49 protein-coding genes (2 of these 49 only partly in view) are annotated in these 56,889 nt (G+C 74.6%); 23 read left to right on the forward strand and 26 right to left on the reverse strand.

Annotated elements, in window-relative coordinates; translation table 11 throughout:
- Window positions 1–1,515, reverse strand: the 5' portion of a protein-coding gene (locus tag ABD981_RS34220; RefSeq protein ID WP_046907643.1) for an APC family permease. 456 nt of this gene lie to the left of the window's left edge; the window shows 1,515 of its 1,971 coding nt (coding positions 1–1,515); it begins with the start codon at window positions 1,513–1,515; the stop codon falls past the left edge of the window.
- A gap of 382 nt (window positions 1,516–1,897) precedes the next feature.
- On the opposite strand from ABD981_RS34220, the gene ABD981_RS34225 reads away from it, so the two are divergent.
- Entirely contained in the window at window positions 1,898–2,599 is a 702-nt protein-coding gene (locus ABD981_RS34225) for a VC0807 family protein (protein ID WP_046907642.1), read from the forward strand.
- 44 nt (window positions 2,600–2,643) lie between these two features.
- Here ABD981_RS34225 and ABD981_RS34230 read toward each other — a convergent pair whose 3' ends face one another.
- Window positions 2,644–3,957, reverse strand: a complete 1,314-nt coding sequence (locus ABD981_RS34230; protein ID WP_345530487.1) for an aminotransferase-like domain-containing protein — start codon at window positions 3,955–3,957, stop codon at window positions 2,644–2,646.
- Window positions 3,958–4,197: 240 nt separating this feature from the next.
- Here ABD981_RS34230 and ABD981_RS34235 point away from each other — a divergent pair, with 240 nt between their 5' ends.
- From ABD981_RS34235 to ABD981_RS34245, 3 genes are all read left to right on the forward strand, one after another.
- Window positions 4,198–5,481, forward strand: a complete 1,284-nt coding sequence (locus ABD981_RS34235) for a Tm-1-like ATP-binding domain-containing protein (RefSeq protein ID WP_046907641.1) — start codon at window positions 4,198–4,200, stop codon at window positions 5,479–5,481.
- Window positions 5,482–5,513: 32 nt separating this feature from the next.
- On the forward strand, window positions 5,514–6,341 hold the full coding sequence (locus ABD981_RS34240) for a phosphoenolpyruvate hydrolase family protein (protein ID WP_046907640.1): 828 nt from the start codon (window positions 5,514–5,516) through the stop codon (window positions 6,339–6,341).
- A gap of 79 nt (window positions 6,342–6,420) precedes the next feature.
- Window positions 6,421–9,732, forward strand: a complete 3,312-nt coding sequence (locus ABD981_RS34245; RefSeq protein ID WP_345530488.1) for an AAA family ATPase — start codon at window positions 6,421–6,423, stop codon at window positions 9,730–9,732.
- Between the two features lie 256 nt (window positions 9,733–9,988).
- Here ABD981_RS34245 and ABD981_RS34250 read toward each other — a convergent pair whose 3' ends face one another.
- Window positions 9,989–13,045: a tetratricopeptide repeat protein gene (locus tag ABD981_RS34250; RefSeq protein WP_345530489.1), complete on the reverse strand. Its 3,057-nt coding sequence runs from the start codon at window positions 13,043–13,045 to the stop codon at window positions 9,989–9,991.
- Window positions 13,042–14,925, reverse strand: coding sequence for an HSP90 family protein (locus ABD981_RS34255; protein WP_425586524.1), 1,884 nt, complete (start codon window positions 14,923–14,925; stop codon window positions 13,042–13,044). The genes ABD981_RS34250 and ABD981_RS34255 overlap by 4 nt, the downstream gene beginning before the upstream one ends.
- A gap of 303 nt (window positions 14,926–15,228) precedes the next feature.
- Between ABD981_RS34255 and ABD981_RS34260 the strand changes: the two genes are divergently transcribed.
- The gene (locus tag ABD981_RS34260; RefSeq protein WP_345530490.1) at window positions 15,229–17,286 is read left to right on the forward strand and encodes a SpoIIE family protein phosphatase; all 2,058 of its coding nucleotides are present in this window, start codon (window positions 15,229–15,231) and stop codon (window positions 17,284–17,286) included.
- 143 nt (window positions 17,287–17,429) lie between these two features.
- Here ABD981_RS34260 and ABD981_RS34265 read toward each other — a convergent pair whose 3' ends face one another.
- From ABD981_RS34265 to ABD981_RS34285, 5 genes are all read right to left on the reverse strand, one after another.
- Entirely contained in the window at window positions 17,430–17,882 is a 453-nt protein-coding gene (locus ABD981_RS34265) for an SRPBCC family protein (RefSeq protein ID WP_345530491.1), read from the reverse strand.
- A 69-nt stretch (window positions 17,883–17,951) separates the two neighbouring features.
- Window positions 17,952–18,578 (reverse strand): DinB family protein, encoded by a 627-nt coding sequence (locus ABD981_RS34270; protein ID WP_345530492.1) that lies wholly within the window; start codon window positions 18,576–18,578, stop codon window positions 17,952–17,954.
- A 101-nt stretch (window positions 18,579–18,679) separates the two neighbouring features.
- Window positions 18,680–19,075, reverse strand: a complete 396-nt coding sequence (locus ABD981_RS34275; protein ID WP_345530493.1) for a TOBE domain-containing protein — start codon at window positions 19,073–19,075, stop codon at window positions 18,680–18,682.
- A 74-nt stretch (window positions 19,076–19,149) separates the two neighbouring features.
- Complete coding sequence (locus ABD981_RS34280; protein ID WP_345530494.1) at window positions 19,150–19,887, reverse strand: HAD family hydrolase; 738 nt, start codon at window positions 19,885–19,887, stop codon at window positions 19,150–19,152.
- Window positions 19,888–20,016: 129 nt separating this feature from the next.
- Window positions 20,017–20,490 carry an Lrp/AsnC family transcriptional regulator gene (locus ABD981_RS34285; RefSeq protein WP_345530495.1) on the reverse strand — a complete coding sequence of 158 codons (474 nt, stop codon included), beginning with the start codon at window positions 20,488–20,490 and terminating at the stop codon, window positions 20,017–20,019.
- A 312-nt stretch (window positions 20,491–20,802) separates the two neighbouring features.
- On the opposite strand from ABD981_RS34285, the gene ABD981_RS34290 reads away from it, so the two are divergent.
- Together ABD981_RS34290 and ABD981_RS34295 are read left to right on the forward strand one after the other, a co-directional pair.
- On the forward strand, window positions 20,803–22,311 hold the full coding sequence (locus ABD981_RS34290) for an FUSC family protein (protein ID WP_345530504.1): 1,509 nt from the start codon (window positions 20,803–20,805) through the stop codon (window positions 22,309–22,311).
- 155 nt (window positions 22,312–22,466) lie between these two features.
- The gene (locus tag ABD981_RS34295; RefSeq protein ID WP_046906802.1) at window positions 22,467–23,510 is read left to right on the forward strand and encodes a lactonase family protein; all 1,044 of its coding nucleotides are present in this window, start codon (window positions 22,467–22,469) and stop codon (window positions 23,508–23,510) included.
- Between the two features lie 89 nt (window positions 23,511–23,599).
- Here ABD981_RS34295 and ABD981_RS34300 read toward each other — a convergent pair whose 3' ends face one another.
- The 5 genes from ABD981_RS34300 to ABD981_RS34320 form a co-directional block, all read right to left on the reverse strand.
- The gene (locus ABD981_RS34300) at window positions 23,600–24,520 is read right to left on the reverse strand and encodes a sirohydrochlorin chelatase (protein WP_046906801.1); all 921 of its coding nucleotides are present in this window, start codon (window positions 24,518–24,520) and stop codon (window positions 23,600–23,602) included.
- A 97-nt stretch (window positions 24,521–24,617) separates the two neighbouring features.
- Window positions 24,618–25,604 carry an N-acetylglucosamine kinase gene (locus tag ABD981_RS34305; RefSeq protein WP_046906800.1) on the reverse strand — a complete coding sequence of 329 codons (987 nt, stop codon included), beginning with the start codon at window positions 25,602–25,604 and terminating at the stop codon, window positions 24,618–24,620.
- A complete protein-coding gene (locus ABD981_RS34310; protein WP_046906829.1) occupies window positions 25,601–26,278 on the reverse strand; it encodes a uracil-DNA glycosylase in 678 nt (225 codons plus the stop codon). Before ABD981_RS34310 ends, ABD981_RS34305 begins: the two co-directional genes overlap by 4 nt.
- A 64-nt stretch (window positions 26,279–26,342) precedes the next feature.
- Entirely contained in the window at window positions 26,343–27,428 is a 1,086-nt protein-coding gene (locus ABD981_RS34315; RefSeq protein ID WP_046906799.1) for a WD40/YVTN/BNR-like repeat-containing protein, read from the reverse strand.
- Window positions 27,429–27,592: 164 nt separating this feature from the next.
- Window positions 27,593–28,678, reverse strand: a complete 1,086-nt coding sequence (locus tag ABD981_RS34320) for an NADH:flavin oxidoreductase/NADH oxidase (RefSeq protein ID WP_046906798.1) — start codon at window positions 28,676–28,678, stop codon at window positions 27,593–27,595.
- A 166-nt stretch (window positions 28,679–28,844) separates the two neighbouring features.
- Here ABD981_RS34320 and ABD981_RS34325 point away from each other — a divergent pair, with 166 nt between their 5' ends.
- The gene (locus ABD981_RS34325; RefSeq protein WP_046906797.1) at window positions 28,845–29,216 is read left to right on the forward strand and encodes an ArsR/SmtB family transcription factor; all 372 of its coding nucleotides are present in this window, start codon (window positions 28,845–28,847) and stop codon (window positions 29,214–29,216) included.
- Between the two features lie 38 nt (window positions 29,217–29,254).
- Here the strand turns inward: ABD981_RS34325 and ABD981_RS34330 are convergent, their stop codons facing one another.
- Window positions 29,255–30,613: an FAD-dependent oxidoreductase gene (locus tag ABD981_RS34330; RefSeq protein WP_046906828.1), complete on the reverse strand. Its 1,359-nt coding sequence runs from the start codon at window positions 30,611–30,613 to the stop codon at window positions 29,255–29,257.
- Window positions 30,614–30,676: 63 nt separating this feature from the next.
- Window positions 30,677–31,390 (reverse strand): DUF305 domain-containing protein, encoded by a 714-nt coding sequence (locus ABD981_RS34335; RefSeq protein WP_046906796.1) that lies wholly within the window; start codon window positions 31,388–31,390, stop codon window positions 30,677–30,679.
- A gap of 95 nt (window positions 31,391–31,485) precedes the next feature.
- On the opposite strand from ABD981_RS34335, the gene ABD981_RS34340 reads away from it, so the two are divergent.
- Window positions 31,486–32,994, forward strand: a complete 1,509-nt coding sequence (locus ABD981_RS34340; RefSeq protein ID WP_046906795.1) for an LVIVD repeat-containing protein — start codon at window positions 31,486–31,488, stop codon at window positions 32,992–32,994.
- A gap of 22 nt (window positions 32,995–33,016) precedes the next feature.
- On the opposite strand, the gene ABD981_RS34345 is transcribed toward ABD981_RS34340, so the two are convergent.
- The 4 genes from ABD981_RS34345 to ABD981_RS34360 form a co-directional block, all read right to left on the reverse strand.
- The gene (locus tag ABD981_RS34345; protein WP_046906794.1) at window positions 33,017–33,700 is read right to left on the reverse strand and encodes a TetR/AcrR family transcriptional regulator; all 684 of its coding nucleotides are present in this window, start codon (window positions 33,698–33,700) and stop codon (window positions 33,017–33,019) included.
- Window positions 33,701–33,829: 129 nt separating this feature from the next.
- Window positions 33,830–34,504: a phosphatase PAP2 family protein gene (locus ABD981_RS34350; protein ID WP_046906793.1), complete on the reverse strand. Its 675-nt coding sequence runs from the start codon at window positions 34,502–34,504 to the stop codon at window positions 33,830–33,832.
- 55 nt (window positions 34,505–34,559) lie between these two features.
- Window positions 34,560–35,498 carry a M56 family metallopeptidase gene (locus ABD981_RS34355; protein ID WP_046906792.1) on the reverse strand — a complete coding sequence of 313 codons (939 nt, stop codon included), beginning with the start codon at window positions 35,496–35,498 and terminating at the stop codon, window positions 34,560–34,562.
- Window positions 35,499–35,596: 98 nt separating this feature from the next.
- Window positions 35,597–36,178, reverse strand: a complete 582-nt coding sequence (locus ABD981_RS34360) for a DUF5134 domain-containing protein (RefSeq protein WP_046906791.1) — start codon at window positions 36,176–36,178, stop codon at window positions 35,597–35,599.
- 179 nt (window positions 36,179–36,357) lie between these two features.
- On the opposite strand from ABD981_RS34360, the gene ABD981_RS34365 reads away from it, so the two are divergent.
- Complete coding sequence (locus tag ABD981_RS34365; RefSeq protein ID WP_046906790.1) at window positions 36,358–36,909, forward strand: GNAT family N-acetyltransferase; 552 nt, start codon at window positions 36,358–36,360, stop codon at window positions 36,907–36,909.
- 28 nt (window positions 36,910–36,937) lie between these two features.
- Here the strand turns inward: ABD981_RS34365 and ABD981_RS34370 are convergent, their stop codons facing one another.
- Complete coding sequence (locus tag ABD981_RS34370; RefSeq protein ID WP_046906789.1) at window positions 36,938–37,621, reverse strand: glycerophosphodiester phosphodiesterase; 684 nt, start codon at window positions 37,619–37,621, stop codon at window positions 36,938–36,940.
- Between the two features lie 256 nt (window positions 37,622–37,877).
- Between ABD981_RS34370 and ABD981_RS34375 the strand changes: the two genes are divergently transcribed.
- The 4 genes from ABD981_RS34375 (at window position 37,878) to ABD981_RS34390 (ending at window position 42,017) form a co-directional block, all read left to right on the forward strand.
- A complete protein-coding gene (locus ABD981_RS34375) occupies window positions 37,878–39,284 on the forward strand; it encodes a DUF6421 family protein (RefSeq protein WP_046906788.1) in 1,407 nt (468 codons plus the stop codon).
- 35 nt (window positions 39,285–39,319) lie between these two features.
- Window positions 39,320–40,081: an SDR family oxidoreductase gene (locus ABD981_RS34380; RefSeq protein ID WP_046906787.1), complete on the forward strand. Its 762-nt coding sequence runs from the start codon at window positions 39,320–39,322 to the stop codon at window positions 40,079–40,081.
- A complete protein-coding gene (locus ABD981_RS34385) occupies window positions 40,078–41,157 on the forward strand; it encodes a threonine aldolase family protein (protein WP_205628133.1) in 1,080 nt (359 codons plus the stop codon). The genes ABD981_RS34380 and ABD981_RS34385 overlap by 4 nt, the downstream gene beginning before the upstream one ends.
- 167 nt (window positions 41,158–41,324) lie before the next feature.
- On the forward strand, window positions 41,325–42,017 hold the full coding sequence (locus ABD981_RS34390; protein ID WP_046906786.1) for a B3/B4 domain-containing protein: 693 nt from the start codon (window positions 41,325–41,327) through the stop codon (window positions 42,015–42,017).
- Between the two features lie 33 nt (window positions 42,018–42,050).
- Here the strand turns inward: ABD981_RS34390 and ABD981_RS34395 are convergent, their stop codons facing one another.
- A complete protein-coding gene (locus ABD981_RS34395) occupies window positions 42,051–42,776 on the reverse strand; it encodes a lysophospholipid acyltransferase family protein (protein WP_046906785.1) in 726 nt (241 codons plus the stop codon).
- Window positions 42,777–42,996: 220 nt separating this feature from the next.
- On the opposite strand from ABD981_RS34395, the gene ABD981_RS34400 reads away from it, so the two are divergent.
- From ABD981_RS34400 to ABD981_RS34425, 6 genes are all read left to right on the forward strand, one after another.
- Window positions 42,997–43,308 (forward strand): TlpA family protein disulfide reductase, encoded by a 312-nt coding sequence (locus ABD981_RS34400; protein ID WP_046906784.1) that lies wholly within the window; start codon window positions 42,997–42,999, stop codon window positions 43,306–43,308.
- Window positions 43,309–43,565: 257 nt separating this feature from the next.
- Complete coding sequence (locus tag ABD981_RS34405) at window positions 43,566–44,099, forward strand: flavin reductase family protein (protein WP_046906783.1); 534 nt, start codon at window positions 43,566–43,568, stop codon at window positions 44,097–44,099.
- A 198-nt stretch (window positions 44,100–44,297) separates the two neighbouring features.
- A complete protein-coding gene (locus ABD981_RS34410; RefSeq protein WP_046906782.1) occupies window positions 44,298–45,083 on the forward strand; it encodes an electron transfer flavoprotein subunit beta/FixA family protein in 786 nt (261 codons plus the stop codon).
- Between the two features lie 66 nt (window positions 45,084–45,149).
- Window positions 45,150–46,112: an electron transfer flavoprotein subunit alpha/FixB family protein gene (locus ABD981_RS34415; RefSeq protein ID WP_046906781.1), complete on the forward strand. Its 963-nt coding sequence runs from the start codon at window positions 45,150–45,152 to the stop codon at window positions 46,110–46,112.
- A gap of 183 nt (window positions 46,113–46,295) precedes the next feature.
- The gene (locus ABD981_RS34420) at window positions 46,296–47,585 is read left to right on the forward strand and encodes a DUF6986 family protein (RefSeq protein ID WP_046906780.1); all 1,290 of its coding nucleotides are present in this window, start codon (window positions 46,296–46,298) and stop codon (window positions 47,583–47,585) included.
- Between the two features lie 42 nt (window positions 47,586–47,627).
- Window positions 47,628–49,451 (forward strand): serine/threonine-protein kinase, encoded by a 1,824-nt coding sequence (locus tag ABD981_RS34425; RefSeq protein ID WP_046906779.1) that lies wholly within the window; start codon window positions 47,628–47,630, stop codon window positions 49,449–49,451.
- A 61-nt stretch (window positions 49,452–49,512) separates the two neighbouring features.
- Here ABD981_RS34425 and ABD981_RS34430 read toward each other — a convergent pair whose 3' ends face one another.
- Entirely contained in the window at window positions 49,513–50,541 is a 1,029-nt protein-coding gene (locus tag ABD981_RS34430; RefSeq protein WP_046906778.1) for a LacI family DNA-binding transcriptional regulator, read from the reverse strand.
- A gap of 149 nt (window positions 50,542–50,690) precedes the next feature.
- Here ABD981_RS34430 and ABD981_RS34435 point away from each other — a divergent pair, with 149 nt between their 5' ends.
- Window positions 50,691–51,632 carry an ROK family protein gene (locus tag ABD981_RS34435; protein WP_046906777.1) on the forward strand — a complete coding sequence of 314 codons (942 nt, stop codon included), beginning with the start codon at window positions 50,691–50,693 and terminating at the stop codon, window positions 51,630–51,632.
- A 7-nt stretch (window positions 51,633–51,639) separates the two neighbouring features.
- Here ABD981_RS34435 and ABD981_RS34440 read toward each other — a convergent pair whose 3' ends face one another.
- A complete protein-coding gene (locus ABD981_RS34440) occupies window positions 51,640–51,819 on the reverse strand; it encodes a hypothetical protein (RefSeq protein ID WP_046906776.1) in 180 nt (59 codons plus the stop codon).
- A 157-nt stretch (window positions 51,820–51,976) separates the two neighbouring features.
- On the opposite strand from ABD981_RS34440, the gene ABD981_RS34445 reads away from it, so the two are divergent.
- Window positions 51,977–53,017: an NUDIX hydrolase gene (locus tag ABD981_RS34445; protein WP_046906775.1), complete on the forward strand. Its 1,041-nt coding sequence runs from the start codon at window positions 51,977–51,979 to the stop codon at window positions 53,015–53,017.
- Window positions 53,018–53,518: 501 nt separating this feature from the next.
- Here the strand turns inward: ABD981_RS34445 and ABD981_RS34450 are convergent.
- Both ABD981_RS34450 and ABD981_RS34455 read right to left on the reverse strand, forming a co-directional pair.
- Window positions 53,519–54,166 carry an MBL fold metallo-hydrolase gene (locus tag ABD981_RS34450; protein ID WP_046906826.1) on the reverse strand — a complete coding sequence of 216 codons (648 nt, stop codon included), beginning with the start codon at window positions 54,164–54,166 and terminating at the stop codon, window positions 53,519–53,521.
- Window positions 54,167–54,395: 229 nt separating this feature from the next.
- Window positions 54,396–55,763 carry a dipeptidase gene (locus ABD981_RS34455; protein WP_046906774.1) on the reverse strand — a complete coding sequence of 456 codons (1,368 nt, stop codon included), beginning with the start codon at window positions 55,761–55,763 and terminating at the stop codon, window positions 54,396–54,398.
- A 187-nt stretch (window positions 55,764–55,950) separates the two neighbouring features.
- On the opposite strand from ABD981_RS34455, the gene ABD981_RS34460 reads away from it, so the two are divergent.
- Window positions 55,951–56,889 carry the 5' portion of a geranylgeranyl reductase family protein gene (locus ABD981_RS34460; RefSeq protein ID WP_240495151.1) on the forward strand. Its footprint extends 483 nt past the window's final position, so the window shows 939 of its 1,422 coding nt (coding positions 1–939); it begins with the start codon at window positions 55,951–55,953; the stop codon falls past the right edge of the window.

Raw genomic sequence — 56,889 nt, forward strand, 5'->3', positions numbered from 1 at the left:
CCGCTCGGCCAGGTCGTCCAGCTCGACGTGGGTGACGCGCAGCTCGAAGGCGCGCCCGAGCCGGGAGAGCAGCGAGACGAGGATGATGCCGGCGATGAAGCAGGCGCCGATCTTCACGCCGTCGGGACGCTCGATGACGTTCACGACGGTCGTGTAGAGGAAGACGGCCGAGATGACGGCGAAGCCGATCGTCCAGCCGCGCTGGCGGGCCTTGCGCGCCGCGATGGTCACCGCGATGGCCGCCGAGCAGATCAGCACGAGGACGCCGGTCGCGTACGCGCCGCCCTGCGCGTCCACGTCCGCGTCGAAGATCCAGGTGACGAGGAAGGCGACCAGGGTGAAGACGATCACCATCGGGCGCACGGCCCGGGCCCAGTGCGGGGCCATGCCGTAGCGGGGGAGGTAGCGGGGCATCAGGTTGAGCAGACCGGCCATCGCGGACGCGCCGGCGAACCAGAGGATCGCGATCGTGGAGACGTCGTAGACCGTGCCGAAGGTGTTGCCCAGGTACTCGTGCGCGAGGTAGGCGAGCGCGCGGCCGTTGGCCTGGCCGCCCGACTCGAACTCCTGCTGCGGGATGAGGACCGTGGTGATGAAGCTGGTCGAGATCAGGAACACGCTCATGATCAGCGCGGCGGTGGTCAGCAGCTTCTTCGTGCCGCGGATCCGGCCGGCGGGCTTCTCCTCGGTGTCGTCCGGGTCGCCCTTGACGTGCGGCATGACCGCGACGCCGGTCTCGAAGCCGGAGAGCCCCAGCGCCAGCTTGGGGAAGACGAGGAGGGCCACGCCGATCATCACGAAGACGTTGCCGTGTTCCGCCGTCAGGGCCGTGGACCAGTCGGTCACCACGTGCCCCTCGGTCAGCACGTGCCACAGACCGGTGAGGACGACCACCACGTTGAGGGCCAGATAGATCCCGACGAGCGCGACCGCGACGCCGATGGCCTCCAGGAAGCCCTTGAGGAAGACGGCGCCGAGCAGGGCGACCAGCACCAGCGTGATCAGCATCTGCTTGTCGTGCAGCGCCTCGGACAGGTGCGGGTTCTCGACCAGGTGGGTCGAGGCGTCGGCGGCCGAGAGGGTGATGGTGATGAGGAAGTCGGTCGCGGCGAAGCCCAGCAGCGTGAGGACGAACAGCTTGCCCTTCCAGAAGGAGAGCAGTCGTTCCAGCATCGCGATCGAGCCCTCGCCCCGGTGGCTCTCCTCCGCCACCCGCCGGTAGACCGGCAGCGCGCCCGCGAGCGTCACCACGACGAGCACGACGGTGGCGACGGGGGAGAGCAGTCCGGCCGCGAGGGCGGCGATGCCCGGCTGGTAGCCGAGTGTCGAGAAATAGTCCACGCCGGTCAGACACATGACCCGCCACCAGGGCTGCCCCTTGTGCTCCGGCGTGGACGCGGGCGCGGCCCCCTCCGGCGGCGCCGGGGCGGCGGTCCGCCCCTTGCCCATGTCGGAGAGGCCTTCCAACATCCAGGCGCGCAAGCGGCCGGTACGGGTGAGGGGGGACGTGGCCATCGAGGGGCTCCTGCTGTCCATGCGGGGAATGGGTCTGTTTTCGGCCATCCCTCGGACGGCGGCCGAGTCAGCGTACGCAAGGGACGCGCGGCGAACCGGGCGGCGGGCGTCAGGGATCCGTCAAGATCCCCCCTGTGGGCGTCGCGCCCGTCACACTCGGCGCGGCCCGGAGGTCCGCACTCGGCTGCCCCCTGGGAAGAGCCGTTCGCCGGCCCCGACCTGGAGCCCACCGGCCGAGGACAGGCCGCGCTCGACGTGCCCCCGGAGTGCGCGCAGAAGAACTCTTGAAGATCATTTTGGGCGTTCTCGCCTTGTCCGCCCCCTCGGCGGCGCCCTACGGTGCGAATTCCGCACCGATCAGGTCATTCACCCAGGGGGAACCATGTCCGCAGCAGAGGCACGCCCAGGCCCGCCCGCCCGCTCCGGGGCCGCCACGGCCGTCGGCTGGACGCTCACCATAGGACTCAACGTCGTCGCGCCCGTCCTCACCTTCGGGGCGCTCACCGACCGCGGCTGGAGCGACTTCACCGCGCTGCTCCTCAGCGGCGTCTGGCCGGTCGTGGACACCGTCGTCCACCTCGTCTGGCACCGGAAGACGGACGAGTTCGCCGTCGTCACCCTCTTCTTCCTCGCCCTCACCGCCGTCGTCTCCCTCGTCGGCGCCCACTCGGCCCGGGCCCTGCTCGTCAAGGACTCGGCCGTCACGGGCCTCTTCGGCGCGCTCTGCCTGGCCACGCTGCTCGCCCCCAAGCCCCTGATGTTCTACTTCGGGCGCCGCTTCTCCACCGATGGCACCGCCGAGAGCCACGCCTGGTGGAACGGCCTCTGGCAGTTCGAGGGCTTCCGCACCGTCATGCGCCGCATGACGATCGTCTGGGGCGTCGCCTACCTCGTCGAGGCCGCCGCCCGCGTCGGCCTCTCCTACACCCTCTCCGTCGGGGCCATGGTCGTCGCCAACCCGGTCCTCATCTACGGCACCCTCGGCCTGCTCGTCCTCTGGACCATCCGCACCGCCAAGAAGGGCCGCGCCGAGGGAGCCGCCCGGGCCGAAGCCGCCGCGCGCGCCGCCGGGGCCGAGGCCTGACCCCGCAACACCCCTCCGCGACGGGGCGGTTCCGCGCGCGCCTCTCAGCCCGCCGAACCGCCCCCGCCCGCCCCCTGCGCCCCGCTCCGCGCCGCGCAGTCCAGCAGCGTCGGCAGCGCCGCGGCCAGCGCCTCCACCCCGCGCGCGTACGGTAGCCGCAGCCGGTCCCGGAAGCCGTCCACCGGCGAGAACGCCGAACCCGGCACCACCGACACGCCCCGCCGCCGCGCCAGTTGGGCCGTCGCCTCGGTATCGGCACCCGGCACCCGCACCCATAGCGCCGGGCCGCCCGCCGGCCGCGTCCACTCCCACCCGGGCGCCTCCGCCCGCAACAGCTCCTCCGCCGCGTCGAGCCGCTCCCGCAGCACCGCCCGCCGCCCCGCACGCGCCCGCGGCAGCTCCGCGAGCAGCCGCACCGCCACCAGCTGGTCCACCACCGAACACGACAGGTCCACCGAGGTCTTGATCTTCGCCAGCCGGGCCACCACCTGCGGCGAGGAGCGCACCCACCCCACCCGCAGCCCGCCCCAGAACAGCTTCGACAAGGTGCCCACCGTCACCGTCGACCCGCTCGGCAGCCCCGCCACCAGCGGCACCACCGCCCCGTCCCCGTCCAGCGACAGCTCCGCGCACGCCGTGTCCTCCACCGTGAACAGACCCAGCTCGCCGAGCACCCCGCGCCACTCCCGCCGGGCCGGCCCGTCCAGGCTCCGCCCCGTCGGGTTGTGCGCGGTCGGCTGCAGATAGACCAGCCGCGGCCGCACCGCCCCGCACAGCCGCCGCAGCCCCGCCGCGTCCGCCCCCTCGCCGCCCACCGGGACCAGCCGCGCCCCGCGCGCCCGCAGCACCTCCAGCGCACCCCGGTACGTCGGATCCTCCACCACCACCGTGTCGCCCGGGTCCACCAGCGCCTGCGCCACCAGCCACACCGCCTGCTGGGAGCCCGCCGTCACCAGGATCTCCTCCGCGTCCGTCGGCACGCCCGCCGCCCGGTAGTACGCGGCGACCCCCTCCCGCAGCTCCGGAAGACCGTACGGGTGGTAGCCGTCCGCCCCGAGCAGCGAGGCCACCTCCCCGGCCGTCAGCGCACCCACCGCCTCCGCCACGTCACCGAGCCCCGGCAGCGCCCCGCTCGACAGATCCGCCGTCCCCGCGCGGGCGTCGAAACTGGCCAGCCGCCCCTCCATGGGATGCCGGTCCAGCACGCCCGCGCCGCGCAGCCGCGACCCGCTGCCCCGCACGCTCTCCAGCCGGCCCTCACCCTCCAGCAGGCCGTACGCCGCCGTCACCGTGGACCGGCTCACCCCCAGCACCAGCGCCAGCTCCCGCTGCGAGGGCAGCACCGTGCCCGCCGGCACGTCCCCCCCGCTCCGCGAGCTCCCGCAGCGCGTCCGCGAGCCGCCGCGGCAACGGCCCCGGCCCCTCCGACGCCCAGCCGGTCAGCAGTCGGGACAAACGCGTCGAGGGAATCCTGGCCATGCGTCCCATCTTCGCCACGGGGCATCCGCGCAGGCCAATCGGCCCCGACTGGTCGTTGCCCCGACCCGGCGCCGCACCGAGGATCGGTCACACCTCCACAGAAAGGGAGCGTGAGGGCATTGGCCACGGTGGTGCTGGTCGGGACACTGGACACCAAGGGGGAGGAATACGCCTGGCTGCGGGAGCGGCTGCGCGAGTACGGGGCCGACGTCCTGCTCGTCGACACGGGGGTGCTCCCCCCGCCCGCCCACGTCCCCGTCCCCGACATCCCCGCCGAGCTCGTCGCCCGGGCCGGCGGCCACGAGCTCGCCGCCCTGCGCGCCGCGGGCGACCGGGGCGCCGCGGTGGCCGCCATGGCCGACGGCCTCACCCGGGTCGTCCTCGACCTGCACCGCACCGGCCGCGCCCACGCCGTGCTCGCCGCGGCCGGCAGCGGCGGCTCCTCCCTCGCCGCCCAGGCCATGCGGGCCCTGCCCATCGGCGTGCCGAAGATCCTGGTCAGCACCATGGCGGGCGGCGACGTCTCGCCGTACGTCGACAGCAGCGACCTCACGATGATGTACAGCGTCGTCGACATCGCCGGCCTCAACTCCGTCTCCCGGCAGGTCCTCGGCAACGCCGCCGCGGCCGCCGCCGGCATGGCCCGGCGCCACGAACGCAACCAGGACCGGCCGGCCGGGCTCGGCCGCAAGGTCGTCGCCGCCACCATGTTCGGCGTCACCACGCCCGCCGTCGACACCGCCCGCGCCCGGCTCGCCGAACACGGCTACGAGGTCCTCGTCTTCCACGCCACCGGCGCCGGCGGCCGCGCGGTCGAGAAGCTCGCCCGCGACGGCCTGCTCGACGGCGTCCTCGACCTCACCACCACCGAACTCGCCGACGAACTCGTCGGCGGGGTGCTCAGCGCCGGTCCGCGCCGCCTCACCGCCGCGGGCGCCGCCGGCATCCCGCAGGTCGTCGCACCCGGCGCCCTCGACATGGTCAACTTCGGGCCCGAGGCGAGCGTCCCCGAGCGGTTCGCCGGCCGCCGGCTCCTCGTCCACAACGCCACCGTCACCCTCATGCGGACCACCGCCGCCGAGATGGCCGACCTCGGCACCGCCATCGGCCGCAAGCTGGTCGCCGCCCGCGGGCCCGCCGAGGTCTTCTGGCCGCGCCGCGGCGTCTCCGCCGTCGACGTGGCCGGCGGCCCCTTCGCCGACCCGGCCGCCGACGCCGCCGGCCTCGACGCCCTGCGCTGCGCCGTCACCGGCAGCGGCGTGCGCATCCACGAACTCGACGCCCACGTCAACGACGCCTCCTTCGCGGTCGCCATGGCCGACCGGCTGCACCAGCTCATGGGCGGACACGCCCACCGCGCCGGCCACGGGACGCCCGCCCGCCCCGCCGACCCCGACCAGTGACGGCGCCCCGCCCCCGCCCCGGAGGAACCCCCATGAACCGTCAGGACGTACTCGCCCGGCTGCGCGCCCAGGTCGCCCAGGGCCGCCCCATCGTGGGCGCGGGCGCCGGCACCGGACTCTCCGCCAAGTGCGCCGAGGCCGGCGGCGTCGACCTGCTCATCATCTACAACTCCGGCCGCTACCGGATGGCCGGCCGCGGCTCCCTCGCCGGTCTGCTGCCCTACGGGGACGCCAACGCCATCGTCAAGGACATGGCCCGCGAGGTCCTGCCCGTCGTCCGCGACACCCCCGTCCTCGCCGGGGTGTGCGGCACGGACCCCTTCCGCCGCATGGACCTCTTCCTGGACGAACTCAAGGCCATGGGCTTCGCGGGCGTGCAGAACTTCCCCACCGTCGGCCTCTACGACGGCACCTTCCGGGTCAACCTGGAGGAGACCGGCATGGGCTACGGCCTGGAGGTCGACATGGTCCGCGCGGCACACGAACGCGACCTGCTCACCGCGCCGTACGTCTTCGACCCGGAGCAGGCCGCCGACATGACCCGGGCCGGGGCCGACGTCCTCGTCCCGCACGTGGGCCTCACCACGAAGGGCGCCATCGGCGCCGGCACCGCCCTCACCCTGGAGCGGGCGGCGGCCGCCGTGCAGGAGATGCACGACGCCGCCAAACGGGTGCGCCCCGACGTCCTGGTGCTCTGCCACGGCGGCCCCATCGCCGAACCCGAGGACGCGGCCTACGTCCTGGCGCACACCACCGGAGTCGTCGGCTTCTTCGGCGCCTCCTCGGTGGAGCGGCTGCCCACCGAGCGGGCGATCACCGAGCAGACGAGGGCCTTCAAGGCCCTGTCGCCCGGCCGCTGACCCCAGGGGCGACGGCCCGGCTGTCAGAGGCGTGCCGTACAACGGATACCGGGGAACGAAGTCCGTGGGGGACCGGGTCATGAACACAATCACAGGGGAGGGGAGCGTCGACCGCGCCCCCTTCGCCGGGCGGCGAGCCGAACTCGCCCGCCTGGAAGCACTGCTGAGGTCGGGGCGCCGCGGGTCCGACGCCCCGAAGGCCGTCGACATCACCGGCGAGCCCGGCATCGGCAAGAGCCGCCTCCTCACCGAGCTCGCCGCCCGCGCCCGCCGGGCCGGCGTCACCGTCCTGCACGGCCGGGCGTCCGGCCGGGAACGGCCCCTGCCGTTCGAACTGTTCGCGGACGCCTTCGCGGACCTCGGCGCGGCCGGCGAGACCACCGCCCGCGCCGGGAGCGCGGCCGAGGCGGTACGCGTGGCCTGCGGAGCGGGGCGGGCCTCTCCTGCGGGCCCCGCGCCCTCGGCCACCCGGCCGACGCCCCGCCCGGGCGCCCGACGGGGAGCCCGGGCCCCGTGGACCGTGCCCGACTTCCCCCGGGGCACGGCACCCGGCGACCGCTCCGCGGCGGGGCCGGTGTTCGCGGGGGACCCCGGCTCGGGGTTCACGGGGGACCACGGCTTCGGATTCGCCGGGGACCACGGCTTCGGATTCGCCGGGGACCCTGGCTCCGGGTTCGCCGGGGACCGTGATCCCGCCCCCGGCCCCGGTCATGCCCCCGCCCCCGCCCCCGCCTCCGCCCCCGGCCCGTACGCGGCGGACCCCGGCGTGCCCGCGGCCCCCTGGCCCTGGACGGATCCCGACGGGTACGGCGGGGACGCCCCGTCCGGGTGGCCCCCGGCGGGCGGGCCGCCGCAGTTCTGGCCGGAGCCGTACGGGCTCTTCAGACGGACCGCGGAGGCCCTCGCCAGGGTCGCCCAGCCCGCGCTGCTCCTCGTCCTGGACGACGTGCACCGGGTCGACGGCGCCTCGCTCGACCTGCTGGACCACCTGCTCCGCCACCCCGTCGCCGCCCCCGTGCTCCTGGTGACGGCCCGCCGCGAGCAGCGCACCCCGCCCGCCCTCGCCGCCGCGCTGGCCCGCGGGGCCGAGAGCGGCACGCTCACCAGGATCGCGCTCGGCCCCCTCGACGAGGAGGAGTGCACCGAGGGGCTCGCCCCCGGGCTGCCCCGGGACCGCGTGGCCGAACTGCACGCGGCCAGCGGCGGCAACCCCGCCTACTTCCTGGCGCTCGCGGGCGGCCGGGGCAGCGGCGGCGCGCTCGCCGTGCTCTTCGACGAGCTCGCGCCGCTCGAGCCCCCGGCGCGCGCCGTCGTCGACGCCGTCGCCCTCCTGGGGGAGGAGGCCCGCACCGACCTGCTGCCCGCCGTGACCGGAGCGAGCCGTGACGAACTCGTCCAGGCCGTACGGGACCTGGTGCGGCTCGACGTCGTGCGCCCCCACCCCGACGGCCGCACCCTGGAGCTGCGGCACCCGGCGCTGTCCCGGCTGGTGCGCCGCGCCATGGACCCGCTGCGGCGCCGCGAGTACCACCGCCGCGCGGCCGACGGCCTCGCCGGCCTGGGCGCGCCCGCCACCGCGCGCGCGGCGCACATCGAGCGCTATCTGACGCGCTGGGAACCCGCTGCCGCCGCCGCCCTGGTGCGGGCCGCCGAGCTGACCGAGGCCACCGACCCGGCACTCACCGCCCGCCGCCTGGCGGCCGTCCTCGACGTCCTGCCCGACGCGCCCGAGCACCGCCAGGCCCGCGTGGAGCTGAAGCTCCGCCGGGCCCGCGCGCTCGGCCACGCCGGGCGGGTCGAGGAGAGCCGCGACCTGCTGCACCGGCTGCTCGCCCTCTGCCGCGAGGAGGGAGCGGGCCACCGCACGGGCGCCCGCTGCCCCGCGACCACGGGCGAGGAGGAGCCCCGCTCCGCGGCCGTGCTCCTGTGCGCCTTCATGGAACGGCACCTGGGCCGCTACCGGGAGGCCGACGCCCTCATCCGCCGCGAACTCGGCCGGGGCCCCGGCCCCCGCCCCTCCCTCCGCCTCCGGCTCGTCGTCGAATGGGGCTGCCGCGCCCTCTTCGAGGCCCGCTTCCCGGAGGTCCGGGGCGAACTCGCCGCCGCGCTCACCGACGCCCGCGCGCGCGGGGACGAACCCGGCACGCTCGGGGCGCTCACCCTCGGCGCCCTCGGGGAGGCGTACGAGGGGGAGACCGAAGCAGCCCGCGGCCACGCCGAGGAGGCCGCCGCGCTCGCCGACGCCATGACCGACGGCGAACTCACCGCGTGCTGCGAGGCCCTGGTCCGGCTCGGCTGGAGCGAGATCTTCCTCGACGACCCCATCGCCGCCGAACGCCACACCACCCGGGGCATCGCCCTCGCCCGCCGTGCCGGACGCCCCTTCGCCCTCTCCCAGCTCCTGCTGTGCGCCGCGTACGTGCAGTCGCTCACCGGCCGCGTCGACACCTCGCTGGGCCTCGCCGACGAGGCCCTGGCCCTCGCCCGCACCCTCGGCGGCGCCGAGGTCGTCGGCTTCAGCCGGGCCATCAGGGCCACGATCCTGCTCCAGGCCAGGCCCCTGGGGGACCCCGAGGGCCTCGCCGCCGCCGAGGAGGCCGCCGCCACCGTCGGCACGGCCGGCGGCTGGTGGGGCACGCTGGCCCGCGGCCTGCTCGCCCACGCCATCCCCGTCACCGCCGACCCGCACCGGGTGCGGGACGTGCTGGTCGCCGCGGGCGGCGGCCCCGGCCTGCCGCGCATCCAGCCCACCGTGCGGCCCGGCTTCCTCGAACTCCTCGTCGCGGCCTCGCTCGCCACCGGCGACACGACCGGCGCGGAAGGCGCGGCCCGCCTCGCCGAGGCCGAGGCCGCCCGCCTGGACCTGCCCGTCCAGCGCGCCGCCGCCCTGCGCGCCCGCGCCCGGCTGCGCCTCCACGCGGGCCAACCGGCCGCGGCGGCGGCGCTCTTCGCGGAGTCGGCCCACGAGTACGCCCGCTCCGGCATCGGCCTCCGCGAGGCCCACACCCTGCTGCTCGGCGCGCCCGTGGCCCGCGCCGCCGGCGACCCGGCCGAGGCCGCCGCGATGTGGCGCCGGGCCCGGAGCCTCGCCACCGCCGGCGGCGCCCGCCTGCTCACCGACCTCGCCGACCGCACCCGAACCGCCGCCCTGGGCCCCGAACCCCCGTCACCCGGCCCCGCGGCGGACCAGGAAGGACCGCTCGCCGCGCTCACGCCCCGGGAGCGGGAGATCTCCGTGCTCGTCGCCGAGGGACTCACCAACCAGGCCGTCGCGGACCGCCTGTGCCTCAGCCCCCGCACGGTCGAGAGCCACGTGGCCCGGGTCTACCGCAAGACCGGCGTCGTGACCCGGGCCGCCCTCGCCTCCCTCGTGGCCCGCGCGACGGGCTAGGCCGCGTCCGGAAGGTCCCGCCTGGCCCGCGACGCCTGGCACGCACGATCGCCGCGTTGCCGGAATGCCCGAGTAGCTCCGCTACGAGGGCACCCCGGCGCCTTGCGCTCGCACGCACCAGACGCCGCGAGCCCTGCCCTGCGGGCAGACGGCGCTACTTTCCGGACACGACCCAGCGCGCGTCCGGAAGGTCCCGCCTGGCCCGCGGTGTCCTCCGGACGGACGCCGCGACGTCACGGACACGCCCCGGCACCGCTCAGAACGACTCGGGCGCGCCGAGCAGCACCTCGCACTCCGCGGCGACCTCGGCGAGCGTGCCGTCGGGGTCGGGCAGGTCCTGGACACCGGCGTGGACCCGCCGCGCCCGCCCGGTGGCCGCCCCCGCCCGTCCGAGCCCCCACTCCAGCCGTACGGCGAGGAGTTCGCAGAGCCACAGGTCGGAGCGGGCGGCCTCGCCGCAGGCCCGCAGGGCGACGATCGCCCGCTCCGCCTCCCGCAGCGCCCGCTCGAAGAGGGCCACGAGTTCGGCGTAGCGCTCGGCGGACTCCGCCTCCTCGAACGGCGCCGTGTCCGCGGCCCCGACGAGCAGATGGGCGAACTGCTGGTGGGTGTGGCCGAGTTCGGCGGTGCCGCGGACCCGCTCCTCGGCCGTCCCGGCGGCGGCCAGAGCCCGCTCGTTCTCGCGCAGCGCCTCCTCCATGACGACCTCGGCGTCGGCCGGCCCCCGTGCCTTCAGCACCTCCCAGGCCCGGCCCCGCAGCGCGCGCACCGCCCCCACGTGGTCCCCGAGCGCCCGCCACAGGTCGGCGGCCCGTTCGTGGGCGCGGGCCGACTCCTCCGGCAGGCCGGCCGCGGCCAGGGCCTCCGCGGTCTGCTGGGAGAGGACCGCGTGATGGTGCCGGTCCGCCCAGTCCCGGGTCCCGGCGGCGGCCAGCGCGTACTGCTCGGCCGCCTGCCGCGGATCGCCGAGACCCACCGCCGCGTGCGCCAGCCACACCCGGGCCTGCACGAGGTCCGCCGGGTCGTGCCCCGCGCTCAGCTCCGGCAGGACGGCCTCCAGGACGGCGGCGGCCTCGTGGAAGCGGCCGAGGGCGCAGTAGTGCCCGCCGAGCCGCAGCCGTACCAGGGCACCGAGCCCGGCCCCCTCGCCCGCGGCCCCGGCGAACAGATCGGCGTCCACCAGCAGCGCCTCCGCCTCGGGCCCAGGGCCCTCCAGGCCGGTCACCGCCTGCGCGAGCGCCAGACAGAACCGGGCCCGGTCGCCGGGCCCCAGCAGGTCCACCCGCGCGGGGTCGCCGAGCACGCCCCGCGCCACGGCGGCCGCCCCCTCGTGGTCCGCCCCGGCCGCCAGCAGGCTCGCGAGGAGGAGCTCGGCGGGCGTGGCGAGCCAGGGGCGCCCCGCCTCGTGGTGGTCGGCCACGGCGGCGGTCGCGAGCCGCACGGCGGCCCGCGGGTCCTCCGGGGCGGTGATCCGCGCCAGCAGCTCCACGGCGGACGCGATGCGGCTCAGCAACTCGGGATCCTCCCGCCGGTCCCTCCCCTCCCGGGCCTCCTCGGCGAAGGCGAGCAGCCGGTGGACCTCCTCCCGCGCGCGGGCCGCGTCACCGGCCGGGGCGGCCGAGCCGCCTCCGGGTGCGCCGCCGACCGCACCGAGCCCCGCCACGAGCGCCCGGCAGCGCAGCAGAAGGACCGTCACCGTCTCGGCGGCGGTGGCCCGCCCGGCCGCGTGCAGGGCTCCGGCCCGTACGCACAGCTCGTCGAGCCCGTCCGCCGAGGCGCAGGGTGCCTCCGGGGAGACCGAGGCGTCCGGGGCCTCCGGAGCGACGATCAGCGCCCGGGCCCGTGAGACCAGGGCCCGGCCGTCCCGACCGGCGCGGGCGTGCAGGTCCGCGGCGCGCGCGAAGAGCGCCGCCGCCTCGGGGCCGCCCAGGTGCCTGCGCTGGAGGTCGAGGCCTTCGGCGTCCAGGGCCTCGGCGGCGTCGGCGGGCGCGAGCGCGTCGCCGCGGCCCTCGACGGCGGCCCGGGCGCGGTCCCAGGCCGCCTTCGCCGAGGGGTGCCCGTCGGCCGTCAACGCCCGTGCGTGCGCCAGGAGTTCCTCGGAGGCGCCTGAGCCGTCGGAGGCGTCGGGGCCATCGGGGCCTTCGCGGTCCTCTTCGGCAGGACGGCCGACGGTGAGGGCGCGGCCGGTGTCGGTCGCCTCCCGGGCCGGTCCCAGTCCCAACGGCAGCGCGTCGAGCAGCGGCCCCGCCGTCATCCGCCCCCGCACGAGCGTGGACACCCGGTCGTTGCCGTTGCGGGCGTCGAAGAGCGCCGCCCGGCCGAGCGCCTCCTGGGCCGCGTACGCGTGCAGCGTGGCAGCCGTCCACTCGCCGCCGGCGGGGCCCGTCACCGGCCGCTCGCCCTGGCCGAGCGCGAGGAGCCGGTCCGTGAGCAGGGCCGCGCAGGCCAGCCACTGGAGGTAGGGGCCGACGTCCCCGCGCCGGTCCCAGCGGGCCGACTGCTCGGCGAGGATCTCCAGGCCGCGCGGCTCGTTCCCGGTGAGCGCGCAGAACTCGACGTGCGCGGCGACGGCGACGGTGAGGCCCTCCTCGGCCCGGGCCATGCGGTAGCCGCGCAGGTGGTGGGCGCGGGCCTCGTCGAGCCGGCCGAGGCGGACCAGGGGGAGCAGCGAGAGCGCGAGGACGGCGTGCGGCTCGTGCATGCAGCCGACCCGTCCGTCGAGCACGGGCCGCCACACGTCGAGCGCCCGGGCGTCCTCGCCCCGCTCGGTCTCCCACCGGCCGCGCTCGTGCAGCTCGCAGGCGTGGCAGTCGGCCATCTCGTCGCGTTCGGCGGCGAGCATCGCGGCCAGGGCGCGCTCGGCCCGCGGCACGTCGCCCAGGTGCCGGGCCACCTCGAAGTCCCGTGAGTGCACGGCGCGTTCGGAGTGTCCGGCGAGCCGGTAGCGGCGGCGCATCTCCGTCAGCCACTGCTCGATGGAGTCGAGCGGGATGTGCGGCTGGTCGAGCGCGCTGCCGCTGACCCACTTGAACATCCAGAACAGCTCGTGGGTGTCGTCCTCGTCGAAGTCGGCCGGGTTCTGGTCCCACATCCGCAGCAGCCGCGCGAACGGCACGAACATCTTGTCGCCCTCCGCGCTGGAGGTGTACGCGACGGTGAGCCCCGTCAGGGCCTCGACGAGCAGCGGGCGGTCCCCGGTCGCCTCCGCCTCGGCGACCAGCCGCTCGGCGCGGGCGTTGCGGGCGGAGCCGTAGGGCTCCTCGCCGTTGCGGTAGACGTCGATGCGGATCTCGTCGAGCGAGCGGCGGCTCATCGGTCTTCTCCGGAGGGGTGTTCGGGGGCCGGGTCCGCCGCATGCGCGGAGCCGCCGGGACGCGGTCGTACGGACCGGTCGAGGAGGCCGAGGAAGGTGCGGTCGAGGAGGGCGTTGTCGGCGGGGCGGAGCGGGCGTCGGGCCATGAGGAGGGCTTGTCCGTAGAGGGCTTCGACGGCGGTGGCGGTGAGCCGGGGGTCGTCGAGGGCGCTGATGCGGCGGACCAGCGGGCTGTGGTGGTTGAGGACCAGCCGGGCGCGGGGCGCGCTGCCGCGCAGGGAGCCGAGGATCCCGGCCCACAGGTCGTCGGCCTGCTCCGCGGCCTCGGCCCGCGCCTGCTCGTGCCGTCCTTCGCGGGCGTCGAGCAGCAGGGCGGGCAGGGTGAGCGGCCGGTAGGCGCGCAGGACGACGTCGCAGTCCAGGGGGTCCAGGGTCGCGCGCGCGGCGGAGAGGAAGCCGGTGAGGGCGAGCTCGTCGTCGGGGGCGACGGGGTCCAGGCGGTCGGTGACCGTGTCGGCGTCGAGTTCGGCCGCGAGGGTCCCGGGAAGCACCGAGGGGAGCCGTTCCACGAGGGCGCAGTCGTAGGTGTGTCCGCCGTTGACGACGCCGATGCCCTGGGCGGCGGCGATGGCGGCGACCTGGCGGAACTCCTCGACGGTGCGGGTGAAGTGGACGACGGGGTGGCGGCGGGCGAACTCGTCGAGGGAGAGCTGTCCGTCGGTGGTCTCGAAGGGGAGCCAGGGCAGCATCGCCGCCAGGATCCCGTCGTCGTGCCGGGCCAGCGACTTCACGCCGAGGTGGTGCACCGAGAGGAGCCGGCGCAGGCGCTCCGGCTCGCTCGCCGCGAGCCCCGCGAGCCAGTCGCGGACGGCCCGGCCGAGGGCCTCGCGTACGGCGGCCAGGGCCTCGTCCTCGTACAGCGACTCACGGGAGGCCGTGGGCCGCAGGGTGTCGGTGTCCAGGACGCAGCGGAGGAAGAAGGCCCAGTCCGGGAGCAGCCCGTCGGCCCTCTCGGTCAGCAGCATCCCCTTGAGGTGGACCCGGTGGCCCGCGCGGTGGGCCGGGCTGACCTGGGACGGCAGCACATAGGCGACGCCGCGCAGTCCGGCGAGCGGCACGTCGAGCTCGATGGCGTCGAGAGGGGTGAAGCCCAGGGTCTCGCGGCAGTGTCCGGCCAGTGCGGTGCGGCGGTCCTCGGGGCTCGGGAAGGCGCGGTCCCAGACGGCCGGGGCCCCCGCGACGCGCTCCTGCCCGACCCGGATGTCGTGGGGGAGGAGGTTGCCGTAGTGGCGGGCGAGGGTGAGGGCGTGGTCGTGGGTGAGCCAGTCGGTGGTGCCGGGGCGGGCGGTGAGGTGGACGGTGGTGCCGGGTTCGGGGTGTGCGGTGTGGTGGAGGGGGGTGACGGTGTAGGAGCCGTCGTCGTGGGCGCGCCATTCGACGGGGGGTGCGTCGGGGGTGCGGGCGGAGCGGGAGACGACGCGGATCTCGGCGGCGACGACGAAGCAGGCGAGGAGTCCGATGCCGAACTGGCCGAGGAATTCGGTGCGGGCGGTCTCCAGGCCGTGGGTGGTGTCGCGTTTGGAGCTGCGGCCGATGGTGGCGAGGAGGGTGTGGACGTCGGTCTCGGTGAGGCCGATGCCGGTGTCGGTGATGCGCAGGGTGGTGCCGTCGGCGTGGATGCGGACCGTGGCGGGTGCATCGGGGTCCAGGGCGCGGCGGGCGGTGAGTGCGTCCACGGCGTTCTGCAGCAGTTCGCGCAGGTAGACCCGGGGGCTGGAGTAGAGGTGGTGGGAGAGCAGGTCCACCAGGCCACGCAGATCGACCTGGAATGTAGGGGACGTGTGGGGGGCGATCTCGGGTTCCTCGGGGTTCCAGTGGATGCGCGGCGGGATGCGCGTCGGTCCGGGGACGCGCACACGGGCCCAGGGGCGCGCATACCGTCCACGGACGCGCATACGGTCCATGGATGCGCATCCAGCACGGGCGTTTGCGCAGACTCTTTCAGAACGGCACTGGTTCGTACATCCGTAGAACTACGGAATCGTTGCCCCCGGGGGGTATGCGGCCGGGCTCCGTCGTCGTCGCTCGGCGGAACTGCGCAGCGCCGGTAAGGAATGTCTCGGATAGGGTGAATCGGTAGGGATTGCGCCCCTCGGGGCCAGGCTGATGCGTAGGTAGATGCGTTGCACACTCACCAGTCGCCGAGCAGGGTTCCGCAGCCGCCCCGTGCGGCCGTCGGATACGCGGGCGTGCTCAACGACCTGCTGCCCATCGCGCTCTGGCGGGAGGACGCCGGGGGCCGGATCGTCGAGTGGTCCCTCGCCGCCCAGGACCTCCTCGGGCACCGCCCCGAGGACGTGCTCGGGCGCCTCGCCACCCCCCTGCTCGTCCCCGACACCAACCGTGAGCTCGCCGACCGGCTGACCCGCCAGGTGCAGGCCGGGGAGACCGTCGTCGGCACCCTGCCGGTACGGCACCGCGACGGCCACCAGGTCGTCATGGAGATGTGGATCGTGCCCGCCGCCGACCCGCAGGGCCTCCCCGGCGCCATGCTGATCGCCGTCGAGACCTCCGAGGTCCTGAAGATGCGGGACTCGCTCGCGGCCCTGGAGTCCCTGTTCACCCAGTCGCCCATCGGCCTCGCCACCCTCAACCCCGACCTCCGCTTCCTGCGCGTCAACGACGCCCTCGCCCGGATGAACGGGGTGCCGCCCGCCGACCACCTCGGCCGCCGGCTCACCGAGGTCGTCCCCGGCGTCAACGCCGGCGCGCTGGAGGCCCTGATGAGCCAGGTGCTCGTCAGCGGCACCGCCGTCGTCGACGCCCGCCGGGTCGGCCGTACCCCCGCCGACCCCGACCACGACCACATCTGGTCCTGCTCCTACGCCCCGCTCCTCGACCACGCCGGCCGTCCGCTCGGCGTCATCGCCTCCCTCATCGACATCACCGACAGCCAGCAGGCCCACATCGAGGTCGAACGCGCCCGGCACCGCTTCGCCCTGCTCGCGGAGGCCGGAGCCAGGATCGGCACCACCCTCGACCTGCGGCAGACCGCGGAGGAGGTCGTCTCCTTCCTCGTCCCGCAGCTGGCCGACTCCGCCGACGTCCAGCTCCTCGAATCCGTCCTGGAGCCCGACGAGTCCACCGCCGCCACCCGCGGCGTGCTGCGCCGGCTCGCCGCCGCCTTCCCCGACCCGACCGCCCCCACCGCGCTGCTCGGCGTCGGGACCACCTTCCAGATACCGCTGGACTCCGTGTACGAGGAGGTCATCACCGACGCCCGCGCCATGGACCTGTACGTCGCCGACATCCCGGCCCTCATCAGGGACCCCCGGATGGAGGCCGTGCGCAGCTACCTCGCCACCCGCATCGGCTCCGCCCGGCTGGTCCCCCTGGTCGCCCGCGGCACGGTGCTCGGCACGGTCTCGGTCACCCGCCTGCGCGGCCGCGAACCCTTCGACGACGAGGACCGCGTCCTCATCGACGAGGTCGCCGCCCGCGCCGCGCTCAACATCGACAACGCCCGCCTCTACACCACCCAGCGGCAGGCCGCCCTCACCCTCCAGCGGAGCCTCACCAACAACGCGCTGCCCGCCGTCACCGGCCTGGAGCTGACCGGCCGCTACCTCCCCGCGAGCGACCACGACGTCGGCGGCGACTGGTTCGACGTGGTCGCGCTCCCCGGCGGGCGCACCGGTCTGGTCATCGGCGACGTCATGGGCCACGGCATCCACGCGGCCGCCGTCATGGGCCAGCTCCGCACCGCCGTGCGCACCCTGGCCCGGCACGACATCGCGCCCGCCCGGATGCTCCGCTCGCTCGACGCCGTCGTCGCCGACCTGGGCGAGGACGAGATGGCCACCTGCGTGTACGCCGTCCACGACCCGGTCGCCCGGATCTGGACGATCGCCCGCGCTGGCCACCCGCCGCCCGCCGTGGTCACCCCGGCCGGGGACATCACCTTCCTCGACGGGCCGCCCGGCACGCCGCTGGGCAGCGGTGCCCACGCGTTCGGCGCGGAGGAGGTCGCGCTGCCCGCCGGCGGCCTGCTCGTCCTGTACACGGACGGCCTCATCGAGGCACGCGACCGTGACCTCGACGAGGGCATGGCCCAGCTCGCCGGCGCCCTGCGGGACACGGACCGGCCGCTGGAGGAGCTGTGCGACGACGTCCTGGCGGGGCTGCTGGACGGGCAGGCGCAGGACGACGTGGCGATGCTGCTCGCCCGGACGACGAGCTGACCGGCGCACCTGCGCGGGCACGGGGACCGGGTGGCGTGCGGAGGCCCGGGCCGGGTGGCGTGGGCGTACGGAGGCCCGGGCCGGGGCGCGTACGGAGGCCCGGGCCGCGTGGCGTACGGAGGTCCTGACGGCGGGCGCGGGCGTCAGCCCGTTCCGCTCCCCTCCAGGATCTCCTTGAGCTTCCGCTCGTCCCGCGTCATCTCCCGGCGGGCGTGCGGTCGCACGACCAGGGGGACCAGGGCCTTGCCGGCGCCGTGGCCCTCGAAGTCGAGGGAGAGCGTCAGCCGGGAGCGCTCGCCGCCGTCGAGCGGCTCGATCGTTCCCTGGACGTCACCGCGGACGGGGCCGTCCACGCCGTGGACGTGCCAGCTCCGCGGCGGGTCCAGCTGGGTCAGCTCCATGGTCATGTCGACGTCGCGGCGCCCCATGCGCCGGGTGACCGCGACCTGCTGCCCGACCGTGCCGGGGGTGCCGGCGGTCCGCCGCACGGCGACCGCGCTCTCCTGCCACTCCGGCAGGTGCGTCGGGTCGGTCACGTAGGCGAAGACGTCTTCGGGGCGACGGGAGATGTCGACGGAGGCATTGATCCTGGACATGTCGCCTCCTTGCGCGCGCGAGGGTGGGACACCTCCCATCGTCCCACGCGAGCCTCCGGCGCGGCGGCGTCAGACGTCCGCGGTACGGGCCCGGTAGAGGTCCCTGAGCAGGGCGATCTCCGCGCCGTGGTGGAGCAGCTCCTGGTTCATCCACCAGATGACGGAGAGGAGCGTCTCCTCCGGGTCGCTGCCGTGCGGGTACGAGCTGTACCCGACCTCGTCCAGCACGGCGTCGTCCAGGGAGAGCAGCATCGTGTGCCAGCCCGCGGAGGCCCGCTCGAAGTCCGCGACCGCCGCCGCGGCCTCCCCGTGGCTGCGGAAGTCGTCCCGGGTCAGGCTGCGGCTGCCGGCGGTGTGGTCGGTGCGGAGGGTGAACATCTCGGCGAGGTGGCTCAGCCGCCAGGCGATCGTGGTGAACGGCGCCGGCCGGGGGTGCGGGTGCGGGGCCGCGTCACGGCCCCAGTCGCCCGTCCCCGCCAGCAGGGTGGCCCGGGCCCCGGGCCCGTCCTCGCGGCGGCGGACCGACCAGCAGCCTTCCACCGGCTCCCACAGCAGCTCGGCGTCGGTGAGCGGACCGACCGGGACGCCCGTTCCGTCGCCGCTGTCCACCACCGGCCCGCTCAGCCGGTCCACGAGCCGCTCGCGGGCGAACGCGAACTGGTCGAGCAGAGGGGCGAGGCGGGGCGGGATCGCCATGGACGCTCCAGGGTCGGTGAGCTCGCGGGCCACCGGGCGGCGGTCCGACGGCGGGGTGCGCGTCGACCCTGTCACAGGGCGTCCGCCCCGGCCACGGGATTTCAGGCGCGGTCGATGTGCACGCTGGTCGACTTCACCCGGGCCGTGGCCTGCATGCCGACCTCCAGGCCGAGCTCCTCGACCGCCTCCCGGGTGAGCAGCGAGACCAGCCGGTGCGGGCCCGCCTGGATCTCGACCTGGGCGGCGACGTCTCCGAGCTTGACGGCGGTGACGATCCCGGGGAACGCGTTGCGGACCGAGGTGTACGTCTCCTCCTCGTCGCCCTGGCCGCTCTGGGCGATCTCGACGGAGAAGGCGGCGAGGTCGGGGCCTTCGATGAGGCGCCGCCCGCTGTCGTCGCGATGGGTGGCGACCCGGCCGGCGTCGGCCCAGCGCCGCGCGGTGTCCGGGCTGACGCCGAGGAGGCGGGCCGCCTGGCCGATGGTGTAGGTCTGCATGGACGCCAGTCTAGGCCGCCGAAGTTCTCATCTACAAGCTCATTTATGCGTGAAACCTTGCATCTGCGATGGTCTCACGTCCGCTCGGCCAGCCAGGCCAGCGCGCCCCGCGCGGTGAACTCCCGCTGGCCGTCGGGGAGGACCAGATCGGCCGTCGCGAAGGCGGGGTCGTCCGCCGTCCCGGGTACGTAGGGAAGGGCGAGGCAGCGCATGCCCGCGGCGTGTGCGGCGGCGGCGCCCGGCGCCGCGTCCTCCAGCACCACGCACTGCTCCGGCGCGACGCCCAGGCGGCGGGCCGCCTCCAGGAAGACGTCCGGCGCCGGCTTGCCCCGCTCGACCTCCTCGGCCGAGACCGTCGTCGTCAGGTACGCGTCCAGTCCGGTCCCCGCCAGGACGGCCTCGATGGCGGCCGGGGAGGAGCCCGAGGCCACCGCCATGGGCACGCCCTCCGCGTACAGCCGTTCCACGAACGCGCGCATCTCGGGGAAGACGGGTGTGGCCGTCCGCGCGAGCTCCAGGTAGTGCCGGTTGGTCGCGTCGAGGAGTTCCTCCTCGGGGGCGGTGACGCCGTACTCCGCGGCCAGCGTCCGCAGCGTCTCCAGGGTGCCGATCCCGATGAAGTCGGTGTGGCGGGCCCAGTCGAAGCCCGTCACGCCGTGGGCGGCGAGGGTGCGGCGGGTCGCCTCGAAGTAGTTGGGCTCGCTGTCCACCAGGGTGCCGTCGAGGTCGAAGAGGACGGAGAAGGCCGAGGGGGCCGAGGGGACCGAGGGGGCCGAGGGGGCCGAGGGGCCGGGGACGCGCGGGCTGCTCATGCCTCCAGCCTCTCAGGGCGGGGCGCCGGAACCTGAGGGTCTTTGGTCCCGGCACTTCCCGGCACTTCCCGGTGCTCCCGGCACTTCCCCGCGCCTCCCAGCGCGCCCGGGACGGTCTTCCCGTGCGCCTCAGCGCGCCCCGCGCCCCACCGACTCGACCAGTGGCAGCAGCCGGTGCGACACCCGCTCGCGCAGCGCGATCTCGGTGCGGGTGCGGACCACGCCCGGGAGCTGGATCAGCCGCTGGATCACGTCCTCCAGGTGGCCCGCGTCCCGGGCGACCACCCGGGTCAGGAGATCGCCGCCGCCCGTGATCGAGAAGGCCTCCACGATCTCCGGAACCGTCGCCAGCGCGTCGCCGACCTCGTCGAGGTGCCCCTGGGTGACCTCGATGTGCACGAACGCGAGCACCGGGTGCCCGAGCGCCGCGGGGGAGAGCACCGGGCCCGTCGCGGTGATGACCCCGTCCCGTTCGAGCCGGTCGATCCGGGCCTGGACCGTGCCCCGGGCCACCCCGAGGATCCGGGCGTACTCGCGCACGCTGGTGCGCGGCTGCTCGATGAGGAGCCGCAGGATGCGCGTGTCGAGCTCGTCCACCGCCATGGTCCGTTGGCCTCCCTCTGGCTGATGACCGGACGCTATGACTGTACCAATGGCCCACCCTTCGGCCAGCCGGTTGAGCCACTGGGCGGAGGGATGTTTTCCTCTTGTGAGAGTTGGACAGATGGCGCCGCGCACGCGCCGGACCGGCGAGGTGGCCGGCCCCGGACCCGCGGCGCCATCGCCATGTCCGAAGACAACACGCGCCATGACGCGCGGCCACGGCGACGACGAAGAGGGTGTGTGTACGGCAGCGGGGGCGGAACGACCGTCGTGAAGAAGGGCCTGGCGGCCGTGGGCCGGCTGTTCCGGCAGGTGTGCGTGGCGCCCGACCCGGGCAAGGTGCGGCTGCGGGTGGCCTCGCGGGCCGTGCTCGGCGTCGGCCTCGCCGTCGCCGTGGCCGAGCTGGCGGGGCTCTCCCTGACCGCCTCGATCACCGCGGGCCTCGCCGCGCTCCTGGCGCTGTTCACCGTGGGCGACCCCACCGTGCGCCGCCAGGCCGTCACCACGGCCCTGCTGCCGCTGGCCGGCTTCCCCGTCCTCGCGCTCGCGACCGCGCTGCACGGGCTGCCGCCGCTGCGCGACGCCGCCTGGCTGCTCGTCGTCTTCGCCGGCGTGTACGCGCGCCGCTGGGGCCCGCGCGGGCACGCGCTCGGCATCTTCGCGTTCATGCAGTTCTTCGTGACGCAGTTCCTGCACGCCGTGCCCGGGCAGCTCCCCGAGCTCTACGCCGCCGTCCTGCTCGCGCTCGGCGCGGCGAGCGCGGTCCGCTTCGTCGGCTGGTGCATCGAGCGGCGCGTCCCGCCGCCCGCCGCCCCCGCCCCGCTGCCCGGCACCGGGTTCGCCCGGCCCACCACCCGGCAGGCCGTCCAGGCCACCGTCGCCTGCGCCGTCGCGCTCGCGGCCGGCCAGCTCGTCTCCCCGGACCGCTGGTACTGGGCCGTCGGCACCGCCTGGTGGATCTTCGTGAACACCGCCTCGCGCGGCGAGACCCTCGTCCGCGGCTTCCGCCGGGTCGTCGGCACCGTCACCGGCATCGCGGCCGGCCTGTTCATCGCCCTGCCGCTGGGCGGCGCCGGCGCGCCGACGGCCGTGCTGGTCGCCGTGTGCGTCTTCGGGATCTTCTACACGGCGCCGCTCTCGTACAGCTGGATGATGTTCTTCGTCACCGTCATGGCGGGACTCCTCTACGGGCTGCTGGGCGTCCTGCACCCCGGGCTGCTGCTGCTCCGCTTCCAGGAGACCGCCGTCGGCGCCCTCGGCGCGGCCGTCGGCGTCGCCCTGCTGCCCGTCACCACGCACGCGGCGACCAACGCCTGGATCCAGCGGGCCGTGGGCTCGGTGCACGCCTGCACCACGGCCGCCGCCCGGCGCCTGTCGGGCGACCCGGACGCCGACCCGGCGCCGCACGCCGCCGAGCTCGACCTGCTGCTCGGCCGCGCCCGCCTCTCGCTGGCCCCCCTCGTCCACCCGCTGAGCCCGCTGCGCGCCCGCAAGGCCCGCGCCCGCCGGGTCCTCGCGCTGCTCGACGACTGCGCCCGGGAGACCCGCGGGCTCGCCGCGGTCGCCGCCGACCCCGACGCCTCGCACGACGCCCGCCTCGTCGCGGCCGCGTGGCGCGTCGAGGCCGCCGTCCACGCCCTCGTGCCGCCCGCCGAGGCGACCCGCCGAGGCCCGGTCGCGGCCGCCTCGCCCGCCCTCCCGCCCCACCACCCGGGCGCCGAGGCGGCCCTGGGCCACCTGCACGGCCTGGAGCGCGCCCTGGTCGACCTGGCGGCCCCGCTCCGCACGTCGCCGCGCGCCCCCCTGGTCCCGGCGGCCTGACGGCCCGGGGCCGGACGGCCCCGGAACGCCGCCCGTCCGCCCCCGGAACTCTGCCCGCCCGCTCCTCCCGTCTGGTCTAGACCGCCTGCTACCGTCGGCCCGAGGACGGCCGGTCTGCCGTGACCGGCCGGGGGACACCGACCAGGGGAGGCGCCGTGGGCGACACACGCCCTACACGGGCATTCATCGGATCGTTCAGCTCGGCCGGCGGCCGGGGCGTGCTCGTCGCCGACTGGGCGCCGGAGAGCGGCGCGCTGGACCTCGTCGGGGCGAGCGACGCCGTCGCCGACCCGTCCTTCCTCGCCCTCGGTCCCGGCGGCCAGGTGCTGTACGCGGCCTCCGAGACCGTCGAGGGCGCCGCGGCCGCCTTCGACGTCACCGGACCCGCGCCCCGGCTGCTCGGCACCCCCGAGCCCGTCGGCGGCTCCGGGCCCACCCACCTCGCGGTCGCCGCCGGACACGTCCTCACCGCCGACTACGGCTCCGGCAGCGTCAGCGTGCTGCCGGTGGCCGCCGACGGCAGCCTGAAGCCCTTCACCGACGTCGTGCGCCACACGGGCTCGGGGCCCGTCGAGGGCCGCCAGGAGGAGCCGCACGCCCACCAGGTGCTGCCCGACCCCAGCGGCCGCTGGGTGCTCGCCGTGGACCTCGGCACCGACTCCGTGGAGATCAGCGCCCTGGACCCCACCACCGGCGCCCTCCGCCCGCACGGCAGGACCGCGCTGCGCCCCGGCACCGGGCCGCGCCACCTCGCCTTCCATCCCCGGGGCGGCCACGCCTACGTCCTCAACGAGCTGGAGCCCACGGTCACCGTGTGCCGCTGGGACCCCGCGGCCGGGGTCCTCGAACCGCTCGCGGAGACCCCCGTCGTCCCCGAGGACGCCACCGGGCCCCGCTACCCCTCCGAGGTCGTCGTCGCCCCCGACGGACGCTTCCTGTGGGCGGCCGTACGCGGCCACGACACCCTCGCGGTCCTCGCCCTCGACGCGTCCGGCGAGAAGGCCTCCCTGGTGGCCTCCGTGCCCTGTGGCGGCCACTGGCCCCGCGACCTGACCCTCGCCCCCTCCGGGCGGCACCTCTACGCGGCCAACGAGCGCTCCGGCGACGTCACCTGGTTCACGGTCGACCCGGAGACCGGCCTGCCGTCCCGTACGGGCTCGGTCCCGGCCCCCGCGGCCTCCTGCGTGGTCTTCGGCTGAACCGCCGCCCCCACCCGTACGGGAAGGGCCCGCACCGGAGTCGTCCGGTGCGGGCCCTTCCCGTCACGGTCCTGCGTCCGCCCGCTCCGTCAGTGGACGGGCGAACCCTGCTGCGGGGAGATCCCGAGCGCCGAGGCGTACTGCGAGAGCACCAGCTTGCCGATCGCCGGGTAGGCGCCCAGCGCCTCCGCCGTCGCGCAGCCGGCCTCCTTGGCGGCCGCGTCGAGCAGGCCCTCGGCCAGCTCCGGGCCGATCAGGTACGGGGCCAGCGCCAGCTGCTCCGCGCCGGCGCCGCGCAGCTGCTCGGCGATCGCGGCGATCGAACCCTCCTGGTCGAGCGCCGCCGCCATCACCGGCACGGCCAGCCGCGCCGCCAGCAGCATGCCGGTGATCCCGGCGGCCTGGACCGCCTCCTCGCCGCCGACCGTGGCCAGGATGATGCCGTCGGCCGCCGTGGCGACCGTGAACAGCCGGGCGCGGTCGGCACGGGCCAGACCGGCCTCCGAGAGGCGCACGTGCAGGGCCTCGGCGAGCAGCGGGTGCGGACCGAGCACGTCGGTCAGCTCCGCCGTGTTGCCGCTGTCCATCACGGCCTGCCGGATCTGCCGGAGCAGGGCGCTGTCCGGGCCCGCCAGCAGCGGGACGACGACCGCGGCCGGGCCCTCGGGCGCGGTGACCTCGCGGCCGGCCGCGACGGCCAGCTCGTAGCGCTCGGTGCGCAGCGCCGTGGCGCGCGCGAGGACCGCGCCGAGGGTCGGGTACTCGGTGGCGTCGTCGCCGTCCAGGTAGCCGATCACGGCCTCCAGGCCGGGCAGCTCCGAGCGGGCGATGCTCACGACCTCTTCGGCCAGCGAGCGTATGGCGGCCGACGGCACGCCGGGGACGGCGAGAACGAGCGCGGGAGCGCCCTCGGGCGCCACCACGGGTTCAGGGCGCCGGTGCCGCCCGGACTGGCGGGGGCGCGGCATTCGTACAGGCAGGCCGGGAGTAGGCCCAGTGGGGGAGCTCATGGCGCCGCATGCTACTGGTTTTGCCTGTCGCGCAGTTCGGTGAGGTGCGGCTGGGCGACTTCTGCCCCTGTATGTCCGAGTCGCCAGGAACCGCCGCTTACCTGGTGAGTTCGAGGAGGTGCGGATCCCCGGGCAGCCGCAGCGTCCCGCCGGCGAGCGCGGCGGCGATCGTCACCGCGCCGGCGAGCGGATCGCCCGCGGCGGCCACCTCGCGCGCCCTCGGGATCAGGGCGCCCAGCTCCGCGCGGAGCGGACCGAGCAGCGGCTCGCCCAGCTTGAACAGGCCCCCCGTCAAAGCCACTTCGACGTCCGCGTCGGCCGGGCAGACGGCCGCCGCGGCCTCCGCGACGTGCCGCGCGGCCCGCTCCAGGACCGCCACCGCCACCGGGTCCCCGGCGGCGGCGCAGTCGGCCACCGGGGGCGCGAAGGAGGCCAGCACGGCGGGCCGGTCGCTCCGGGGGTAGAGCACGCCCGGCAACCCGGCGACCGGACCCAAGAGTTCCTCGGCGCGCGCCAGGAGCGCGGCCGATCCCCCGCGTCTCCCGTCGTACGCCCGCAGCGCCGCTTCGAGCCCGGCGCGTCCGATCCACGCCCCGCTCCCGCAGTCGCCGAGCAGATGTCCCCAGCCGTCGGCCCGCCGCCAGCCCGACAGGTCCGTGCCCATCGCGATCAGCCCGGTGCCGCCCGCGACGACGGCCCCCGGCCGCTGACCGAGCGCGCCCGCGTACGCGGTGACGGCATCGGCCGCCAGCGCGAGCCGCCGCACGCCCCAGGCGCGCGCGAAGGCGCCCGGCAGCTCGGCCCGCAGGCCGTCGCCGAGCGTCGCCATGCCGGCCGCCCCGACGGCGACCGCCACGACCGGGTCACCGGCCCCGGCGGCCCGGGCCGTCATCGCCCCGACGGCGGGCAGCAGCTGGGCCAGCAGATGACCGGCGTCGATCCCGCCCGCCCCGGTGCGCACCGGCTCCTTGGAGGCGACCGTCTCCAGCACCCGGCCGTCCTCGGCCCGGGCGAGCGCCACCCGCAGCCCCGAACCGCCCGAGTCGACCCCGACGACCAGTCCGCGCTCCGGCCCGCCCGTCACGGCAGCTGCCAGTCCACCGGCTGGGCGCCCTGACGGAGCAGCAGCTCGTTGGTGCGGCTGAAGGGGCGCGAGCCGAAGAAGCCGCGGTCCGCCGACATCGGCGAGGGGTGCGAGGACTCGATCGCGGGCAGGTCGCCCAGCAGCGGACGCAGGTTGCGCGCGTCCCGGCCCCACAGCACCGACACCAGCGGCTTGCCGCGCGCGGCGAGTGCCCGGATGGCCTGCTCGGTGACGGCCTCCCAGCCCTTGTCGCGGTGCGCGCCCGGCCGGCGCGGGGCCGTCGTGAGCGCCCTGTTGAGCAGGAGGACGCCCTGCCGGGTCCACGGGGTCAGATCCCCGTTCGAGGGGCGGGGGTGCCCGAGGTCCGCGTGCATCTCTCGGAAGATGTTGTCCAGGCTCGGTGGCACCGGACGCACGTCCGGCGCCACGGAGAAGCTCAGGCCCACCGCGTGCCCCGGTGTCGGGTAGGGGTCCTGGCCGACGATGAGCACCCGCACCTCGTCGAAGGGCTGCTGGAACGCCCGGAGGACGTTGGCCCCCGAGGGTAGGTAGGTGCGCCCCGCGGCGACCTCTTGGCGGAGGAAGTCGCCCATCGCGGCGATGCGTTCGGCCACCGGTGCGAGCGCCTGCGCCCACCCGGCCTCGACGATTTCGTTCAACGGTCGTGCTGCCACGTCCGTCACTCTACTGGCGCAGTCGGACACCGCCGCCCGCCGCTCGGTCCGGCCGCCCCCGGACTCAGCCGATGACCGCCGCCCGGACGCACAGCACGTCCGGCAGGTGCTCGGCGAGGAGCTGCCAGCTGTCGCCGTCGTCGGCGCTCGCGTACACCTCCCCGTTGCGGTTGCCGAAGTAGACGCCCGCCGGGTCGCCGTCGTCCGTGCACAGCGCGTCGCGGAGGACCGTGCCGTAGTGGTCGCCGGACGGCAGGCCCTTGGTGAGCGGCTCCCAGGTCTCGCCGGCGTCGGTGGTGCGGTAGACGCGGCAGCGGCGTCCGGCGGGCACGCGGTCGGAGTCGGCGTTGATGGGGAAGACGTAGGCGGTGTCGGGGCGGTGCGGGTGGGCGGCCACGGCGAAGCCGAAGTCGGAGGGCAGTCCGGAGCCGATGTCGGTCCACCGGCCGCCGGCGTCGTCGCTGCGGAAGACGCCCCAGTGGTTCTGCAGGTAGAGCCGGTCGACGTCGCCCGCGTCCTGCGCGATCTTGTGCACGCACTGGCCGAACTCCGGGTGCGGGTCGGGCAGGAAGACCGCGGTCACCCCGTCGTTGGCCGGCGCCCAGCTCTCCCCTCCGTCGCGGGAGCGGAAGACGCCCGCCGTGGACACGGCGACCGTCACGGCGTCCGGGTCGCGCGGGTCGGTGACGACGGTGTGCACGGCCTCGCCGCCGCCGCCCGGCACCCAGCGGTCCCGGGTCGGGTGCTCCCACAGCGGGCGGACCAGCTCGAAGGACGCGCCGCCGTCGGCGGAGCGGAAGAGCGCGGCCGGCTCGGTCCCCGCGTACACGACGTCCGGGGAGTGCGCCGGGGCCGGGTGCAGCTGCCAGACCCGCTCCAGCGAAGCCCCGGTGTCCTGGGGGAACTTGACCGCGGGCCGGGTCGGCTCGGTCCAGTGGGCGCCCAGGTCGTCGGAGTGGAAGACGGACGGGCCCCAGTGCGAACTGTCCCCGCCCACCAGGATCCTGGGCGCCGGGCGGCGGGTGTCGATCCCGACGGAGTAGATCGCCTGCGCGTTGAAGTGCGGTTCGTCGAACTCCCAGCGGCCGTCCCGGCCGCGGCCGATGAACAGACCCTTGCGGGTGCCTACGGTCAGGAGCACCTCGGTCATGCCGACACCTCCAGGACGCCGTTGTCGCGGATACGGGCCAGTCTGCACCCGACCACTGACAACGGCCCCCGGAGGCGGCTCCGCCCCAGGTGGGGGGCGTGTTGAAGCGCGTACCCGGGGCTCGCCGAGGGCGTCGCCCGGATCGCCCGGGACCTTCGGCCCGCTCAGATCGCCCAGGCGTACGGGGCCGGGGCGTGGGTCTCGGCGCCGAGCTCGCGCGCGGCCCGGCGGGCCCAGGAGGCGTCGCGGAGCAGTTCGCGGCCGATCAGGACGGCGTCGGCCTCCCCGTTGGCGACGATCTTCTCGGCCTGGTCGCTCTCCGTGATCAGGCCGACGGCGGCGACCGGCAGCCCGGTCTCCGCCTTGACCCGGGCGGCGAACGGCACCTGGTAGCCGGGGGACACCGGGATGCGCGCCGGGCCGCCGTTGCCGCCGGTGGACACGTCGAGGAGGTCGACGCCGTGCTCGCGCAGCAGCGCGGCGAAGCGGACCGTGTCGTCCGCGGTCCAGCCGTGCTCGTCCAGCCAGTCGGTGGCCGAGATGCGGAAGAAGAGGGGCAGCTCCTCGGGCCACACGGCCCGCACGGCGTCGACGACCTCCAGGGCGAAGCGGGTGCGGTTCTCGAAGGAGCCGCCGTAGGCGTCGGTGCGGCGGTTGCTGTGCGGGGAGAGGAACTCGCCGATCAGGTAGCCGTGGGCGCCGTGCACCTCCACGACCTCGAAGCCGGCGGCGAGCGCGCGCCGGGCCGCGTCGGCGAAGCGGGCGGCGACCTCGTGGATCTGCTCGACCGTCAGCTCGGTCGGCACCGGGTGGTCCTCGGCGAACGCGACCGGGCTCGGCCCGACCGGCTGCCAGCCGAGTCCGGTGGCGGGGTCGACGGGGCCGCGGCCCTCCCACGGGCGGTTGGTGGACGCCTTGCGGCCGGCGTGGGCGATCTGGATGCCCGGAACCGTGCCGTGGGCCTTCAGGAAGGTGGTGATCCGCCGCAGGCCCTCGATGTGGACGTCGTCCCAGATGCCGAGGTCGGCGGGGCTGATCCGGCCCTCGGGGGCGACCGCGGTCGCCTCGGTCAGGATGAGCCCGGTGCCGCCCGTGGCGCGGGCCGCGTAGTGGGCGAAGTGCCAGTCGCCGGCGACGCCCGCGAGGGGCCCCGTGGTCTCCGCCGAGTACTGGCACATCGGGGCCATCCACACCCGGTTCGGGACGGTGAGGGACCTCAGCGTGAGGGGCTCGAAGAGGGCGGTGCTCATGGCGGACTCCGTTTCGGCGTCTCCGGTACTGCCTGGAGGGGGCTTACTACGATACTCGTCGTAGTACGGCGCCTGTCAAACTACGAGGATGCTCGTACAATGACCGCACACATTCCCGAGAGCCGCCCGGCAGCACGCACCCCCGGACAGAAGTGGAGCCGCAGCCGTGACGACCGCGACCAACCCCAGGGTCCTGGAACACCCCGCGCGCGAGGACATCCGGCTCGAAGCCGTGCTGCACGCCCTGTCGGACGCCGTCCGGCTGCGGATCGTGCGCTGCATGGCCCTCGCCGAGGACGGAGCCGAGCTCAGCTGCTCCTACTTCGAGCTGCCCGTCACCAAGTCGACCAGCACCCACCACTTCCGGGTGCTGCGCGAGAGCGGCGTCGTCCGCCAGATCTACCGGGGCACCGCCAAGCTCAACATGCTCCGCCGCGACGACCTGGAGGCGCTCTTCCCCGGACTCCTCGACAGCGTCCTCACGGCGGCCGGCGCCCAGGCCGTGCGCCTCGACGACACCGGACCGCACGCCTCCTAGGAGTTCCTGGGGAACTCCCAGGAGCTCCTCAGGGGTCCTCAGGGTCCTGGGAGCCCCCGGGCCGCCGCCCGCAGCCCCGCCCAGTCGGGGATCTTCACGCGCTCGCGGCCCAGCGCGCCGCCCAGCGCCACCTCGGCCCGCTCGATCGCCAGCCAGCCCGCCCAGGGCACCGGCTCGTGCCCCAGCGCCCGCAGCCGCGCCACCGGGTCGTCGGCGACCCGCCGACGCGCCAGGGCCGGGGCGTCGGCCAGGAGGGAGGCGGCGGTCTCCTTGGCGCAGGGGCGGTTGGTGCCGATCACGCCGGTCGGGCCGCGCTTGATCCAGCCCGCCACGTACTCCCCGGGTGAGACCGCCCCGTCCCGCAGCACCCGCCCCTGCGCGTGCGGGACGGTGCCCCGCTCCGCGTCGAAGGGGAGCCCGGGCAGCGGGACGCCCCGGTAGCCGACCGCGCGCAGGACGAGACCGGCCTCGATCTCCTCGTACCGGCCGGTGCCCCGGACTCCGCCGTCGCCGTCCGGCTCGGTCCGCTCGAAGCGGACCCCGGTGACGCGGCCGTCGGTGCCGAGGATCTCCACGGGCCGCAGGAAGAACCGCAGCCGGATGCCGCGCGGGGCGCTGCCGCCGTCGGCCGCCCACCCGCGGACGACCTCCAGGTTGCGCCGGCTGACCGCCGGCAGCGCCGCCAGCGCCGAAGGGTCGGCGCAGGCGGGGTCCAGGGCGAGCTCCGCCGGGTCGACCCGTACCCGGGTGTCCGGCAGCGCGCCGAGTTCGCGCAGTTCCTTGGTGGTGAACTTCGCCTGCCCGGGCCCGCGCCGGGCCACCATGTGCACCTCGCGCACCCCGCTCGCGGCCAGCGCCTCCAGGGCGCCCTGCGGCACGTCGGTCGGCGCCAGCTCCGCGGCCCGCCGCACCAGCAGCCGGGCCACGTCCACCGCCACGTTCCCGGCCCCGACGACCACCGCGCCGGGGCCGTCCAGGCCGAAGCCGTCCCTCGCGGCGTCCGGGTGCGCGCTGTACCAGGAGACGAACTCGGTGGCGGAGAAACTGCCCCGCAGCTCCTCGCCCGGCACCCCGAGCCGCCGGTCGCGGGCGGCGCCGACGCAGTAGACCACCGCGTGGTAGAGCTCCAGGAGGCCGGCCGGGGTGAGCCCGTGCGCCCCCACCTCCACGTCGCCGAGGAAGGAGACGCCCTCGTCCTCCAGGACGGTCCGCAGGTTGCCCTGGAGCGACTTGATCTTCTCGTGGTCGGGTGCGACCCCGTACCGCACCAGGCCGTACGGGCAGGGCAGCCGGTCCAGAACGTGCACCCGGATCCCGGGCACGGCGGTCTGCCGGACCAGCGCCTGGGCGGTGTAGACCCCGCTGGGTCCCGAACCGACGACGGCGACGCGCAGCACGAGGGGTTCCCCTTCCTGCCGGGAGGCTTCCAGCATGGCACCGCCGGGGCCTCCCGGGCCGGTCTACAGGGAGCGCATCCGGTCGATCTCCGCCGTCTGCTGGGCGATGACGTCGTTGGCCATCTCCTCCACGAGCACGTTGTTGCCCTGGCCGAGCACGTCGGCGGCCATGGTCACCGCCCCCTCGTGGTGGGTGATCATCAACCTGATGAAGAGGGCGTCGAACGCCTTCCCCCTGGCGGCGCGCAGTTCGGCCACCTGGGCCTCGCTCGCCATGCCCGGCATGGAGTGGTGGTCGTGGCCCGTCTGGGGGCGGGGACCGCCGTTGTTCTTCAGCCAGCCCTCCATGGCGCCGATCTCCGGCCCCTGCGCCGCCGCGATCCGCTCGGCGACCTTGCGCACCTTCGGCGACGAGGCGCGCTGCGGCACCAGCGAGGTCAGCGTGACGGCCTGCCGGTGGTGCTCGATCATCATCTGGACGTAGGCGTAGTCGGCGCCGTTGGGACGCTCGTCGGGCATCAGCCGGGCCGCCTCCTCGGGGGTGAGCCTCTTCGCCGGCTCACCCGGCTTCCCCGGGGCGACCACCACGGGGCCGCTCGGCGTCCCCGCCGGGCGCGCGGCAGCCCCCGCCCCCGCGTCCGACTCGCACGCGGCGAGCGCCAACGCGGCGGCGACGGCGAGCACTCCGGCGACGGCTCCACGGACACGACGCTTCGACAACACGACCTCCACGGGCACTTCGACGACTTCGAGGGGCTGGAGCGGGTGTTTCTTCATTACGTCTCTGTTGCCATCTGTTGAGATGTGCACACCAAGGAAGATACTGCCGGGGTCCCACCACCGTTCAACTGTGCGACACCAGAGAGGACGGAGTGACTTCGTTGCGTACCACGAGTACCCCGCGCGCACGGATCAGAGGACTGGCCGTGGCGACCGCCGCCGCCGGACTGCTGGTCAGCCTGCTCGCCGCCGGACCCGCGGCCGCCACACCCGACCCCGGCGACGCCACGGCGCAGACGGCCGCCACCGCCGAACAGGCGTCCGAGGCCCGCGCCGCGATCGCCGCCGGGGAGATACCCGGCGTGGACGAGGTCGTCCACAGCCCCAACGTCGAACACCTCGTCAACATCCCGAAGGACGCCCTGAAGGGCATCAACTCGGACCTCGCCTTCCAGGGCAGGTACGCCTTCGCCGGCAACTACGACGGCTTCCGGATCTTCGACATCAGCAACCCGCGGTCGCCCAGGACCGTCGCCCAGGTGCTGTGCCCCGGTTCCCAGAACGACGTGTCCGTCTCCGGGAACCTGCTCTTCCTGTCCACCGACTCCTCGCGCAGCGACAACTCCTGTGCCAGCGTTCCGCAGCCCGCCTCGGTGAAGGAATCCTGGGAGGGCATGAAGATCTTCGACATCAGCGACATCGCCAACCCGAGGTACGTCGCCTCCGTCGAGACCAACTGCGGTTCGCACACCCACACGATCGTGCCCAAGCGCAAGGACGTGTACATCTACGTCTCCTCGTACTCGCCCAACGCCGCCTTCCCCGACTGCCAGCCCCCGCACGACGGCATCTCGGTCATCAAGGTGCCGCGCAAGGCGCCGGAGCTGGCCAAGGTCGTCAACTTCCCGGTCCTCTTCCCCGGCGAGGGCCCGGACGGCGGCGGCAACCCCGGATCGCCCACCAACCCGGGCGTCTCCAAGACCACCGGCTGCCACGACCTGACCGTGCTGCCCAGCGAGGACCTGGCCGCCGGCGCCTGCATGGGTGACGGCATCCTCTTCGACATCGAGGACCCGGAGCACCCCCGGGTCATCGACCGGGTCCAGGACAACGTCAACTTCGCGTTCTGGCACTCCGCGACCTTCAACCAGAAGGCGAACAAGGTCGTCTTCACCGACGAGCTCGGCGGCGGCGGCGCGGCCACCTGCAACGAGACCGTCGGCCCGAACCGCGGCGCGGACGGCATCTACGACATCGTCGGCAAGGGCGACAAGCGCAAGCTCGTCTTCCGCAGCTACTTCAAGATCCCGCGCCACCAGGCCGACACCGAGAACTGCGTCGCCCACAACGGCTCGCTGATCCCGGTCAAGGGCAAGGACATCATGGTCCAGGCCTGGTACCAGGGCGGCGTCTCCGTCTGGGACTTCACCGACTCCCGCCGCCCGAAGGAGATCGCCTACTTCGAGCGCGGCCCGGTCTCCGCGACCACCCTGGCCACCGGCGGCTCCTGGTCCGCCTACTACTACAACGGCTACATCTACTCGAACGACATCGCGAAGGGCTTCGACGTCCTGAAGCTCAGCGACAAGCGCACCGACAAGGCGGCACGGGTCCGGCTCGACGAGCTGAACGTCCAGACCCAGCCGGACTACTTCGACTGACCGGCCCGGTCGCCCCGGCCGGCTACTCCGCCGGCTGCGAGGCCTGACGCGGTACCCGGGCCGACGGGTCCGGTAACGCCGTGCGCAACCCCGGCATGCCGTCGGGCGGACCCCCGCCCGGCGGCATGCCCTGCTCCCAGTCCAGTCCGTAGCGCTGGAACAGCTCGGCGCGCAGCCGGGTCCGCGGCATCGGCGCCCCGGGCAGCAGCACGGCCACCACCGCGCCCATGAGCAGCGCCCGCAGCAGCGGATAGTCCGTGTCCACGTCCTCGGAGCCGTACCGGGTCACCGTGTCCCGCAGCAGCTCCGCGAGCCGCTGCTGCTCGGGACACCGCACGAAGCCCTCGGCCTGCAGGATGCCCGCCATGTGCGTCCGCATGAGCACCGGACGGTCCTCGGCGAGGCCCAGGATCGCGTCGATCGCCCGCGCGAGGCGCTCCCGGCCGTCCTCCGTGCGCGGCTCGCGCTCCAGCGCCTCCTCCAGCGTCAGGTGCATCAGCCGGTGCACCGCGGACTGCAGGAGCTGCCGCTTGCCGGGGAAGTAGTACGAGATGAGGCCACGGGCCGAGCCCGCCCGGGAGGCGATGTCCGCGAGCGTCGTGGCCTCGTACCCGCGCTCGTCGACCAGCTCCACGGTCGCCTGCAGGAGCCGCTCACGGGAGCGCCGCCGAAGCTCTTCATTGACCTGTGCGCTACGCGGGGACATGCTGGACTCCTGCGTTGACTGGCTGGCAGCCAATATACTCAGCGCGTCCTGCCGTCGCGCCCTCGTGGCCGGAAGCGGGACATGCCGTCTGTTCTGGGCGACGCGGGGGATCGTCCAGAACAGGCGGCTTCACTGCCCTTCTCCCATTCTGCTCCCGGTGTCCGCCCCCGGAGCCGCGCCCCTTCTCCGCTCCGCCGCGCGGTACGTGAGGATCGCCACGGCCACGCAGGTCCAGCCGAAGAGCCAGCCGCCCACCACGTCGGACGGCCAGTGCACGCCCAGGTACACCCGGGTCCAGCCGACCCCGACGACCGACACCACGGCCGCCCCGGTGAGCGTGCCCCAGCCCCGCCGGCCCTCGTACCAGTGCAGCGCCAGCACCCAGAGCAGCAGCCCGCAGGTGACGGTGGCCGTCATGGCGTGGCCGGAGGGGAACGCGGAGTAGTTCGCGGAGTCCACCGGATCCGGCCAGCTGGGCCGCTCCCGTCCCACCGCCGCCTTCAGGCCCTGCTGGAGGCCCACGGTGAGCAGGCTGGTGCCCGCGACCCACAGCGCGAGCAGCCGCTCGCGCCGCCACCACAGCCACCCCACGGTGACGGCGGCCAGCGCGCGCATGGTCCACGGGTCCCAGACCCAGTCGCTCAGGATCCGGTTGAGATGGGTCAGCCCCGGCTCGGCGACGGCACTGCGGTGCAGGGCCTCGGCGATGTCCCGGTCCAACGAGAGCAGCGGGGGCCACCCCACGGCCACCAGGACGAGCAGCAGCACGGCCAGGGCGCCGGAGACGGCGGCGGAGATGCGCATGGGCCCGATCCTGCCCGACGCCCCACCGGAGCCGTGCGACCGCCCCCGCGGTCGGCTACCCGAGCGCCCTCAGCGCGGGCACGAAGGCCACCAGCACCGGGACCACCGGGACCAGGGCGGCCGCGGCCGTCAGCCGGAGCCGACGGGCCGCCGTGAGGCGCGGGGCGGCGGCCAGCAGCCGGTCGACGCGCTGCGGGAGTCCCGCGTCCGGGGCCGGTCCGGGGCCGAACACCCCGCGGTCCTCGTTGAGTTCGACCAGGGCGAGCGCGATCGTCAGCCGGCCGAAGCGACGCGAGGCCACGTCGTCCGCCGCCAGCTCCACCAGCCGGTGCATCTCGCCGCGGAAGGCCGCGAAGACCGGCACCCCCGGGAAGCCGTCGGCCAGCGCCGCCGAGCAGTGCAGCAGCCAGTCGTGCCGCGCCCGGGCGTGTCCCTGCTCGTGCGCGAGGACCGCGTCGAGCTGCCGGCCCTTCAGCCGGCGCAGCGCCCCCGTGGTGATGACCAGGCGCGGCGTCCCGCCCGGCAGCCACCAGGCGTCGGCGCGCTCGCCCTCCAGGATCACCACGCGCTCGCCGTCCGTGGCCTCCTCGCCCGGCAACAGCGGCGCCCGCACCAGCAGTTCGCAGCGGCGCTGCCTGCGACGGGCCCGCGCGCGGCCGATCTCGCGGCCCAGCATCGCGCCGGTCCACAGCCCGCCGGCCGCGAGCAGCACGGCGAGCACCGCGGACCAGGGCCGGCTGGCGCCCAGCTCGTACGCCTCGACGACGGCGTGCGGGGCGGGCGCGAAGACCTGGCCGCGCACGGCCTGCCAGGCCGCGGCCGCGCTGAACGTCATCGACAGCGCGAAGCTCAGCAGCACCGCCGCCACCACGCACTGCCACACCCAGAGCGCCACCACGGGTTCCCGCTCCGCCCAGTCGGCCCGCGACAGGAGCCGCGGGGCCACGACGGCGGTCAGGACGCCGAGCGCGAGCAGCGCGAGGGAGACCAACATGGCGCCAGCCTATGAGCCGGTACCACGCGGGGGTATGCCCTTGCCGATCAAGTGACGCACGCCACGTTTACCCCCGCACCGCCCGCCCCGCGGTCCCCTCAGAGGGTGAGGAGCATCGCCAGCATCGCGAGCGCCATCGACAGCCGGCACACCAGCAGCAGCTCCGGCCCGGCCGCCCGCCCCGCGCCGCCCGCCCGCGCCGCACCGGCGGCGCCCGCCGGCACCGCCACCGGCACCAGCCGCGTCCCCGACCGCAGCACGTACACCCCGAAGTAGGCGAGCAGCGCTCCCGTCAGCAGGGGGACGCCCGCGGTGCCCGCGGCCCCGTGCCCCGCGTGCGCCCCCGCACCGGGCGCCGCGACCATCGCCACGGCCATGTAGACCATCGCCAGCGAGCCGACCAGATGGTGCAGATGGTGACCGCCCCGCCGCAGGGCGCCGAGCAGGCCCGCCAGGGCCGCGAGCCCGAACACCCCCGCGTACAGCACGAGCACCCACTCCGGCGGGGCCACCACCGTCGCGGGCAGTGCCATCGCCGCCATCCCGAAGCCCATCACGGCCTCGCCCGCGGCGGCCCGGCGCTCCTCCCCGGAGCCGCGCCGCACGCGCCGCAGGCAGTACGCCCCGCCGGCCGCGCACACCAGCACGAGCAGCCAGCCGGACAGAGCCGGTCCCTGCACGACGGACCCCTCCTCGCCGACCGCTGACCCTCCCGACCCCGAGTGCATGCCCGGCCCCCGGCGCGGCTACGCGGGCGCAGAGGCGCGCACGGGTGTACAAGGGGGAGTGCGGGGCGCGCGTTAGGCTCGGGGCGATCGCGTCCGCCGATCGCCCGCGCCCGAGGGGAGCCCCGCACACCATGGACACCGCCGAGTCCCAGCACACCGGCAGCATCACCTACCGCGACGCCGTGACGGACGACGTCCCGGCGCTCGTCCCGCTCGTCGAGTCGGCCTACCGGGGCGACTCCAGCCGGGCCGGCTGGACCACCGAGGCGGACATCCTGCAGGGGCAGCGCACCGACGCCGAGGGCGTCGAGGCGGTCATCTCCACCCCGGGCAGCCGGCTGATGGTGGTCGAGCGCGACGGCGAGCTGCTCGCCTGCTGCCAGCTCGAACACCGCGGCGAGGCCGCCTACTTCGGCATGTTCGCGGTCCGCCCGGAGCTCCAGGGCGCGGGCCTCGGCCGGCAGATCATCGCCGAGGCGGAGCGCCGCGTGCGCGAGCTGTGGGACGTGCGCGAGATGCACATGACCGTCATCTCGGTCCGCGAGGAGCTCATCGCCTGGTACGAGCGGCGCGGCTACCGCCGGACCGGCCGGATGACCCCCTTCCCGTACGGCGACGAGCGCTTCGGCCTGCCGCAGCGCGACGACCTGCAGTTCGAGCTGCTGGTCAAGGAACTCGTCTGACGCCGAGGTCTCCCGCGGGCGCCCGCCCTCACGCCGTGGAGCGCCCCGCGCTCCGGATCTCGGGGCGGTCGGTCGTCACGCCGTCGAGCCCCAGGGCGCGCGCCAGCCTCAGGTCGTCCTGGGTGTTCACCACCCACCCCGTGACCCGCAGGCCTTCCGCGTGCGCCCGCTCGACGGTGTCCTGGGTGAGGTGCCGGATGTTGAGGACGAGCGCGCCGGCGCCGACCGCGAGCGCGCGCGGCACCACGTCGGCCTGACGCCGGTCGGCGACCAGGGCCGTGCGCACCCCGGGGACGAGGACGGCCACCTCGGCGAGGGCCTCGTCGTGGAACGAGAGCACCTCCACCCGCCTGATCAGGTCGCGGGCGCGGATCACCCCCGCGAGGGTCCGGGCGGCCGCGACGTCCTTGATCTCCGCCTGGAGGGGCGCGGCGACCGCGTCCAGGACCTCCTCGAAGACGGGCACCCGCTCGCCCCGGCCCGCGTCGAGCTCGCGCAGCTCGGCGAGGGTCTTCTCGGCGATCGGCCCCGTGCCGTCGGTGGTGCGGTCCACCTCCGCGTCGTGCATGACGACCAGGGCGCCGTCCTTGCTCAGATGGAGGTCCAGCTCGATGACGTCCAGCCCGTCCCGCTCGGCCCGGACGAAGGAGCGCAGGGTGTTCTCGGGCTCGACGCCCATGACCCCGCGATGACCGATGGTGAGGAAACTCAAGATCTTCTCGCTTCCGTCGAGGACCGGACCGGCTCCGCCGTGCCCGGTGCGGCTCGCGACGCAGCCTAGTCGCCGGGCCACCAACCGGAAGCGGCCCCGCGGAACACCGCATTTCTCGCCCGCCTTCCCCGTGTGACAGGAAAAAGAGCGGTCGGACGGGGGGTTCGACAGGAGAATTTCCCTTGCCCCTCTTGTGGGAGGGCGCCGCCGATGGTTACGGTGGCTTGACGCAAGGTTCTCCTGTGGAGGAAGAGGCATGACGGAAATTCTTGTGCAGGACGTGACCGGTGGGGGGATATCCGCCGACGCACCCGTGGTCGACCACCCTGCCTGGCCCGAGCTCAAGAATGCCGTGGAGGAGCTCCGCCCCTGGCAGAGCGCGGACGGCTCGATCGACTTCCGGGCCGAGGGCGCGCCCGCGCTGGCGCTCGCCGAGCAGACCGTCGAGCGCATCATCGCCGCGGTCGAGAAGCTCTCCCCGCTGGTCCCGCACGACGCGGCCTACCACCGCGCGCTCGTCGCCGACCTGCGCAAGTGGGCCGAGGGCGGCTTCGCGGTCCCCGACTTCCTCGACGCGCTGCTGGCCTTCCAGCCGGCCGCCGACCGCGTGGACGGGCTCCAGCACCTCGTGCTCTTCCCGATGTACACGCAGAACGGCAACCCGGACCGCAACTTCGAGGCCGTCGTGCTGCGCATGGTGTGGCCGGAGTGGCTCTCCGAGCTGGAGGCCACCCGCTACGACAACCCGCTGTTCTGCGGCATCGCCTTCGAGGACTTCACCGCCGGGTACGACACGAACTCGGCCGTCCTGTTCCCGGAGACCATCGCCGTCCGCGAGGCCCCCGAGCGCTTCAGCTGGGGCGGCATCTTCTGCGACCGCGAGGCCGCCCGCTTCCGCAAGGTCACCGAGGCCGCCGTCGACACCCTGGGCATCGAGCTGCCCGAGGACATCGCCGCCATGGTCCAGGACCAGGACCGCTGCGAGAAGGCCTTCGTCCTGTGGGACATGGTCCACGACCGCACCCACAGCCACGGCGACCTGCCGTTCGACCCCTTCATGATCAAGCAGCGCCAGCCGTTCTGGATGTACGGCCTGGAGGAGCTGCGCTGCGACCTCACCGCCTTCAAGGAGGCCGTGAAGCTGGAGGCCGAGGGCAACGAGCACGGCCGTGACGTGCAGTACGCGGTCCTCTTCGACCGCATGTTCCGCTTCCCGCTCTCCGGTGACCGCAACCGCAACTACGACGGTCTCGGCGGCCAGCTGCTCTTCGCGTACCTCCACAAGCACGACGTGGTGCGCTGGACCGACAACACGCTGAAGATCGACTGGAAGCGTGCCCCCGAGGTCACCAACCGGCTCTGCGGCGAGATCGAGCAGCTCTACCGCGACGGCATCGACCGCCCGAAGCTGGTCCACTGGTTCAAGGCGTACGAGCTGGTCTCCACCTACCTCGCGCCCCACCCCGGCTCCACCTGGGCCAAGGGCCCCGACGCCCTCGACCTGAGCCTCCCGCCCCGCAAGCTGGTCGACGACGTGCTTCCGGACGAGTTTCCGCTCAGCATGTTCTATGAGGCCCTCGCCAAGAAGCTCAAGAGCGTGATCGCCGCCACCAAGGGCATCACCGCCGCGAACGCTTCGGACGCCGAGCGGGCCGCCGCGTGAGCGCAGGTACCGAGCAGACGGAGGAGGCGGCGCCCATGAACGCCAACGGAAACGGTGGGCCGCTCGACGGCGCCGTCATCGCCGTCGCGGGAGCGGCCGGCCCCGCCGGCCGGGCGACCCTCATGCGCCTCGCCGAGGCCGGCGCCACCGTGGTCGGCTCCGACGCCGACCCGGCGCGCCTCGCGGAGGCAGTGGACGCCGCCCGCTACGCCCACGGCGGCGCGCGGGTCGTCGGCGACACGGTCGACCTCCTCGACCTCGCCGCCACCAAGGAGTGGGCGGAGAAGACCGAGAAGGAGTTCGGCCGGATCGACGGTCTGGTCCACCTGGTCGGCGGCTGGCGCGGCAGCCAGTCCTTCGTCGAGACCGACCTCAAGGACTGGGACTTCCTGGAGAAGCTCCTCGTCCGCACGGTCCAGCACACCTCGCTGGCCTTCCACGACGGGCTGCTGCGCAGCGGCGGCCGCGGCCGCTACGCCCTGATCAGCCAGGTCGGCGCGCACAAGCCGGTCGCCAACAACGCCGCGTACAACGCCGGCAAGGCGGCCGCCGAGGCGTGGACCCTCGCCATGGCGGACTCCTTCCGCAAGGCGGGGGGCGACGAGGGCGCCCAGGCCGCGGCTGCGATCCTGGTGATCAAGGCACTGGTGCACGACGCCATGCGCGCCGAACGCCCCAATGCGAAGTTCGCGGGCTTCACCGACGTCAAGGACCTGGCCGACGCCGTCGCCGGACTCTGGGACCGGCCCGCACAGGAAGTGAATGGACAGCGCCTGTGGCTGACCCCCAAGCCGTGACCGCGGCCCTGGGCCCGAAGACCGACGCCCGTCGTCACCACGACCCGTCGGTCCGGGGCTTCGCCAGCGACAACTACGCCGGTGTGCACCCCGAGGTCCTCGCGGCCATCGCCCTCGCCAACGACGGCCACCAGGTCGCCTACGGCGAGGACCAGTACACCGAGCACCTCCAGCGGATCATGCACAGCCACTTCGGCCCCACGGCCGAGGCGTTCCCGGTCTTCAACGGGACCGGGGCCAACGTGACCGCACTCCAGGCGCTCACCGACCGCTGGGGCGCGGTGATCTGCGCCGAGTCCGCGCACATCAACGTGGACGAGGGCGGTGCCCCCGAGCGGATGGGCGGCCTCAAGCTGCTCACCGTGGCCACCCCGGACGGCAAGCTCACCCCCGAGCTGATCGACCGGCAGGCCTGGGGCTGGGAGGACGAGCACCGGGCGATGCCCCAGGTCGTCTCGATCACCCAGAACACCGAGCTCGGCACCGTCTACACCGTGGACGAGATCAAGGCCATCGTCGAGCACGCCCACTCCAAGGGCATGAAGGTCCACCTCGACGGCGCCCGGATAGCCAACGCGGCCGCCTCGCTGGACGTGCCCATGCGCGCGTTCACCAGCGCGGCGGGCGTCGACGTCATCTCGTACGGCGGCACCAAGAACGGCATGATGTTCGGCGAGGCCGTCGTCGTGCTCAACCCGGACGCCGTCAGCCACATGAAGCACCTGCGCAAGCTGTCCATGCAGCTCGCCTCCAAGATGCGCTTCGTGTCGGTCCAGCTGGAGGCGCTGCTCGCCAAGGACCTGTGGCTGCGCAACGCCCGCCACGCCAACACGATGGCCCAGCGCCTCGCGGCCGGCGTGCGGGCCGTGGACGGTGTCGAGATCCTCTACCCGGTCCAGGCCAACGCGGTCTTCGCGCGGCTGCCGCACGAGGTCAGCAGGCGGCTCCAGGAGCGCTTCCGCTTCTACTTCTGGGACGAGGCGGCCGGCGACGTGCGCTGGATGTGCTCGTTCGACACCTCGGAGGACGACGTGGACGCCTTCCTCCAGGCGCTGAAGGAAGAGATGGCGCGGTAGGAGACCCTGGCGGGCCCGCCCGCGCGCGACGGCCGGACGGAAGTGACGGACTTCCGCCCGGCCGTTCCGTCATCGGCGCGGGGTTCCGGCCGAAGTCCAGTGAAGTGGATTTTCCGGTGTTCTATGCTGAACCACACCCTGCAATCCGGAACACCGAACGGCGGACCATGACCCTGACGCTCACCGTCTCCGACGAGGTACGCACCCTCGTACCCGGCTTCACCCACCTCGCCGTCGAGGCGCGCGGACTCGTCAACGGGCCCAGCGACGAGACCAGTTCGGCCCTGCTCGATGACGCCGCCCGCCGGCTCGCCGAGCGCCTGGACGGACAGGCCCCGGACAAGGACCCGCACGTGGCCGCCTGGCGCGCCGCGTACTCCGCGTTCGGCGCCAAGCCCTCCCGCACCCGCAACTCCGCGGAGGCGCTGGCCAAGCGCGCCCTGGCGGACGGCGGGCTGCCCCGGATCAACCGGCTCGTGGACGCCTACAACGCGATCAGCGTGGCCCACCTGATCCCGGTCGGCGGCGAGGACCTGAACAAGATCGAGGGCTCGATGCGGCTCGTCCGGGCCACCGGCGAGGAGGACTTCGTCACCGTCGCGGGCGGCGAGGAGAGCGTGGAGCACCCCGAGCCCGGCGAGGTCATCTGGTGCGACGAGGCGGGCGTCACCTGCCGTCGCTGGAACTGGCGCCAGGGCCCGCGCACCCGGATCGACGACGACACCACGGACGCGATCTTCCTGCTGGAGTCGCTCACGCCGATGACCCTCGACGAGCTGCGCGCGGCCGGCGAGGAGCTCGCCGAGGTGCTGCAGAAGGTCAGCCCCGGGGCACGGATCACCGTCCGCGACCCGGAGTGACGTTTCCCCGCGGCGGCCGGGGCCGCCGCGGGACTACTTCTCGGCGGCCTTGACCTCTTCGGGCGTCGGCGCCGTGCCCCCGAGGTGCGCGGGCACCCACCAGGTGTCGCCCGCGTCCTTGGGGCGCACCGGGTAGGCGCGCTGGGCGGCCTCCAGGAGCTCCTGGACGCGCCCGCGCAGCCGCCGGGTGATGGCGCCCGCGAACTGGTCGGCCGGGGCCTCCATGGGCTCGCCGACGCGGATGGTGATCGGGATGTGGCTGCGCTTGAAGTTCCGCGGCCGGCCCTTGGTCCACACCCGCTGGGTGCCCCACAGCGCCATCGGGATCAGCGGGACGCCCGCCTCCTGCGCCAGGCGCGCGGCACCGGACTTGAAGCTCTTCAGCGTGAACGACTGCGAGATGGTCGCCTCGGGGAAGACGCCGACGATCTCACCGGCCCGCAGCGAGCGCAGTGCGTGCTCGTAGGCGTGCTCGCCCTGGGCGCGGTCCACCGGGATGTGCTTCATCGCGCGCATCAGCGGACCGGAGACCTTGTGCCGGAAGACCGAGTCCTTCGCCATGAAGCGCACCAGACGCTTCTGGGGAAGTGCGGCCAGACCGGTGAAGATGAAGTCCAGATAGCTGATGTGGTTGCTGACGATCACCGCCCCGCCCTCGCGGGGGATGTGGTGCGAACCCTGAGTGTCGATCTTCAGGTCGAGCGCCTTGAACATGGTCAGGGCGGCGCCGATGACCGGCCGATAGACGAGCTCTGCCATCTGGGACGAACCCCTTCGTCAGTGCCTGGGGAGGGTTCTCCCGGCGAAGTTACGCGGCCGTAGGTTTTCGGCTTTGGGCAGATCGTGCCCCATGTGGGCCCCCGTGACCAGTCCAGGCGGCTTCGTACGGGGAGATTCTCGTCACTCCGGGTGCTCGTGGCGGGAATCGTTCGGTCGCGTGCGACGCTGCACCCGGTAGGACCACAGGAGGAGCAGAGGGATGACCGAGGTCGTGGGCGCCGAGGAACTGGGCGCCGAGCTGGGGGAGCGGGCCACCCTGGTGCAGTTCTCCACCGCCTTCTGCCAGCCGTGCCGGGCCACCCGCCGGACGCTCGCCGAGGTGGCCGCCATGGTGGAAGGCGTCGGGCACGTCGAGATCGACGCGGAGGAGCGCCTCGACCTCGTACGGGAGCTGGGCATCGCCCGTACGCCCACGGTGCTCGTCCTCGACCGGGCCGGGCGGATCGTGCGCAGGGCCACCGGGCAGCCCCGCAAGGCGGACGTCATCGCCGCGCTCGGGCGGGCGGTCTGACGGGGTGTGCGGCGCGCTCTCCGGAACGGCTCCCGGCGCGCTCTCCGGTGCGGTCCCTGACGCGGTGACACATCTCCCACATCGCGGAACCCACTTGACTGCACGCGGCAACGATCGTCAGTCTGGCGGGGTGCCCACAGAACTCCTTCTCTACGGGCGGGCCCACGTGGACCTGGCCCGCAACGCGAGCGCGCGCTGTCCGGGTGTCTGACCGACCCGAGACTCCTCTCACGCCGCCCTCGCAGAAGGACAATTCCATGACGGTCTCGCCCGAGCTCCGCACGCTCCCGACGATTCCCCGCCTCGGCGCACCCCGACAGGCCTCTCCCGACCTGCTCCGTTCCGTCTTCCGGCAGCACGCCGCCGGAGTCGCGGTCATCACCGCGCACGGCGAGCGCCCGGTCGGCTTCACGGCCACCTCGCTCAACTCCGTCGCCGCCGACCCGCCGCTGATCTCCTTCGGCGTGGGCACCGGTTCCTCCAGCTGGCCCGTGGTGGCCGAGGCCGAGCACATCGGCGTGCACATACTCGGCGAGCACCAGGCGGAGCTGGCCGCCACCTTCGCCCGCAGCGGCGCCGACCGCTTCGGCGCTCCCACCCGGTGGAGCCGCGGCCCCGAGGGCGTCCCCGTCCTCGACGGCGTCCTTGCCTGGCTGGTGTGCCGCGTGGTGGCCCGGGTCCCGGCCGGGGACCACCGGATCGTGATAGCCGAGGCCGTCGCCGGCGACCCGGACGGCGTCGGCCGTCCGCTCCTCTACCATCAGGGCCGCTTCAACGCGCTGCGCGACTGAGAGTTCCCGCGCGGCCCGCCCCGCGCGCGTTGGCAAGGTCACATGCTGAGCGCTTGCTTACTCGTAACGAACTGGGTGTACTGGCGAGTAATATTTCGGTCGGGGCTTCGGACGCCCCGACCGGAAACCCGCCCTTCAGGCGCCTATGCTGCGAGCAACAAGGCAGCCCAGTTATGACGATGCAGTAGGAGAGCCGGCGTGAGCTTGAGGATCGTTGTCTGTGTGAAGTACGTGCCGGACGCCACCGGCGACCGGAAGTTCGCGGACGACCTGACCGTCGACCGCGACGACGTCGACGGCCTGCTGTCCGAGCTGGACGAGTACGCGGTGGAGCAGGCGCTCCAGATCGCGGAAGAGGCCGACGACGCCGAGGTCACCGTGCTGACCGTCGGCCCCGAGGACGCCAAGGACGCGCTGCGCAAGGCGCTGTCCATGGGCGCCGACAAGGCCGTCCACGTCGAGGACGACGACCTGCACGGCACCGACGTCATGGGCACCTCGCTGGTGCTCGCCAAGGCGATCGAGAAGACCGGCTACGACCTCGTCATCGCCGGCATGGCCTCCACCGACGGCACCATGGGCGTCCTCCCGGCCATCCTCGCCGAGCGCCTGGGCGTCCCGCAGGTCACCCTGCTCTCCGAGGTCTCCGTCGAGGACGGCACCGTCAAGGGCCGCCGTGACGGCGACACCGCCTCCGAGCAGCTGGAGGCCGCCCTGCCGGCCGTCGTCTCCGTGACCGACCAGTCGGGCGAGGCGCGCTACCCGTCCTTCAAGGGCATCATGGCCGCCAAGAAGAAGCCGGTGGAGTCCCTGGACCTGGACGACCTCGACATCGAGGCGGACGAGGTCGGCCTCGAGGGCTCCTGGACCAAGGTCGACTCGGCCGACGAGCGTCCGGCGCGCACCGCGGGCACGATCGTCAAGGACGAGGGCGAGGGCGGCAAGCAGCTGGCCGAGTTCCTCGCGAGCCAGAAGTTCATCTGAGGGCTCGCGCGAACCACGCCGTCCCCCGCAGGCCGTCCCGTTTCTTCCGCAGGAGATTGAAGTCCCATGGCTGAGATTCTCGTCTACGTCGACCACGTCGACGGAGCCGTCCGCAAGCCCACCCTGGAGCTGCTCACCCTCGCCCGCCGCCTCGGCGAGCCCGTCGCCGTCGCGCTGGGCAACGGCGCGGCCGACACCGCCGCGGCCCTCGCCGAGCACGGTGCCACCCGCGTCCTGACCGCCGACGCCCCCGAGTTCGGCGACTACCTCGTCGTCCCGAAGGTCGACGCGCTCCAGGCCGCCTACGAGGCCGTCTCCCCGGCCGCCGTGCTCGTCCCGTCCTCCGCCGAGGGCAAGGAGATCGCCGCCCGCCTCGCGGTGCGCATCGGCTCCGGCATCATCACGGACGCCGTGGACCTGGAGGCCGGTGACGAGGGCCCGGTCGCGACGCAGTCCGCGTTCGCCGCCTCCTTCACCACCAAGTCCCGCGTCTCCAAGGGCACCCCGGTCATCACGGTCAAGCCGAACTCGGCCGCCGTCGAGGCCGCCCCGGCCGCCGGCGCCGTCGAGGCGCTCGCCGTCTCCTTCTCGGCGCAGGCCACCGGCACCAAGGTCGTCGCCCGCACCCCGCGCGAGTCGACCGGCCGCCCCGAGCTCACCGAGGCCGCGATCGTGGTCTCCGGCGGCCGCGGCGTCAACGGCGCCGAGAACTTCGCGATCATCGAGGCGCTCGCCGACTCGCTCGGTGCCGCCGTCGGCGCCTCCCGCGCCGCCGTCGACGCCGGCTGGTACCCGCACTCCAACCAGGTCGGCCAGACCGGCAAGTCGGTCTCGCCGCAGCTGTACATCGCGTCCGGCATCTCCGGCGCGATCCAGCACCGCGCGGGCATGCAGACCTCGAAGACCATCGTGGCCGTCAACAAGGACGCCGAGGCCCCGATCTTCGACCTGGTCGACTACGGCGTCGTCGGCGACCTGTTCGACGTCGTGCCGCAGCTGACCGACGAGGTCAAGGCCCGCAAGGGCTAGTGCTCGGAGTCGGTCCCCTCGGGGGCTGACCTGGGGTTCTCTTAGGGTCCGGGGGCCGCGTGGTGTTCTTCACCGCGCGGCCCCCGGTCGTTTCGGACAGCCATTGACGCAGGTCCCGGCAGGCCATTAACTTCGCTATACGGATTGTTGATTCCGTGCAGCGGAAAAGTAGGAGGATGTGGGATGGGTCAGCAGGAGAAGGTGTCGACGAGCCTCGCGGGCGCGGTCAGCGAGGAGATCAGCGCCTCCCTCACCGCCGTGGACGCCGAGCTGGACCGGCGCTACCCGGGAGACCCCGGCACCCGCCAGCCCGTCCACACCGTCTACGTGCCCGGCAACCTCTTCGACGCCGGCACCATCCGCTCCTGGGGCGACCAGGCCCTCGCCGCGCTCGACGAGCACGCCCCCGACGCCGCCACCTTCGCCGCCGTCCTCGGCCTCTCCGACGACCTCGCCGAGGACGTCTACGGCCGCGTCCGCGCCAAGCTGGAGCGCGAGCCCGTCGAGGACCTCCGGGTCGACTTCGAGGACGGCTACGGCGGCGGCGACGAGGACGCCGACGCCGCCCGCGCCGCCCGGATCATCACCGAGGCCCACGCCGACCTCAGCGCCGCCCCCTACATGGGCATCCGGATGAAGTGCATGGAGGCCGCCGTCCGTGACCGCGGCATCCGCACCACCGACGTCTTCCTCACCGGCCTCATGGAGAACGGCGGGCTGCCCGACGGCCTCGTCCTCACCCTCCCCAAGGTCACCTACCCCGAGCAGGTCACCGCCTTCGTCCGGCTCCTCGAAGCCTTCGAGAAGGCCCACGGGCTCGACGCCGGCCGGCTCGGCTTCGAGATCCAGATCGAGACCAGCCAGTCCATCCTCGCCGCCGACGGCACCGCCGCCGTCGCCCGCATGATCGACGCCGCCGAGGGCCGCGCGACCGGCCTCCACTACGGCACCTTCGACTACAGCGCCTGCCTCGGCGTCTCCGCCGCCTACCAGGCCAGCGACCACCCCGCCGCCGACCACGCCAAGGCGATCATGCAGGTCGCCGCCGCGGGCACCGGCGTACGCGTCTCCGACGGCTCCACCAACGTCCTCCCGGTCGGCCCGACCGCCCACGTCCACGAGGCGTGGAGGCTCCACTACGGGCTCACCCGGCGCGCCCTCGCCCGCGCCTACTACCAGGGCTGGGACATGCACCCGGGGCACATCCCCACCCGCTACGCCGCCGTCTTCGCCTTCTACCGCGAGGGCTTCCAGGCCGCCGCCAAGCGTCTCTCCGCCTACGCCAACCACGCGGGCGGCGACGTCATGGACGAGCCCGCCACCGCCAAGGCGCTCTCCTCGTACCTGCTGCGCGGCATCGACTGCGGCGCCCTCGACACCGCCGAGGTCGACGCCCTCACCGGCCTCACCCGCGCCGACCTCGACCGCTTCGCGGCCCCGCGACGCGGAGATCTCACCGCTCAGGCGCAGTAAACGTCACTTTCGCGTCAACTGCCCCGTACCCTGTACGCGTTCATGAGTTCGACCGGTACAGGGAACGGGGCAGCGGTGTCATCGGGGGAGAACGGACGGCTCGCGGGCCGCTACAGAATCGTGCGCAGACTCGGCCGCGGCGGCATGGGCGTCGTCTGGCAGGCGGTCGACGAGGTCCTCGGCCGCGACGTGGCCGTCAAGGAACTGCGCACCTACACGGACACCGCCGCGCCCGAACTCGACGCCATGCGCCTGCGCATGCAGCGCGAGGCCCGCGCCGCCGCCCGGGTCCGCCACCCCGGAGTCGTCGCCGTCCACGACGTCACCGAGCACGAGGGCCGCCCCGTCATCGTCATGGAGCTCGTCGACGGGCCCTCCCTCGACGACGTCCTCGCCGCCGAGGGGCCCCTCGAACCCGTCGAGGCCGCGCGGATCGGCGCCCGCGTCCTGGAGGCGCTCGCCGCCGCCCACGAGGCCGGCGTCCTGCACCGGGACGTGAAGCCCGGCAACATCCTCCTCGACCGCTCGGGGCGGGTCCTGCTCACCGACTTCGGCATCGCCACCATCGAGGACCCGGCCGACGGCTCCGCCGCCCGGCTCACCCGCAGCGGCGAGATCGTCGGCTCCCTCGACTACCTCTCCCCGGAGCGCGCCCGCGGCGCCGCCCCGGCGCCCGCCGCCGACGTCTGGGCGCTCGGCGCGACCCTCTACGCCGCGGTCGAGGGAGCGGTGCCCTTCCGGCGCACGTCCACCTGGTCCACCCTCGCCGCCATCGTCACCGACCCGCTGCCGGAACCGACCCGGGCCGGGCCCCTGACCCCCGCGCTGCTGCGGCTGCTGTCCAAGGACCCGGCGGGCCGGCCCACGGCCCGGGAGGCGGCGGAGTTGTTGGCGGGGGTGGCGGGGGCTGCGTCCGCCTCTCCTGGGGTTGCCGATTCGCCTGCGCCTGCGCCTGCGCCCTCGCCTTCGGCGTCGGCTGAGTTCGTGGGTGCTGGCTCGGCCGAGGTCGTCGGTGCGGTTTCGCCTGTGCCCGTTCCCGTGGCCGTTCCCGTGCCTGAGCCCCATGGCGTCTTCGGGCCGCCTGCCGCTGCGTTCGGCCCCGGGGCGGTTCCCGGCGTGGTTCCCGGCGCGGTCCCGCCTCAGGGGCGAGCCGCGGCCAGGGGGCGGGAGCGGCGGCGGGCGCGGGGGTTCGTCGCCGCCGCCGTGGCCGCGGTCGTCCTCGTGGGCGGCGGAGTCACGTACGCGTTGACGGAGCGGACCCCGGGCGCTCCCTCGGCGGCCGGCGACCGGCCGGCCCAGGGTGCCACCGGCGAGCCCGGTCAGGTACTCGACGGCGGGGACGGGGCGGGGAAGGCGGGAGCCGGCACGGGTCCGGCCACGCGGACCCCCGGCGCCGGCGAGAGCGCCACGCCGGGTGAAGGGGCTTCCACCACGGCGGGCGCTCCCTCGGGGGAGGCCACCGACGCGGCGCCCGGCGCCACCGGGGCGACGCCCACTCCGCGCAGGGGCGGCGGGACGGCCGCCACCTCCGGCGCCAAGCCGACGACCGCAGCCCCGACCACCACGGCCGCCCCGCCGCCCGCCGCGTCCGGGTGCACCGCGTCCGGGTCGTCCGCGAGCTGCCAGGTGGTGCGTGCGGCCGTCAGCAGGCGCTACGACGGGGGCGAGATGGGGACCGTCGGTGCCGGGCCGCAGGAGTTCTTCTGCCAGGTCGACCTCGATCACGGCGAGACCTACGGCGGGCAGACCAGTCGCTGGTGGGCCCGGACCGACGACGACAGCGGCAACACGAACGTGTACGTCAGCGTGCTGCACCTGCGGGGTGGCGCGGGCGGCGGGCCCGTCGAAGGGCTGCGGATCTGCTAGGCGGGGGTGCGGGGGACCCCTCCCGTGGGCTCTCGGCTCTCGGTTCTCGGCTGCCGGCTTCTCAGGCGGGTGCGGTCTCGCCCGAGCCGCGGGGGATGAGCTTCGTCTCCAGGACCACCGTCGTCGGGGGTTCCTCCGCGCCGTCCAGGCGGCGGAACAGGCGCTCCGCCGCCGTGCGGCCCAGGGCCGCCGCGTCCTGGGCGATGACGGTGATGCCGAGGAGGTCGGCCAGCTCGATGTCGTCGAAGCCGACGAGGGCCACGGGGGTTTCGCGGGACGCCAGGACCCGTACCGTCGTCACGGTCACCCGGTTGTTGCCCGCGAACAGGGCCGTGACCGGGTTCGGGCCGGACAGCATCGCCCCCACGGCGCGGGCCACCCGGTCCGGCTCGGTCGGGCCGAGCGACACCCATTCCTCCGCGACCTCCAGGCCCGCGTCCTCCATGGCCGCCCGGTAGCCGCGCAGGCGTTCCGTCGCCGTGTGGATGCGGGGGCGGTCGCCGATGAAGCCGATCCGGCGGTGGCCGTGGGCGATCAGGTGGGCCACGCCGTTCCGCGCGCCCCCGTAGCTGTCGGAGAGGACGACGTCCGCGTCGATGAGGCCGGCGGGGCGGTCGACGAAGACCGTGGCGACGCCCGCGCGGATCTCCGGCTCCAGGTAACGGTGGTCGGAGCCCGCCGGGATGACGATCAGTCCGTCGACGCGGCGGGCGCAGAGGGCGAGGGCCAGCTCCTGCTCGCGGTCCGCGTCCTCCGCGCTGGAGCCGTTGATGAGGAGGGCCCCGTGCGCCCGGGCGACCTCCTCGACCGCCCGGCTCAGGGGGCCGTAGAACGGGTCGGCCAGGTCCTCCAGGACCAGGCCCACCGATGCCGTGCGGCCCTTGCGCAGCACCCTCGCGCTGTCGTTGCGGCGGAAGCCCAGGGAGTCGATCGCCTCCTGGACGCGGCGTTCGGTGTCGGGGGTGACGCCCGGTTCGCCGTTCACGACCCGGGAGACCGTCTTGAGGCCGACGCCCGCTCGGGCGGCCACGTCCTTCATCGTGGGCCGGTTGCCGTAGCGGTGCTCGGGGCGGCGGGCGGTGTCGGCCACGGTGTGCGGGTCCTCCGTCGTGTGGGGGGCGATATCGGGTCCTGATCTCCGTATCGATCTCGTTGCTGTCGAGCATAGGCCCTGGACAACGTTGTCAGAGGTGGGAAGACTGTAGGTCGCACCCACCGTCCCACGGAGACCCGGAGCCCATGAGCACTGACCTCGTCGTCGCCCTCGACATCGGCGGCACCAAGATCGCCGGGGCGCTGGTCGACGGAGCCGGCCGGATCCTCGTACGGGCCCAGCGGCCCACGCCCGCGCGGGAGGACGGCGAGACGGTCATGCGCGCGGTGGAGGCGGTGCTGGAGGAGCTCGACCACTCTCCGCTCCGGGCCTCCGCCGGTGCCGTCGGCATCGGCAGCGCGGGGCCGGTCGACGCCTCGGCCGGCACCGTCAGCCCGGTCAACGTGCCCGGCTGGCGCGACTTCCCGCTGGTCGAGCGGGTCCGGCGGGCCGCCGGGCTTCCCGTCACCCTGGTCGGCGACGGCGTCGCCATGACGGCCGCCGAGCACTGGCGGGGCGCCGCCCGCGGCCACGACAACGCGCTGTGCCTCGTCGTCTCCACGGGGGTGGGGGGAGGGCTGGTCCTGGACGGCCGCGTGCACGGTGGGCCCACCGGCAACGCCGGTCACATCGGACACATCAGTGTCGATCTGGACGGCGAGCCGTGCGCCTGCGGCGGGCGCGGCTGCGTCGAACGCATCGCCAGCGGGCCGCACATCGCCCGCCGCGCCCTGGAGAACGGCTGGCACCCCGGGCCCGACGGCGACACCTCCGCCGCCGCCGTGGCCGCCGCCGCCCGGGCCGGCGACCCCGTGGCCGTCGCCTCCTTCGAGCGGGCCGGCCAGGCCCTCGCGGCCGGGATCGCCGCCACGGCCACCCTGGTGGAGATCGACATCGCCGTGGTCGGCGGGGGAGTGGCCGGGGCGGGCGAGGTCCTCTTCGGGCCGCTCCGCCGCAGCCTGCGCTCCTACGCCACCCTCTCCTTCGTCCAGGGCCTCACCGTCGTCCCCGCCCTCACCGGCACCGACGCGGGCCTCCTCGGCGCCGCCGCCGCTGCCGTCCCCCGCGCGGGCGCCTCGACGTCCTGAGCCGTGCTCAGCCCCGTACCGTGTCCGCCGAGCGCTGTTCCACGACGACCAGGAACGCGTCGGACTCCAGGTCCATCACCACCCGCGCGGGCAGCCCCTCGTCCCTCCGCGCGCTGGCGAACTCCTCGGCCGGCCAGCTGCCCCGCGGGCCCCCCGCGGGAAACCGCTCCAGAACCGTACGACTCATCTCCGCACCCCCTCGTGCTCGCCGTCTCCAACGACGGCCCGTCCCGAAGTGTTACGCGACCGGGGCTCGCCCGGTTCCGGCCCGTGGCACTCCCCGGGGGTTTCCGTGGCAGGGTGGGGCGGGCAAGCCACAGGGGGCATACGAAAGAGGGGGAACCGTGATCGTCTGGATCAACGGTGCGTTCGGCGCGGGGAAGTCCAGCACCGCGCGCGAGCTGGTCGAGCTGATCCCGAACAGCACCCTGTACGACCCGGAGCTCGTCGGCGGCGGTCTCAGCCTGCTGCTGCCGCAGAAACGTCTCGCGGAGGTCGACGACTTCCAGGACCTGCCGATCTGGCGCCGGCTCGTCGTCGACACCGCCGCCGCGCTCCTCGCCGAGCTGGGCGGGGTGCTCGTGGTGCCGATGACCCTGCTGCGGCAGGAGTACCGGGACGAGATCTTCGGGGCGCTCGCCGCCCGCCGGATCGAGGTCCGGCATCTGGTCCTCACCCAAGATGAAACGATCCTGCGCGAGCGGATCGACAACCGCCGCGAACACCCCGGCGACCCCGACGCCGAAGAGCGGGCCCGCCGGTGGTGCCACGCCCACATCGAGCCGTACCGCACCGCCCTCGACGGCTGGCTCGGCGACGAGGCCCACGCCGTCGACAACGGCGGCCTCACCCCGGCCGAGGCGGCCCGGACCGTCGCCGACGCCCTCGCCGCCGGGCTCGCCGCCCCCTGCGGCATCGTCCAGACCCCCGAACCCACCGGCGAGACCCTCGCCGCGGGCGTCCTGCTCTTCGACGAGCAGGACCGTTTCCTCCTCGTCGACCCCACGTACAAGCCCGGCTGGGAGTTCCCCGGCGGCGTCGTCGAACCCGGCGAGCCCCCCGCCCGCGCCGGCATGCGCGAGGTCGCCGAGGAGATCGGGCTCGAACTCGACGCCGTGCCCCGCCTGTTGCTCGTCGACTGGGAACGGCCCCAGCCGCCCGGCTTCGGCGGCCTCCGGCTCCTCTTCGACGGCGGCCTGTTGCCCGCGGCCGAGGCCGACCGGCTGCTCCTGCCCGGCGCCGAACTCCGTGCCTGGCGCTTCGTCACGGAGGAGGAGGCCGCCGACCTGCTGCCCCCGGTCCGCTACCGCCGCCTCCGCTGGGCCCTGCGCGCGCGCGAACGCGGCACCGTCCTCAACCTGGAGGCGGGCGTCCCGGTCGGCTGAGACCGGGACGCCCGCCCTCAGCGGCGCCCGAACCGGGCGGCCATTCGCTCCGCGACGAAACGGAACTCCTCCGGCATCCCCGGCTCCGCGGGCTGCTCCGCGCGCGATCTCCACGCCCCCGCGCAGCACCCGGAGGCCGGCCCCGTCCGCCTCGAAGGCGAGCTCGCGCCAGGGATGGGCCCCCACGAGCTCCTCGCCCTTCCAGAACCGGAGGTGCCGGGTCGTCGTGTGCACCTGGTACGGCGCGTTGTCCGGGGCGACGAGCGCGCTCCGCGGCGGGGCGGGGTACGGCCACACCCCGGAGACGTTCAGGACCGTCTCGTTCGGCTCCAGCGAGTCCTTCCGCGCCCGGTCCTCACGGCCGTGCCGCACCCCCACCGGGACGCCGGCCGTGACGCCCAGGAGCGCGAACGGACCCGTCACCCGCACCGCCCTTCACGGGCCGGACCGGGGGAGAGGACGGCGCCCGGGGGCCGGCCGGTTCCGCGGCCCGCGGACCGCTCAGGCCACGGCCTTCCTCAACTGCCCGGCCGCGTCGGCCGTCACCGGCTCGCCGTGACCGCAGCACAGCACCGACGGCTCCAGCTCCGCCAGCCGCCGCATCGACTCCCTCGCCTCCGCCCGGTCCACGTGGAAGACGCCGAAGGTCACGCCCTGGACGGTGGCCACCGTGTCGCCGGTGAACAGCACGCCGTGGCGCGGGAGATGGATCGCGAGGGAGCCGGGCGTGTGGCCCGGGGTGTGCAGCGCCACCGCGCCGTCCCCGAAGCCCAGCTCCTCGCCGTCCGCGAGCTCCCGGTCCACCCGGGTCGGCGGCGCCTCGGGGACGGTCAGCCCGTGCTCGTACAGCGGCCGTTCCCAGTCGAGCAGATCCGGCTCGGGGACCGGGAGCTCGCCCCGGATCACCGGGGCGTCCAGCGCGTGCGCCAGGATCTCGGCGCCGAAGCGGTCGGCCAGTTCCTGGGCCGCGCCCACGTGGTCACGGTGGCAGTGGGTCAGCACGATCCGGCGGATGAGGGCCGGGTCGAGGCCCGCACCGCGCAGCGCCGCCTCGATCTCGTCCGCCGCGCCGACCCACCCGGCGTCGACGAGGGTCAGTTCGGTGTCGTCCCGCCACACGTACGCCTGGCCGACGGGCAGGCGCAGCATGTGCAAGCGGGGGGCTGTCTCCACCAGTTCGACGAGGCCCGGGGCGTGGGCGGGGGAGTCGGTGGTGGCGTCGGCGGTGGCGTCGGTGTCGGTGGTCCGGGAGTGGTCTGCTCGCTCTGCTCGGCTCATGGGCCGAACGTACGGAGGAGGTCACCCCCGGCGCACGCGACTACGCTCTGGGCGAGTTACGCCCAGAGCGTCACGTCCGCTCGGCGACCCCCGTCGCGGATCAACCCCGCTTCGAGGCCGCGTAGTTCAGCAGGAAGTGCGCCTCCGCCACCGACAGGCGCTCCAGCTCCTGCGGCGACACCGACTCGTTCACCGCGTGGATCTGCGCCTCCGGCTCGCTCAGGCCGATGAGCAGGATCTCCGACTCCGGGTACAGCGCGGCCAGCGTGTTGCACAGCGGGATCGAGCCGCCCATGCCGGCCGCCTGCATCTCCTCGCCCGGGTACGCGAGCCGCATCGCCTCCGCCATCGACGTGTACGCCGGGCTCGACACGTCCGCCTGGAACGGCTGGCCCTGGCCGACCTGCTCCAGGCTCACCCGGGCGTTCCACGGCGTGTGCTTCTCGATGTGCGCGTACAGCAGCTCGGTCGCCTTCACGGCGTCCTGGCCCGGCGGCACCCGCAGGCTGATCTGCGCGCGGGCGGTCGACGGGATCGACGGGGTCGCACCGGCCACGGGGTGCGCGTCGATGCCGATGACGGTCACCGCGGGCCGCGCCCAGATCCGGTCCGCGACCGTGCCGCGGCCCGGCAGCTCCACCCCGTCGAGCACCTTGGCGTCCTTGCGGAAGTCCGCCTCCGGGTACTGCAGCCCCTCCCACACCGAGTCGGCCGGCAGCCCGTCGATGACGGTCGCGCCGGTCTCGTCGCGCAGCGAGTCCAGGACGCGGATCAGCGCGGCGAGCGCGTCCGGCGCGGCACCGCCGAACTGGCCCGAGTGCAGGTTGCCCTGGAGCGTGTCGATGGTGACCCGGATCATCGTCATGCCGCGCAGGGTCGCCGTCACGGTCGGCAGCCCGACCCGGAAGTTGCCCGCGTCGCCGATGACGATCGCGTCCGAGGCCAGCAGCTCCGGGTGCGCCTCCGCGTACCGCTCCAGACCGCCGGTGCCCTGCTCCTCCGAGCCCTCCACGATCACCTTGACGGTGACCGGGACCCCGCCGTTCGCCTTCAGGGCGCGCAGCGCGAGCAGGTGCATGATGAAGCCGCCCTTGCAGTCGGCCGCGCCGCGCCCGTACCAGCGGCCGTCCTCACGCTCGGTCAGCTGGAACGGCGGGGTCACCCAGGCCGACTCCACCAGCATCGGCTGCACGTCGTAGTGCGCGTACAGGAGGACCGTCGGGGCGCCGGCCGGGCCCGGCAGCACGCCGTACACGGACTGCGAACCGTCCGGGGTGTCCAGCAGCGCCACGTCCTGGAAACCCTCGGTGCGCAGTGCGTCCGCCACCCAGTTCGCGGCGGCCTCGCACTCGCTGCGCGGGGCGACCGCCTCGTCCGCGACCGACTGGAAGGCCACCAGCTCCGTCAGCTCCGCCTTGGCGCGGGGCATCAGGGATGCGACGGTCTCGGCGATCGGATTCGCGGTCATGGGCACGCTCCTGGTGGGTGCGACGTTGTGACGTTGTGAGCTCGTCGCCGTGTATCGGTGTACGGCGAACGCATGGCCGATCCTACGGCTCGGGTCGGCCCGGGGCGGCGCGTAACCGCCCGGCTACCGGGTCGTAGGATGCGTACAGAGCAGTGACCACCGGTCGGATCAGGAGCAGAAGCACATCGTGAGCAGCGAGAACGCAGACGCCGGAGCGGCGGAGACCGGCGTGGCCGGAGCGGGGTCGGTGGGTCCGGACGGGGGTCCGCCCGAGGTCTGGGACGTGGTCGTGGTGGGTGCCGGACCCGCCGGGGCCACCGCGGCGTACGCGGCGGCCGTCGCCGGCCGCCGGGTGCTGCTCCTGGAGAAGGCCGAGCTCCCCCGCTACAAGACCTGCGGCGGCGGCATCATCGGCCCGTCCCGCGACGCGCTGCCGCCCGGCTTCGAACTGCCCCTGCAGGACCGGGTCAAGGCCGTCACCTTCTCGCACAACGGGCGCTTCGCCCGCACCCGGCGCTCGCGCCGGATGCTGTTCGGCCTCATCAACCGGCCCGAGTTCGACGCCCAGCTCGTCGAGCACGCCCAGAAGGCGGGCGCCGAGCTGCGCACCGGAGCCACCGTCACCCGGGTCGAGCAGCACGGGCCGACCGTGCCCGACCGCCGCACCGTGGCCGTGGTCCTCGCCGACGGCGAGACCGTGCTCGCGCGGGCCGTCGTCGGCGCCGACGGAAGCGCCAGCCGGATAGGGGCCCACGTCGGCGTGAAGCTGGGCCAGGTCGACCTCGGGCTGGAGGCGGAGATCCCGGTCCCGGCGTCGGTGGCCGAGGACTGGAAGGGGCGCGTCCTCATCGACTGGGGGCCCCTGCCGGGCAGTTACGGCTGGGTGTTCCCCAAGGGCGACACCCTGACCGTCGGCGTCATCTCGGCGCGCGGCGAGGGTGCGGCGACCAAGCGCTATCTGGAGGACTTCGTCGCCCGGCTGGGCCTCGCGGGCTTCGAACCGGCCGTCTCCTCCGGCCATCTGACCCGCTGCCGCACGGACGACTCGCCGCTCTCCCGCGGCCGGGTCCTGGTCTGCGGCGACGCGGCCGGTCTGCTCGAACCGTGGACCCGTGAGGGCATCTCC

The organism is Streptomyces showdoensis (assembly GCF_039535475.1).
In the GTDB taxonomy this organism is placed as follows: Bacteria; Actinomycetota; Actinomycetes; order Streptomycetales; family Streptomycetaceae; genus Streptomyces; species Streptomyces showdoensis.

Bases quoted from the DNA above. Each gene is read 5' to 3' on its own strand.
- ABD981_RS34405 (WP_046906783.1), top strand. From the start codon at position 43,566: ATGACGGTCTCGCCCGAGCTCCGCACGCTCCCGACGATTCCCCGCCTC.
- ABD981_RS34390 (WP_046906786.1), top strand. From the start codon at position 41,325: ATGACCCTGACGCTCACCGTCTCCGACGAGGTACGCACCCTCGTACCC.
- ABD981_RS34280 (WP_345530494.1), bottom strand. From the start codon at position 19,887: ATGAGCAGCCCGCGCGTCCCCGGCCCCTCGGCCCCCTCGGCCCCCTCG.
- ABD981_RS34225 (WP_046907642.1), top strand. From the start codon at position 1,898: ATGTCCGCAGCAGAGGCACGCCCAGGCCCGCCCGCCCGCTCCGGGGCC.
- ABD981_RS34245 (WP_345530488.1), top strand. From the start codon at position 6,421: ATGAACACAATCACAGGGGAGGGGAGCGTCGACCGCGCCCCCTTCGCC.
- ABD981_RS34240 (WP_046907640.1), top strand. From the start codon at position 5,514: ATGAACCGTCAGGACGTACTCGCCCGGCTGCGCGCCCAGGTCGCCCAG.
- ABD981_RS34315 (WP_046906799.1), bottom strand. From the start codon at position 27,428: ATGACCGAGGTGCTCCTGACCGTAGGCACCCGCAAGGGTCTGTTCATC.
- ABD981_RS34335 (WP_046906796.1), bottom strand. From the start codon at position 31,390: ATGAAGAAACACCCGCTCCAGCCCCTCGAAGTCGTCGAAGTGCCCGTG.
- ABD981_RS34420 (WP_046906780.1), top strand. From the start codon at position 46,296: ATGGGTCAGCAGGAGAAGGTGTCGACGAGCCTCGCGGGCGCGGTCAGC.
- ABD981_RS34375 (WP_046906788.1), top strand. From the start codon at position 37,878: ATGACGGAAATTCTTGTGCAGGACGTGACCGGTGGGGGGATATCCGCC.
- ABD981_RS34365 (WP_046906790.1), top strand. From the start codon at position 36,358: ATGGACACCGCCGAGTCCCAGCACACCGGCAGCATCACCTACCGCGAC.
- ABD981_RS34300 (WP_046906801.1), bottom strand. From the start codon at position 24,520: ATGAGCTCCCCCACTGGGCCTACTCCCGGCCTGCCTGTACGAATGCCG.
- ABD981_RS34455 (WP_046906774.1), bottom strand. From the start codon at position 55,763: ATGACCGCGAATCCGATCGCCGAGACCGTCGCATCCCTGATGCCCCGC.
- ABD981_RS34415 (WP_046906781.1), top strand. From the start codon at position 45,150: ATGGCTGAGATTCTCGTCTACGTCGACCACGTCGACGGAGCCGTCCGC.
- ABD981_RS34345 (WP_046906794.1), bottom strand. From the start codon at position 33,700: ATGTCCCCGCGTAGCGCACAGGTCAATGAAGAGCTTCGGCGGCGCTCC.
- ABD981_RS34380 (WP_046906787.1), top strand. From the start codon at position 39,320: ATGAACGCCAACGGAAACGGTGGGCCGCTCGACGGCGCCGTCATCGCC.
- ABD981_RS34275 (WP_345530493.1), bottom strand. From the start codon at position 19,075: ATGCAGACCTACACCATCGGCCAGGCGGCCCGCCTCCTCGGCGTCAGC.
- ABD981_RS34270 (WP_345530492.1), bottom strand. From the start codon at position 18,578: ATGGCGATCCCGCCCCGCCTCGCCCCTCTGCTCGACCAGTTCGCGTTC.
- ABD981_RS34350 (WP_046906793.1), bottom strand. From the start codon at position 34,504: ATGCGCATCTCCGCCGCCGTCTCCGGCGCCCTGGCCGTGCTGCTGCTC.
- ABD981_RS34265 (WP_345530491.1), bottom strand. From the start codon at position 17,882: ATGTCCAGGATCAATGCCTCCGTCGACATCTCCCGTCGCCCCGAAGAC.
- ABD981_RS34395 (WP_046906785.1), bottom strand. From the start codon at position 42,776: ATGGCAGAGCTCGTCTATCGGCCGGTCATCGGCGCCGCCCTGACCATG.
- ABD981_RS34435 (WP_046906777.1), top strand. From the start codon at position 50,691: ATGAGCACTGACCTCGTCGTCGCCCTCGACATCGGCGGCACCAAGATC.
- ABD981_RS34425 (WP_046906779.1), top strand. From the start codon at position 47,628: ATGAGTTCGACCGGTACAGGGAACGGGGCAGCGGTGTCATCGGGGGAG.
- ABD981_RS34450 (WP_046906826.1), bottom strand. From the start codon at position 54,166: ATGCTGCGCCTGCCCGTCGGCCAGGCGTACGTGTGGCGGGACGACACC.
- ABD981_RS34355 (WP_046906792.1), bottom strand. From the start codon at position 35,498: ATGTTGGTCTCCCTCGCGCTGCTCGCGCTCGGCGTCCTGACCGCCGTC.
- ABD981_RS34250 (WP_345530489.1), bottom strand. From the start codon at position 13,045: ATGAGCCGCCGCTCGCTCGACGAGATCCGCATCGACGTCTACCGCAAC.
- ABD981_RS34285 (WP_345530495.1), bottom strand. From the start codon at position 20,490: ATGGCGGTGGACGAGCTCGACACGCGCATCCTGCGGCTCCTCATCGAG.
- ABD981_RS34440 (WP_046906776.1), bottom strand. From the start codon at position 51,819: ATGAGTCGTACGGTTCTGGAGCGGTTTCCCGCGGGGGGCCCGCGGGGC.
- ABD981_RS34400 (WP_046906784.1), top strand. From the start codon at position 42,997: ATGACCGAGGTCGTGGGCGCCGAGGAACTGGGCGCCGAGCTGGGGGAG.
- ABD981_RS34320 (WP_046906798.1), bottom strand. From the start codon at position 28,678: ATGAGCACCGCCCTCTTCGAGCCCCTCACGCTGAGGTCCCTCACCGTC.